This is a genomic window from Burkholderia sp. AU30198 (genome assembly GCF_020419825.1).
GTDB lineage: Bacteria > Pseudomonadota > Gammaproteobacteria > Burkholderiales > Burkholderiaceae > Burkholderia.
In genome coordinates, this window is the sequence record NZ_JAIZSA010000007.1 from 170,074 (window position 1) to 224,299 (window position 54,226).

Genomic DNA, 54,226 nt, shown 5'->3' on the forward strand with positions numbered 1-54,226 from the left:
TGCTCAGCCCGACCGCCCAACAGATGTCGAATGCGCACAATGCGTTGCTGTCGACCCTGTACGTGAAGATCAAGGAATACATCCGGCAGAACCTCGAATCGCCGGACCTGTCGCCGGATCGAATCTGCAAGGCAATCGGCATCTCGCGCTCGAATCTGTACCGGTTATTCGAGCAGGACGGCGGTGTCGCGAATTACATCCGCAAACGCCGCCTGCTTGCGATTCACCGCGTGCTGATGTCGCCCGAGCGCTCCCGGCACCGGATCGGCGATCTGGCCTACCGGTACGGCTTCAACAGCAACACGCAACTCAGCCGCGCGTTCAGGCTGGAGTTCGGTCACGCACCGAGCGACACGCGCATCGTCGCGGAGAACGCGCAGCATCGCTTGCAACGACACACGGATACCGACTACAACGGCTGGCTCGCGCAGATTCGCTGAACGACGTGGCGAACACCGCGCGCGACGGCCCGGCGTGCGGTGCACCGGGCCGTACAGGCCTCCTGCCGGGCGATCAGGCGAACGCTGCCACGGCGGCAGCCGTGTCCTCGAAGATCCGATAGTGGCGGATCACGTTGCCCTCGATTTGCGCAACGACGGTGAAGTCGCTCTTGAAGGCCCGACCGGTCTTGCGCACGCGATGCTGCATGTAGCCGTATGCGAACACATAGTCGTCGGCTTCGGCCCATTGGCGGATCTCGAACTGCTCCGTCTCGAACTGCTCGGCCAGCGTGCCGAGCAGGCGTTCGACACCGGCCTTGCCGACGAAGCGCCCGTAGATCGGCAGGCTCTCGGGGCCCTGCGGCTCGAACACGGTCGCGTCGTCGATGACCGCGAGCGCGCCCGGTACGTCACGGGCGCCGACCTTCGAGAAGAACTGTTGCAGCGGATTGAGTGCCATACGAACCTCCATGATCGGTGAATGGCAAAGCGGGATTGTCGAGACCGGCCCCCGCCGCGACGCCGGTACGTCGCCATGCCGACGGCCAGGATTCGAACCGCGCGAGCGTGCCGTCGACATGCGCCCTGCCGGCCGCGTCGACAGGCGGGAGTGGGCTGCGTGTGATGGTATGAAAGGGGCGGCCGCAACCGTTAGCGTTTTTGTCCCAACGCATCGACGATCCGTTTCCGTGCACTCGTCCGCACCGCGCGCCGTGTGGGTGGGACGCACCGTCCATCCATTGAGACGCGCCGGCTAACCGTTGCGCATCGCATTCGGTACATTTCCCTCCGTCGTTGACTTCGCAGCGCGGGCCGCCTCACGCGCGTTGAAGTTTCCCGGGAGCGGTCAGCACGACCCGCGTGCACCACCCCGCCCGCTTTCTTCATGCCGGTTCGCTAGCCGTCACCCTCATGAGTCTCGAACAACTGTCTCCGCGACAGCGCGCCCCGCAGCCCCTCGCGGTAGCCCATGCCACGCTGACGCGTCCTGTCACGCTGCTGTTCGCGACGACGGCGGGATTCGCCGTCGCCAACGTCTACTATGCGCAGCCGCTGCTCGACACGCTCGCGCGCCAGTTCGACATCTCGCGTGCCGCCATCGGCGGCATCATGACGATTACGAGCGTCTGCTACGGGCTCGGCCTCCTGCTTCTCGTGCCGCTCGGCGATCTGTGGGATCGGCGCCGGATGATCCTGATCCAGACGGTCGTCTGCGCGCTCGCGCTGCTGGCCATCGCCGCCGCCACGCGCACGTCCGTGCTGTTCGCCGGCATGGCGCTGATCGGCTTTCTGAGCGTCGTCACGCAGGTGCTCGTGTCGTTCGCGGCAGGGCTCGCCGAGCCGGCGGAACGCGGGCAGGTCGTCGGCACGGTGACGAGCGGCATCGTGCTCGGCATTCTGCTCGCGCGCACGTTCTCGGGCACGATCGCCGACTTCGCGGGATGGCGCGCGGTGTATTTCACGTCGGCCGGCGTCATGCTGCTGCTTGCCGTCGTCCTTTCGCGCGTCCTCCCGCTTCATCGTCTTCCGGGTGTTGCCGAGCCGTATCCGCGCCTGATCGCGTCGGTCTTTACACTATTCGCGCAGGAGCGCGTGCTGCGTGTGCGCGCATTCATCGCCTTCCTGCATTTCGCGGCCGCGATGACGCTCTGGACGCCGATGGTGCTGCCGCTCAGTGCGCCGCCGCTGTCGCTGTCGCATACGGAGATCGGGCTGTTCGGGCTCGCGGGCGCGGCGGGCGCGCTCGGTGCCGCACGCGCCGGCCGTCTCGCCGATCGCGGCTTTGCGCAATGGACCTCCGGCATCGGGCTCGCGCTGATGCTCGTGTCATGGCTGCCCACGGCGCTCGTGATGCATTCGCTCGCGGCACTCGTCGTGGGCGTCATTGCGTTCGACCTCGGCCTGCAAGCGGTGCACGTGACCAACCAGAGCCTGATCTACGGCGTGCGTCCCGATGCACGCAGCCGCCTGACGGCCGGCTACATGCTGTTCTATGCCGCGGGCTGCGCGTCTGGATCGATCGCGTCGACCTGCGTGTATGCGCGCTTCGGCTGGGCCGGCGTCTGTTCGCTCGGCGCCGCGTTCAGCGCAACCGCGCTGTTGTTCTGGTATGCGACGCTGCGCCCGCGCGCGTGATGTCCGTTTCGTTCCTCCACCCAACCTCCACTGACAATATGGATGCCAAACGCTCAGACGCCTTCGTCGGCATTGAAGTGGTTCTGCGACGGTCCCGCGATCACGCACTCGACGTGCTGAACCGCATCGACGAGCACACAGCCGCGCTCGCCGGCAACCGGCTGACGAGCGAACATGACCCGCGCCCGACGGTGGGCATCGACAGCGCCGCACCCGATCTAGAGCGCGAGCGCGATGTCGGCCGCGTGCTCGAGTCGCGGGTCAGCGCACCCGGAGCACAGCGATGAGCCCGCCGATCCTCGCCACGCGCGCGGAGCGGTGGACGCTGCTGGCGATCGGCACGGCCAGCATCGCGCTCGTCGCCGGCGCGCTGTGGATTCAGCTGGTGTGGCAGGAGGATCCGTGCCCGCTGTGCATCATCCAGCGCTATCTGTTCCTGCTCATCGCACTATTCGCCTTCGTGGCGGCAGCGGGCGGACGCGGCGTCGCGGGGCTACGTGCACTCTCGCTGGCCACGGCGCTGGCAGGCGCGGCGGTCGCCGTGCGGCATATCTATGTACAGGCTCACCCGGGATTCAGTTGCGGCTTCGATGCGTTGCAGCCGGTGGTCGACAGTCTGCCGCCAGCGCACTGGCTGCCGCTGGTTTTCAAGGTGAGCGGGTTGTGCGAAACACCGTATCCCCCGATTCTCGGGCTGTCATTGCCGATGTGGGCGTTGGTGGGGTTTGCCGCGATTGCGGCTGCGCTCGGCTGGCGGATACGCGCACAAGCGGTCATACGCACCGCCTGATTCCTCCATGTGACGGGCGGACGCGCGGTTTGATCGAGCGGTACCCGTGTCCGCACAGCGCCGTCAAAAAACACCGTGACGTTCAAAGCCTCGCGCTGCTGTGCGCCTCGAAGGCGCCGTGCGATCTCGAAATCGACGTGCGTGAAATCGCTGGCGCCGACGGCGGCGAGACGGCGGCCCAGAGACGAAAAAAATGTGGGCTCGCAGAAAAGGGGGCGTTGGCCGTCTAGAAAAATCAGAGACTTGGACATCTTTTCTGAGACAAGTTAAGAAGACTCGTCGCAGATAAGCTGTCCTATAGCCGAAGATTGCTCAGAAAAGTCGTCTGCGGCAAATTCACGTTGACGCACCCCATCCGCCGCCTTCAGCAATTCACCGATCACCGCTCAGATGAGGCTTGAAATCAGGTGGCAGCCACACGTGGCGCGATGGCCGTGCCGTGCGATCGGAACGCCGTTATCAGTCATCGACGAATCGCCTTCCTCGATGACGTTGGGTGATACATCGGGGTGCTGCGGGCACGACACGTGGTCTCCTTTGCGCGTAACGTAGCGGCCCTCGAACCGCATAGTCGTGGAGCCGGTTTCAACTTTGCCATCGTGGTCGGTGCTGTCGCCGACGCGAATCAGGTCCATCATTTATTGAGTGAACTGCACTTACCAATTTTTATAAAAATTAAGTCTAGCGGTGCATGTCTCGCGATCCTCCTGAAGCTTCACTGCCGTTATTTTACAATTTAAAGAAACGTATTTTAGCCAATCCGGGTTACTTCCATCCGGAGTGTTTCTTTCCAATTTCACAATCACCTTATCTGCATCTCCGCTTTCATATAAATTTGCCATAACGCCAAGTGAGCGCCTGAATTCATCCATTCCGATCGAGGAGCCAATGTATCGAATCTCGCTTGTTCTAGATTCTGTCACCGATGTCAGGCAAGACCATTTATCGATGGATGCCTCCGCGCCAGGCGAGGTAGCATCAAATGCAGAATTGCAATATTTATCCTTGTATGCAACCCATGCCCTTTGGGCTGAAATAAGATTTTGCTTGTCTGTGGAATTGACCTTGCCGAGGGTATCGCTGTAGGTTTTGTTTAAAATGGCATCTGCGGATTTGTAATTTGCTTGCACGCAGGCGGTTAGCTCGACGTTAGTCTGGCCGTTGCAAGCGGTTTTTGAAAATGCCGACCCAGAGATGAGCGCCATTAAAATGATGGTACTTTTTTTCATTTTTTATTTATCTCCAGCAATGGAAAATCATGCCTTTTTCGAACAAGACCGCCTCTATTTCGCGTCGTGTGAGTAGGCCGTCAGCTCCAGTCCCTACCCACAATGCCTTCATTGCTCGGACTTGCGCAGCAACTTCGGGTAAATTGTTGTCCTGGATCGCTGCTCTAATGTTTCTCATGTGGACTCTTGACCTTTGTCCAGCCTTGTCTTCAAGGCTGGAATCTCGATTGTAAACTAAGCTGAGTAGCGCACTCTGACAGTGCGAGTGCAATTTTGTGATCCCTGGAAATGCGTCAACAGTAAATTGAGCGTAGCGGCGCTTAACAATTTTGGCCATCTCAAGCGCCTTTGGCTCTGAAATTTTTATATCGCCAAGAGATGGAATGAAGGCGCGCGCGGCATCCCCGTGCTTTCCAATGGCGGTTAGTAGCCGGGAAATCTCTGCCTCTGTAAAGAAACCTGTCAAATCGTTGCGGGCTGTTGCCTCCGGTTGTTGCCCTAGATCATAGCCATAGCCGATGGTTACGCCGCTGGATTGATCTTGTTTTCCTCCCGGTACATAAGGAGTTGAGCGATATCCCTCGATGTCGAGTATGAGGTGGAAGCCTGCCACGGATGCGAAATATGAACCCTCTGTAGTGGGAAACTAAAGAACGTCAGTTTTACATTTATCACTGCAGCCAGCCATGAAATTTCCGATCAACCCGATCGGATGAAAATGCCATGGTTTCGGCTCTTTAGGGAGGATATTCACGTTGCTGCACTGGATGTCCTCCCACCACTGAAGCTTCTTGATACGCTCCATTTCGTTTTGCCACTTCCAGGCCATGGCCTTCATCAAGGGGGTGAGCGCAGCCCACGCCGCCATGTTGCCGCCCCATTCAGTCTCGCTCTTCACGACCAGATGCGAGATCGCTTCGGCCGACCATGGAACATTCTGCGCATTTGCGAGTTCCGACGCCGTCACCATACCATCGTGATTAGCGTCGATATCCGCGCTTTGATTCGAGGCATGTATGAATCGCGAAACATGGCAGATCTCGCGTTTGTGCCGGAATCACTCATATATGTCCGAGAGAGCCGGAAAAGGCACGAAACCGTCGAGCAAAAATTGCGCCTCGATGCACTTTATTAGAACCGTGACCCGCAGTTTCATCCAAGATTGGTTCGTGCTCGTACACAAGCCCTGAAATTTCGCCTTTTATTCAAAGACAACTTCTTGAGACTGCGGACATCTTTTCTGAGAGACAACACCACGCCCCGCAGCAACCATCCCATCCCCCCGTACCGGTATTCGTCAAACCAACTGTACCGGTACTGTACAGAAAACCGTCGCTAAACTGACCTCCATCCCAGTCCAGAACCGAATGGAGAATCCGCGATGGAATTCCTCACCCTGAGCGCGCTGCCCGCCGGCATGCTGTTCGCGCTCGTCACGACGATCACGCCCGGCCCGAACAACACGATGCTGCTCGCGTCCGGCGTCAATTTCGGGTTCCGCCGCACCATGCCGCACCTGTTCGGCATCAGCATCGGCGTCGCGATCCTGATGCTCTGCGTCGGCTTCGGGCTCGGCGAGGTATTCAAGCGCGTCCCGCTGCTCTACACGATCCTCGAAGCCGCGAGCGTCGCGTACCTGCTGTACCTCGCGTGGCGCATCGGCACGTCGGGCGAAGTGAAAGCGCATGGCGGCAAGCCGCGGCCGATGACGTTCATCGAAGCCGCCGCGTTCCAGTGGATCAATCCGAAGGCCTGGATGATGGTGCTGACCGCCGCAACGACGATCCGCCTGTCCGCCGACTACGGGATGAACGCCGCGTGGATGGCCGTCGTGTTCATCCTGATCGGCTTCCCGTGCATCAGCCTGTGGGCCGCGTTCGGGCTCGGCCTGCGCCGTTTCCTGTCGAATACCCGCGCGCTGCGCATCTTCAACGTGACGATGGCCGTGCTGCTGATCCTGTCGCTGTACCCCCTCATCGCGCATCTGTTGGCGTAGTGAACGCTCACCGCGCGCCCGTTGAGATTCGCCCGATGCAGGCGTACCCTTTTGGTACGGGCGCGCGCAACCGCTTGGCCGGTTGCGCCGCTGCTGCCGGGAGAGTGCTGATGAAGCCATTGCTGAGGGCGGGCGAACACATCGAGGGGATGCACTGGATCGCCGAGTATCACCCGCTCACGCACGAGATTCGCGTGCTGCGCGAAGACATCGAGATCGGCATCTACGGCGCGCCGCCGACGATGTTCGGCGAAGAGGAAGAGATGGGCGCCGCGAACCTCGCCGATCATCGCAGCCGGGAGGCCGCGCTGCGCGCGTATCTGCGCAACTTCGTGAAGAAACACGACGCGGAAGAATAGCCGGCGGCCCGACGGCCGCCGTATCGGCGGGCCGGCGCATCGCACCGGCCCGCGCTTCGCTCAATGCCCGAGCGATTCGATCTTGCCTGCCGGCTGCGTCATGCCATGCGGCCGCGCCATCTGCTTGATCAGCAGCGCGACACACGCGAGCAAGCCCGCGACGGCGATCGTCGCGAACACGCCCGCGAACGAGAAATGCCGGCGCGTCAGCTCGGCGACGAGGAACGATCCAGCAATCCCGCCGAAGCGGCCGACGCCGAGCATCCACGCGACACCCGTGCCGCGCCCTTCGGTCGGGTAGAACGCGGCGGCAAGCGCCGGCATCGACGATTGCGCGGTGTTCATCAGCACGCCGGCCACGAACACGACCAGCACGAGCAGCCCGACGTTGCCGGCCGCCTGCCCGATTGCATAGACGCTCACCGCCGTCAGCGCGTAGCACACGGCAATCACGCGGTTCGCGTTGAAGCGGTCCATCAGCACGCCGCACAGCACCGCGCCCACGCCGCCGAGCGGGAACAGCGCGGAGATCAGCGTCGCGCTCTTCGGCGTCAGGCCGGCATCCTTCAGCAGGATCGGCATCCAGTTGATCGACGCGTAGAAGATCACGAGCCCCATGAAGTACGCGAGCCACAGCATCACCGAGCCGACGATGTACGAGCGCGACAGCACGACGCCGAGGCCCTTGCTGCCGGTCTGCGGCGCGGCTTCGGTCATCGCGAACGAGCCGGCGTTCAGCGCATCGCGCGAGATGCGCGCGAGCGTCGCGCGGATCTTGTCGACGGCTTGGCCGTTGGCGACCATGAAGCGCACCGACTCCGGCATCTTCAGCAGCAACAGCACGCCAAGCAGCAGCGGCGTCACGCCGCCGAGGATCAGCACGCTGCGCCAGCCGAAATGCGGAATCATCCACGCGGCCAGGAAACCGCCGAACGCGGCACCGAGCGGGAAGCCGCAGAACATCAGGTTGATCACGGTCGCGCGACGCTTGTCCGGGCAGAACTCGCCCATCATCGTGACCGCGTTCGGCATCGCCGCGCCCAGCCCGACGCCGGTGATGAAGCGCAGGATCGTCAGGTGCCCGATCGTCGTCGAGAAGGCGGACATCAGGCACGCGACGCCGAACAGGAATACCGAGCAAAGCAGCAGCGAGCGGCGCCCGAGCTTGTCGGACAGCGGGCCCGACACGAGTGCGCCGCACGCGAGGCCGAACAGCGCGGCGCTCAGCACCGGTGCGAGATCAGGTTTGGTGAGGCTCCATTCGCCGAGCAGCGACGGCGCGATGAAGCCGATCGCGGCCGTGTCGAAGCCGTCGAGCAGCACGATCACGAAACACATGAGGAATACGAGCCATTGAAAACCGCCGAACGGCTGCTCGTTGATGAAGGTCTGGACATCGACCACGGGTGTGCGATTCATCGCTTGTCTCCTGTGTCGATCCAAGTTAGCGCTTTAGCGCTTACTTGGATCCCATGCTACGCGGTCGATCCAAGTTAGCGCTTTAGTGCTTACTTGGATCCCATGCTATGCGGTCGATCCAAGTTAGCGCTTCAGCGCTTATCTGAATCCCATGCTCCGCGGGCGACCAGTGTTGGCGCTTCAGCGCTTGCTCTGGTCCCATGCATAGCCAATTTGTTTATAAGCGACACGGCCTCGGAACCGCGTCTTGCCTTTGTTCGCGCACCGGCCACCCGGTGCACCGCGCGCCGATACTCTGCCGGCGCGTTCATTCATCGTCGAGGCCCGCCAACCTATCAGCGGGCCTCGACGCAACTTCGGACGACAGCCGGCACTTAACCGGCCGCGTCCTGTTCCTTGAAGATCCTGTCCGCGAGATGGAACGCGGAATTCGCGGCCGGCACGCCGCAATAGATCGCGGTCTGCAGCAGCACTTCCTTGATCTCGTCGCGCGTCACGCCGTTGTTGCGCGCCGCGCGCAGATGCAGCGCCAGTTCCTCGCCGCGGTTCAGCGCCACCATCATCGCGATGGTCAGCAGGCTGCGCGTATGGCGCGGCAGGCCGTCGCGCGTCCAGATCTCGCCCCACGCATAGCGCGTGATCAGGTTCTGAAATTCGTCGGTCACCTCGGTGCGGTTCTCGAGCGAACGGTCGACGTGCGCGTCGCCGAGCACCGCGCGACGCACCTTCATCCCTGCTTCGTAACGTTCCTGGTCATCCATCGCCGGTGCCTCACGCGGTCAGGAAATCGAGCAGCGCGCGGTTGAAGCCGTCGGTGCACTCGATGTTCGAAATATGCGCGGCGTCGAATTCAACGTGCTGCGCGCCCGGAATCGCGGCGGCCAGTGCGCGGCCCTGGTCGGGCGGCGTCGACATGTCCTTCGCGCCGGTCACGACGAGCACCGGCAGCGCGATGCCCTTCACTTCTTCGCGCAGGTCGGCTGCATTCAGCGCGTCGCAGTTCGCCGCATAGCCGTCCTTGTCGGTATGCACGAAGGTGTCGCGGATCGCGTCGAACAGGCGCGGCTCGCGCTCGACGAACGCGTCCGTGAACCAGCGCGGCAGCACGGCATCGGCGAGCGCGGCCATCCCTTCGGCGCGCGCCTTCTGCGCACGCGGCGCCCACACTTCCGGCGAGCCGATCTTCGCGGCGGTGTTCGACAGCACGGCGCGAACGATGCGCGACGGGAAGCGTGCGGCGAGCGCCGCGCCCGTCAGCCCGCCCATCGAGATTCCGCAGAAATGCGCGCGTGCGATGCCGACGTGGTCGAGCAGGCCGATCACGTCGCCCGCGAGCTGGTCGACCGTGTATGAGCCGGCCGGCGCTTCCGAATGGCCGTGGCCGCGCGTGTCATAGCGCAGGATGTTGAAGTGCTGCGTGAGCGGACGGATCTGCGGCGCCCACATCTGCAGGTCGGCGCCGAGCGAGTTCGAGAAGACGAGCCACGGCGCGTCGTCGCGCGCGGCACGGTCGATCCGGTAATGCAGTTTCACGCCGTTGACAGTGGCGAAAGGCATCAATGTTCTCCTGGTGATTGCGCGCCCGCGTACAGCGCGAGCACGGCGTCGACGTAGGCCTGTGCCTCGCCGACGTAATGAGCGGGATCGAGCAGCCGCGCGAGCGCGTCGCGCGACAGGTGGGCCGATACGGTCGCATCGGCGGCGAGCACGTCGAACAGCGTCGCGCCTGTGCGCACGGCTTCCTTCGACGCCTGTTCGACGACGTGATGCGCGTCGAGCCGGCCGATCTTGTCGCCGAGCGCGAGCATCACCGCTTCGCCGAGAATCAACCCGCGCGTCAGGTCGAGGTTCGCGGCCAGGCGCTCGGTGTTCACGTCGAGGCCTGCGACGATCTGTGCGATCTGCGCGAGCGCGCCGCCGGTCAGGCGCGCGAGATCGGGCAGCGCGTCCCATTCGGCCTGCCAGCCGCCGAGCGCGCGTTCGTGTTCCTGAACCATGCCCGCGAACACGGTCGCGACGAGGTTCGGCGCACGTACGGCGGCGGTAAGCACCGCCGCGCAGCCGACCGGGTTGCGCTTGTGCGGCATCGTCGACGAGCCGCCCTTGCCGGCGGCAGCCGGTTCGCCGAGCTCGCCAACTTCGGTCTGCATCTGCAGCGACACGTCGCGCGCGATCTTGCCGAGCGTACCCGTCAGCATGCCGAAGCAGGACGCGGCTTCCGCGATGCGGTCGCGCTGCGTGTGCCACGGCACGGCCGGCGCCGCGAGCTTCAGGTCCGCCGCCAGCGCGGCCGTGACGCCGGCCGCCTGCTCACGCAGGCTGGCGAGCGTGCCGGCCGCACCGCCGAACTGCAGCACGAGCGCACGCTCGCGCAATTCGGCGAAGCGCGCGCGATGGCGCAGCAACGCGTCGAGCCATTGTGCGAATTTCAGGCCGAGCGTGATCGGCAGCGCCTGCTGCAGCCACGTGCGGCCGATCATCGGCGTCGTGCGATGCGTGCGCGCAAGCGCCGCAAGCGACGCGCACGCTTCATCGAGCAGCGGTTCGAGCACGTCGAGCGTATCGCGCAACTGCAGCACGGTGGCGGTATCGATGATGTCCTGGCTCGTCGCGCCCCAGTGCACGAACTTCGCGGCCTCGGGGTCATCGGCCTTCACCTGTGCGGTGAGCTGCTTGACGAGCGGAATCGCGAGATTGCCGCCGAGCGCCGCGCCGTGTGCGAGTGCGTCGGCGTCGAGCCGGCTGGCGTCGCACGCGCGTTCGATCGGCGCAACCGCGGCGGCGGGAATCACCTGCTGCGCGGCGAGCGCACGCGCAAGCGCGGCTTCGACGTCGAGCATCCGCTGGATCGTCGCGCGAGGCGACCAGATCCGGTTGAGCGGCTCGGTGCCGCAGATGAGGGAGGTCAGGCGGGCGCTGTCTTCGAGCATGGCATCAGATAGGGGAAACGGCGTGCGCCTATTGTCCACCCAAGCGTGCCGGCATGCGCGCGAGCGCACGCGCCGGCACGCTCGCGGTTCAGGCAGCAGCCTTTTGCGTCGCGTCGATCAGCGGCACGCCGGTCAGCTTCTGCAGTTCGTCGAACGACAGGTCGGTGAAGATCTCGCTCACCGCAAGGCCGTCGGCCGTCACGTCGAGCACCGCGAGATCCGTATAGATGCGGCTCACGCATTGCACGCCGGTGACCGGATACGAGCACTGCGCAACGATCTTGCTCTCGCCCTGCTTCGTCAGGTGCTCCATCATCACGAACACCTGCTTCGCGCCGATCGCGAGATCCATTGCACCGCCGACCGCCGGAATCGCATCGGGCGCACCCGTATGCCAGTTCGCGAGGTCGCCGTTGGCCGACACCTGGAACGCGCCGAGCACGCAGTAGTCGAGGTGGCCGCCGCGCATCATCGCGAACGAGTCCGCGTGGTGGAAATACGCGCCGCCGGTCAGCAGCGTCACGTGCTGCTTGCCGGCGTTGATCAGTTCGTCGTCTTCCTCGCCGGGCGCGGGCGCCGGGCCCATGCCGAGCAGGCCGTTCTCGCTGTGCAGGAAGATTTCCTTGCTCGGGTCGAGGTGGTTCGCCACCAGCGTCGGCACGCCGATGCCGAGGTTCACGTACGCGCCTTCGGGGATGTCCTGGGCGACGCGCTTGGCCATTTCATCGCGGGTCAGTCGTTTCATCTGGATATCTCCTTAGGCGGCTTGCGATGCGTGTTCGGCGGCCAGCTCGGCCGCGTGCGCGGCCTGCGGCACCTCGACGATGCGCTGGACGAAAATGCCCGGCGTCACGATGTGTTCCGGGTTCAGCGCGCCGAGCGGCACGACTTCCGACACCTGCACGATCGCGACCTTCGCGGCGCTGGCCATGATCGGCCCGAAGTTGCGCGCGGTCTTGCGATACACGAGATTGCCCCAGCGATCGCCCTTGTACGCCTTCACGAGCGCGAAATCGGCGTGGATCGGCGTCTCGAACACATACGGCTTGCCGTCGATCACGCGCGTTTCCTTGCCTTCCGCGAGCTTGGTGCCGTAGCCGGTCGGCGTGAAGAAGCCGCCGATGCCGGCGCCCGCCGCGCGGATGCGCTCCGCGAGGTTGCCCTGCGGCACGAGCTCCAGCTCGATCTCGCCCGCGCGGTACAGCGCGTCGAACACCTGCGAGTCGCTCTGGCGCGGGAACGAACAGATGATCTTGCGCACCTGCTTCGCCTTCAGCAGCGCCGCGAGGCCGGTCTCGCCGTTGCCTGCGTTGTTGTTGACGATCGTCAGGTCGCGCGCGCCCTGTTCGATCAGCGCGTCGATCAGCTCGGACGGCATGCCTGCCGTGCCGAAGCCGCCGATCATGATTGTCGCGCCGTCGTGGATGTCGGCCACCGCCGACTGAAGCGATTCGAAAATCTTGTTGACCATGTCTCTTCCTGATACGAACCCGCGGCTCGATGCGCGGCCTGTCGAGGGGACACGCGCGTGCCGCGTGCCGCGCCGGGGCCGATATCGACTCCGGTATTTGTTCGCTATTCGAACCTAGATTCGATTAGCGAACGATGGGCCGATCATAGAGTCGCGCACAGCGCGTTGTCAAGGCGGGTTCCCTCGGGGGCCGCCGCATCGTCGAACGGCAGCCCGACGTAGTTTTCGGCGAGCGCCTGCGCGGCAGCCCGCGAGCGCGTCACGTATTTCAGCTCGGCAAACTTCAGGCGATTGACGAACGGCGAGTCCTCCGGCGACGAATGCAGCATGTTCGTCATGAAGTACGAGAAGTGCTCGGCGCGCCACACGCGCTCGAGGCAGGTCGCCGAATACGTGTCGAGCGGCGTCGCGTCGCCGTTGCGGTAGCGCGCACCGAGCGCGCGGGACAGCGCGCGGACGTCGGCCACCGCCAGGTTCATCCCCTTCGCGCCGGTCGGCGGCACGATGTGCGCGGCGTCACCGGCGAGGAACAGGCGACCGTGCTGCATCGTCTCGGATACGAAACTGCGCATCGGCGTCACGCTCTTCTGCGTGATCCGGCCCTCGGTCGGCGTCCAGCCCGTGTCGTTCGCGAAGCGCGTGTGCAATTCGTCCCAGATCCGCGTGTCGGACCATTCGGTGAGGTCTTCGTCGGGTTTGCATTGCAGGTACAGGCGCGTGACCGTCGGCGAGCGCATCGAGAACAGCGCGAAACCGTTGTCGTGATGCGCGTAGACGAGCTCGTCGAGCGACGGCGCCGCGTCGGCGAGGATGCCGAGCCACGCGAACGGATAGACGCGCTCGAACGTGTTCAGCCGCTCGGCCGGAATCGTCTGGCGCGCGATGCCGTGAAATCCGTCGCAACCGGCGATGTAGTCGCAGTCGATGCGGTCTTCGCGGCCGTCGGCATGCTTGAACGTGACGAACGGGTGCTCCCCTTCGACGTCGTGCAACGCGACGTCGCTCACTTCGAAGTGCATCGCGTGGCCATGCTCGACGCCGGCTGCGATCAGGTCGCGCACGACTTCATGCTGGCTGTAGACGGTGATCGCGCGCCCGCCGGTGAGCGCGGACAGGTCGATGCGATGGCGCTGGCCCGAGAACAGCAGCTCGATGCCGTGGTGTTCGAGCCCTTCGCGACGCATCCGTTCGCCGAGGCCGGCCTCGTTCAGCGTGTCGACCGTGCCCTGCTCCAGCACGCCGGCGCGGATGCGGTTCTCGCAGTATTCGCGCGAACGCGCTTCGACGAGGATGGAATCGACGCCTTGCAGGCGCAGCAGATGGGAAAGCAAAAGGCCGGACGGACCGGCGCCGATGATGGCGACCTGGGTGCGCATTGTTCGTCTCCTGAACATTGGTTCGAGTAATGGAACACATTTGAGCGCTTTCCCGACTATGCGGCAACGCGATTCAGGAGATATGTTGTATACGTTTTGACGATACTGGCCTGGCGATGGATGCGCTCGATCTGAACCTCATTCCCTACCTCGTCGCGCTCGACGACACGCGCAACGTGAGCCGCGCGGGCGACCTGCTCGGCGTCAGCCAGCCGCGCGTGAGCACGGCGCTCGGCCGCCTGCGCGAGTATTTCGGCGATCCGCTGTTCGTGCGCACCTCGCGCGGGATGGAACCGACGCCGCGCGCGCTCGCGCTGCTGCCGGCCGCCCGCGACGCGCTCGCGCAGATCGAGCGCGGCCTCGTCGCGCCGCACGACTTCGACCCGGCCGCGAGCACGCATACGTTCTCGATCGCGCTGTCGGACGTCGGCGAGATCGTGTTCCTGCCGAAGCTGCTGCAGGCGTTCGCGACGCGCGCCCCGCATGCGAACCTGCGCTCGGTCTCGCTCGCGCACGACGAGGTCGGGCGCGGCCTCGAAGCCGGGACGCTCGATCTCGCGGTCGGCTACTTTCCCGATCTCGACGGCAACAACTTCTTCCAGCAGCGACTGTTCACGCACCGGTTCGTGTGCCTGATGCGGCGCGGCCATCCGTTCGAACAGGCGCCGCCGTTCACGGTCGAGCAGTTCCTCACGTGCGGGCACGCGGTGGTGCGCGCCGAAGGCCGCAGCCAGGAAGTGCTCGAGAAGTACCTCGCGAAGCAGCGCATGCAGCGCCGCGCGGTGCTCGAGACACCACACTTCATGAGCCTGCCGTTTATCCTGAGCCGCACCGACCTGATCGCGACGGTGCCGCACGCGATCGGCTATGCGTATGCGGCCGAGCACGCGTTCATCGTGCCCGTCGAGCCGCCGCTCGCACTGCCGCGCTTCGACCTGAAACAGCACTGGCATCGCAAGTACCACAACGATCCGCGCACGGCATGGCTGCGCGGCATCGTCGCGTCGCTGTTCAACGACGAGCAGGACGAATGGCCGAAGTGAGCCAGGGCCTGTTCCCGCGAATAGCGCGCGTTCCCCCGTTTGAAGAAATTCATTCGTGGGGCCAGCGCAAACCCGCTATTAACGGGAACAGGCCCTAGCCCTCGCACGCGACCCGCGAAAGCATGAAACAATGCCCGGATTCCGCGCCGCCCCGGCGGCGGCATTCGATGGAGCAGATAGATGGGTAAAAAGAAGTCCGCGCGGCCCGAGCCGGCCGCATCCCGCCCGAGCCGTGAAGAAGCAGAAGACGCGGTTCGCGTGCTGTTGCGCTGGGCCGGCGACGACCCGGCACGCGAAGGCCTGATCGACACGCCCGCACGCGTCGTGCGCGCGTACGAGCAGTTCTTCGCCGGCTATGCGCTGGAGCCGCGCGACATCCTCGCGCGCACGTTCAGCGAAGTCGACGGCTACGACGAAATGATCGTGCTGAAGGACATCCGCTTCGAGAGCTACTGCGAGCACCACATGGTGCCGATCATCGGCCGCGCGCACGTCGCGTATCTGCCGAATCATCGCGTGGTCGGCATCTCGAAGCTCGCGCGCCTCGTCGACGCGTTCGCGAAGCGCCTGCAGATCCAGGAAAAGATGACCGTGCAGATCGCCGACACGCTGTTCGACGTGCTGCAGCCGAAGGGCGTCGGCGTGATCCTCGAAGCCGCGCACCAGTGCATCTCGACGCGCGGCGTGCACAAGCCCGGCGTCGAGATGGTCACGTCGCGCATGCTCGGCACGTTCCGCACCGATCCGTCGACGCGGCGCGAATTCCTGTCGATCGTCGCGAATCCTTCTTCAGTGAACCTGACGAATACGTAATGGCGCAGACGAAGCAAGCGGCGCTCGCGCCCGTCGTGCTCGTGACCGGCGCCGCGCGCCGGGCCGGGCGCGCGTTCGCCGAGTATTTCGCCGCGCACGGCTATCGCACCGCGGTGCATTACGACCGTTCGGCCGATGCCGCGCAGGCGGCGGCCCGCGCGATCGCCGAACGCGGGCACGAATCGGTGGCGTTGCAGGCTGATCTGTCGGATGCCGCGCAGATCACCGCGCTGATCGACCAGGTGTATGCGCGCTTCGGGCGCCTCGACGTACTCGTCAACAATGCGTCGGTATTCTGGCAGGATCATTTCCCGAGCTTCGATCTCGCGGCGTTCGACCAGGCGTGGGCCGTCAACTGCCGCGCGCCGATCCTGCTCACGCGCGCGTTCTACGAACGAGCCCGCGCGGCCGGCACGCAAGGTGTCGTCGTGAATGTGGTCGACCAGAAGATCAAGGAAAACTTTCACCGCGACCATTTCAGCTATACGGTCGCGAAAGCCGCGCTCGGCAACCTCACGCAGATGCTCGCGCTGTCGTCCGCGCCGGTGCTGCGCGTGAACGCGGTATTCCCCGGGCTCATGCTGCCGAGCGACGACCAGACGCAGGCCGACTTCGAACACGCGAGCCGCGCATCGACGCCGCTCGCGCGCATCGCAGGCCCCGACGATGTCGCGAGCGCGATCCTGATGCTGACGGGCAACGCGTACAACGGTGTGGATTTCGTCGTCGATGCGGGGCAGAACCTGATCCGCGTCGACCAGGACGTGCTGTACAAGCACCGCGCGCCCGACGGCAAGCACTGACCGACGGCGCGGCGGCGGCCGGCGGCCGCGCGCCGCGTTACGGCTTCTCGGCGCTCCCGCCTTCGCGCACCTTGCCTTGCGCGACGCTCGTGCCGGCCGGCACGCTGTGCGTGAGCCACACGTTGCCGCCGATCACCGAGCCACGCCCGATCGTCACACGGCCGAGAATCGTCGCGCCCGCATAGATCACCACGTCGTCCTCGACGATCGGGTGCCGCGCATTGCCCTTGACCAGCGCACCGTCGCCATCGGCCGGGAAACTCTTCGCGCCGAGCGTGACGGCCTGATACACGCGCACGCGCTCGCCGATGATCGCGGTCTCGCCGATCACGACGCCCGTGCCGTGGTCGATGAAGAAGCTCGGGCCGATCTGCGCGCCCGGGTGGATGTCGATGCCGGTAGCCGAGTGGGCGATTTCATTGATGAACCGCGCAAGCAGCGGCACACCAAGCCGGTGCAGCGCGTGCGCGAGCCGGTGGTGCATCATCGCCAGCACGCCGGGGTAGCACAGCAGGATCTCGGTGATGTGCTGCGCGGCCGGATCGCCCGCATACGCGGCCTGGATATCGCTGACGAGCAGCGCGCGGACCGCCGGCAACTGCCGGCCGAATTCGCGCGCGATTTCGAACGCGCGTTCGTCGAGCTCGGCGAACGGTGTATCGGCATGCTCGGGCAGGAACGGCAGCGCACGGCGGATCTGTTCGGACAGAATGCGCAGCGTGCTTTCGAGCGTGTGGCCGACGTAGAAGTCGACGCTTTCGTCGGTCAGATCCGGTGCGCCGTAATGCGTCGGAAACATCGACGCGCGCAGGCCGGTCACAATCTTGCAGATCGCATCGCGCGACGGCAGTTCGCGGATGCCGCGCGGATGACGCGTGCGATGGAGTTCCTCGCGCGACTCGCGCAAGCCGGCAACGATTTCTTCAAGGCCCCACTGACGGGCGGGTGATGTCGACATATGCCAATGCAGGCGGCCGCGCTCGGTCGCACGGCCGCTAATAAAGTGACGGGTTCCGCAAGATTACCGCGTTTTTTGTCCGGCAGCGGCACGCCGGGGATCGGCCGGACGGCCGATGGCGCCGAATCGCGGCGGCGTCAGATCGTGATGCTGCTCGCGTCGATCCACCGCACGGCCCAGTCGCGCGCGTGCGCGATCGCGGCGCCTTCGTCGTGGAACTGGAGCTCGATCGGAAAAAACCGGTTCGCAACGAGCTCCCCGTCGCTCGATCGGGAGATCACGACGTAGGGCTTGAACGAACCGTCACTGGCGCGCGCGGGCGCGCAATTCAACAGATAACCGCGGTGCGTGAACGCAGTAGTCGCTTGCATGAATCCGCCACCTCTAGTCCCTTGCTTTGTTGTTCACTACCCGTCTTTAAGGGTGCTGCGGCGCCCCCGGCGCGGGCAGAGGCGGCGCGACCGAATCCCCTGTCGCCGCTTCGCAGGAAAAGAATCATACTCTGTAGAAAACGGGTCTTCTAGCTGAAATAAATCATGACAAATCAGTGCGCGTCGCGCGACCGCGGCGATCGCCCGCGCGCCTTTTCCCGTCACGCCCGGAACGGGATTTGCTTCGATCCGGAACGCTTCGCCGCGAGGAGAGCCGAGATGGAAACATCCGGTCAAACCGATCGTTTGCGCCCGCGCAGCATCGAGCTCGACAACGACGACACGCACGACAGCACGGTCGACACCGACGGCAAGAACCGCGAGGCGTCACGCCTCGCCGGCGGCGGGCCGATCTCGCCCGACGAGATCACGCGCAGCAACGCGTCGCTCGTCAATGCGATGCCGGAGGCCGGCGACGGCTTCGCCGGTTTCGACAGCCGCCCCGGCGGCAATCATCCGGCGTTCGCGCTGCGCGCCGGCTACATGGTGATCGAGAAAGGCTTTGACGCGCCGCCACCCATGAGCGATGCGCTGTTCGGCCCCGTCCACCGGATGCACGGCAGCGCGTACTGGCCCGGCCACCAGCGGCGGCCGGAGCGCGTATTCGAGCTGACGGCCGTACCGAAGTAGCCGGCGCGGCGTTTGAATCGATCGTTCGTTTGCGAACCGGCATCGGTCGATGGCGGATGGCTGCGGATCGGCGCGCGCGACTGTGCGCCGACCGCGCACGGGTCACTGCGCGCTGCAAAAGCGGACGATTCCGCGCAGCGGCACCGGCGGTTTCATGCCTGCCGTGAAGCGCACCGACGCACATGCGTTGATCGAGGTCATGTCGAAACGGCACGGTTGCGATTGAATGGCGACGGGGGCGATGCGTCCGCGTGACTGCCGCGCCGTGTCGATGCGACCGGCGTGCGCGGCGATGCATGTGCACGTGCCGCACGCGACACCGATGCTTGCGCATGCCATCCCGTCGACGCTGCGGACGGCGGCGGCAACCACGCCGCACGACGCGCGTCACACGGCGCGCGGCGGAGCGTGCGTCGCGTGCATGGCCGTGCGCCGCAGAAACGGCAGCGGCGCCGCCGCGCGGCACGGCCGGCACCTCACTGCAAAGTCCCGGTCATTGGTTTACTCTGCCTCGCAGCATTGCACATTGCGCATTGCCCAGCCCGATCGGCCATCCGGCCGACTTCGTTTCAACCCGCCACTCGGAGACACTATGTACAAGCGTATTCTGGTTGCCGTCGACGGCAGCGACACGTCCCGCCATGCATTCGATGCCGCGCTGGCGCTCGCGAAATCACACGGCGCCGAGCTGCAACCGTTCTACGTCGTCGAGAACGCCGCGATCTACTACAACGTGCCCGGCTACGATCCGTCCGTGCTGCGCGATCAGCTCGTCGCGCAGGGCAATGCACTCGCGAAGGATTTCGCGACGCTGATGCAGGCAGCGGGCGTGAAAGGCGAGACGAAGCTGAGCGAAGCAACGTCGCTCAACGACGTGTCATCGCTGATCCTCGACGGTGCGAAAGCATTCGGTGCCGATCTCGTCGTGCTCGGCACGCATGGCCGCCGCGGGTTCCGCCGTCTCGTGCTCGGCAGCATCGCCGAGCAATGCGTGCGCCACGCGACGCTGCCCGTGCTGCTGATTCCGGCGGCCGCCAACGTCGACGAACCGGCAGCATGAACGGCGTTCGGCATGCGCGGCCGGTCGCGACGTTTTGTCACCCGACAGCGGCAAGTTGCGGTGGGACAATGATTCCGTCGATTCAACGCCGGAGTAAACGATCATGCTGACGCCCGTCGCCACACGTCCCGCCGCCACGCCTCATGCCGGTAGCTGGGCTCCTCGCCAGGCCGCGCACTGCTCGACGTGCGCCATGCGGCACCTGTGCATGCCGCAGGGCCTGGCGCCCGAAGCGCTCAGTCGCCTCGAGTCGGTCATCTGCGCGGCGCGCCCCGTCAAGCGCGGCGAAGCACTGTTCCGCGAAGGCGACGCATTCGACAACCTGTACGCGGTGCGCTCGGGTTCGCTGAAAACCGTCGCGACGCGCCACGACGGCCGCGAGCAGGTCACCGGCCTGCATCTCGCCGGCGAAGCGCTCGGCCTCGACGGCATCTGCGACGACACGCATCCGCGCACCGCGGTTGCGCTGGAAGACAGCTCCGTCTGCGTGATTCCGTACAGCGCGCTCAAGACGCTGTGCTCGGAAGCCGGTTCGATGCAGTTGCGCATGCACAAGCTGATGAGCGAACAGATCGTGCGCGAAACGTCGCAAACGATGCTGCTCGGTTCGCTCAATGCCGAAGAGCGCGTCGCCGCGTTCCTGCTCGACGTATCGTCGCGCTACCTGAAGCGCGGTTACTCGCCGTCGGAGTTCAACCTGCGGATGACGCGCGAAGACATCGGCAGCTACCTCGGCATGACGCTCGAAACGGTCAGCCGCACGCTGTCGAAATTCCAGAAGCGCGGCCTGATCGAAATGCAGGGCCGCCACGTCCAGATCGTCGATTTCGACGGCCTGCATCACGTCTGATGCCGCACGGCGCGCGCGTCGCGCGCGCCGCCCGCTTCGCGTCACCAATCAGTCGAGAAACAGCGCGGCACGTGCCTTCAGCGCCGCGCTGAAATCGTCGAGCCAGCCGATCGACAGGCGCCAGCTCTGCCAGTACAGATCGATGTCGACGGTTCGTCCGCGCGACATGTCGACCAGTTCGCCCGCCGCCAGCTGGCGGTCGACCATCCGGTCCGGACACATTCCCCATCCCAATCCCGTTTCGCACGCACGCAGGTAGCCCGCGACGTGCGGTATCCAGTGCTGCGGCGGATCGAGATCCGCGCGCGTCACACGCCGGATGAAACGCGCCTGCAGCCCGTCCTTCGGATTGAACATCACGCACGGCGCGCGGCGCAGCGCATCGCGCGTGATGCCCGCGTCGAAGTAGCGTTCGTAAAACGCCGGCGAGCACACCGCGCGATAGCGGATGCGCCCGAGCCGCTCCGAGCGGCACCCCTGGATCGGCTCGGCCTGCGCGGTCACGGCGCCCTGCACGCTGCCGTCGCGAATGCGCGAAGCCGTGTAATCCTGGTCGTCGATCACGAGGTCGAGCAACGTCTCGCGCTCCGTGCAGAACGGCCCGACCGCGTCGATGAACCACGTCGCGACGCTGTCGTCGTTGACGGCCACACGCAACGTCGGCCACGCGCTCGCGATCTGACCCGGCAGCGCCGGCATCCGGCCCCCCAGTTCGGCCTCGAGCAGTTGCACGCGCTCGGTGTGCCGGCACAGCAGCGCGCCCGACGTCGTCGCGACGCACGGCTGCCCGCGCTTGACGAGCACGCTGCCGACCCGTTCCTCCAGCAGCTTCACGCGCTGCGACACCGCCGACGCCGTGACATTCAGCTCCTTGGCCGCCCGTTCGAACGAGCCGTGCCGGATCACGGCCGCGAGGGCATCGAGCAACGCGTAGTCGATCATTAGATTTCCTTAATCTGCATTAGGTGAATTAGCTTCTCTTATTTTCATGCTGACCGCAGACTAGCGCTACCCGATTCATCCGTCCACTGCTTCTACTGCTGTCACTCTCCATGAACTGGCTCGCTTTTTCCCACGGCGCCGCACTCTGCGGATCGCTCATCGTCACCATCGGCGCGCAGAACGCCTTCGTGCTGCGGCAGGGCATCATGCGCTCGCATATCGGCAAGATCGTGCTGCTGTGCGCGCTGTCCGACATGATCCTGATCGGCGCCGGCGTCGGCGGCGCATCGGTGCTCGTCGAACGCTATCCGACCTTCGTCCACATCGTGCTGTACGTCGGCCTCGCGTATCTCGCATGGTTCGGCATCAACGCGCTGCGCCGCGCGTTCAAGCCGGGCCACGAAACCCTCGACGTGCGCGGCGACGCGGTCGCGCCGCCGCCGCAAAGCGGCCTGGCGATCGTGCTGATGACGCTCGCGTTCACGTGGCTGAACCCGCACGTGTATCTCGACACGTTCCTGCTGATCGGCACGGCCGGTGCGCGCGAACCGGAAGGCACGCGGCTCGCGTTCGCGATCGGCGCGATGTCGGTCAGCGTCGTGTGGTTCCTCGGGCTCGGCTACGGTGCGCGACTGCTGGCACCGTGGTTCCGCAAGGCGGTGGCGTGGCGCGTGCTGGACGGCGCGATCGGCAGCATGGTGCTGTTTCTCGCGGCCGTGCAGTTGCGCTGACCGGCTCACCGTCGCACGGGCGGCCGCTTGCCGCCCGTCGTCCCGCCCGCTCCGGCGCAACGCCGGAGCATCCGCCTTCCCGCCCTTCCGCCCGCCTCCACCCACACACCGTTTCGCGCCCCGTGGCGCCAGCCGCGACAAAAAATCGGTTCCCGATCGAACGCAGCCACACGAAGCGCTCGCGCAGCGGACGGGGTGTCCGTCATCCGCATCAAACTGTCTGCCATCGCGACGGCACACCGCCTGCACGAATCGAAGCGATCGGCGAGAATGTCCGGCGTCCCGCGACAACGGCGTGACCGCACCGCGTACCCCGTCGTCTCGCCGCGATCGTTTCGGCCCATCCCGCAGTTCAATTCCGTCACCCCGCAGATATCGGAGCAGAACATGGCACTACGCACCCTCGGCACGTCGAACCTCCAGGTTTCGCCGCTCGCGTTCGGCGGCAACGTCTTCGGCTGGACCGTCGACGAGAACACGTCGTTTGCGCTGCTCGACGCGCTCGCCGACACCGGCATCAACTTCATCGACACGGCCGACGTCTATTCGGCCTGGGCCCCCGGCAACAGCGGCGGCGAATCGGAAACGATCATCGGCAAGTGGCTCAAGCGTTCCGGCAAGCGCGAACAGGTCGTGATCTCGACCAAGGTCGGCCTGCTGGCCGCGCGCGCGGGGCTGACCCGGGACAACATCCTGAAAGCCGCCGACGATTCGCTGCGCCGCCTGCAGACCGACTACATCGATCTGTATTTCTCGCACAGCGATCTCGCCGATTCGGCCCCGCTCGAAGAAACGCTCGGCGCCTATCAAACGCTGATCGACGCGGGCAAGGTGCGGATCATCGGCGCATCGAACTACAGCGGCGCACGGCTGCGCGAAGCCGCCGACATCAGCAAGCGCGACGGCCTGCCCGCGTACCAGGTCATCCAGCCGGAGTACAACCTGCTCGACCGTGCCGACTACGAGCGCGATCTCGAACCGGTCGTGCGCGACCTGAAGCTCGGTGTCGTCAACTACTACGCGCTCGCGAGCGGCTTCCTGTCGGGCAAGTACCGCAGCGAGGCCGACCTGAAGAAGAGCGTGCGCGGCGATCGCGTGGCCGGGTATCTCAATGAACGCGGGCTGCGCATTCTCGCCGCGCTCGATGCGGTGGCCGACAAGCACGGCTCGCAGCCGGCCGCGATTGCGCTCGCGTGGCAGATCGCGCGGCCGACGATCACCGCGCCGATCGCGAGCGCGACGTCGCTTGCGCAGCTGGAATCGCTCGGCGAAGCGATTCGCGTCACGCTCGATCAGGACGACATTCGCCGGATCGACGAGGCGAGCGCAGGCTGAAGTCGGTGGCGGGCCGGTCGATCGGATCGCGCCGTCGGTGCGGTTCCGCGACCGGCCGGTGTCATGTGCGCGCCCGTGTCGCCGCATTGGCGGATGCGGGCAATCCGGGACTGGCGGATGGATACAATGGCGTGCGCCCGGGCGGCCCGCCGCACGGCCCGGCATGGCCGGACCGATATCCGTGACGCCCCGGCCCCACACCACGCACACCGACCGCCCATGCCCAGGAACGCCCGTCGCACCCGCTACGCCCACCCGTTCGCCGCCCTGCTCGCCGTGCTGTCCGCGTGCGTGCCAGCCGTGTCCCGCGCGGGCTGGTACGAAGTCGTGAACTACACCGGCACGATCGGCAATGCACCCGTCCACGTATCGCTGCAGACCTACGACGCCATCAACCGCAACGACGCGGGCCGCTGGCGTGTCGACGGCAGCTACTACTACGACGCGCATCGCAAGCCGATCCCGTTACGGGGCCACCGCGAGCCCGACGGCCGCATGACGCTGTGCGAAGCGTCGCCGCCCACGTCGACCGCCGAATCGCCGGTCGTACCGGCCGCCTCCCCGTCGCGGCCAAAACCTTGCCCGATTGCGCTGAACATCACCGGCCATGCGGCGACCGGTACATGGGACGACGGCCGCAAGACATTCCCGATCACGCTGAACGAAGTCGGACGACTGAACGACAACGATCAGGATCACCTCCAGCTCGACGGCACCGTCGACGTTCCGATGTGGTATCGCACGAAGACGCACATGCTGGTCGGCGTCTATGCGCTGTCCGACGGGTGCGGCATTGCCATGCAGTCGCTGCGGGCCGTGAACATCGCGACGGGCCGCACCGATCGCACGATCCCGCTCGCATGCGACGCGGGGATGGTGATGACGTCGATCTACGCGAACGTCACCGACGCGCAACGGCCCGGCCATGTGACCGTCGAATTCCGCGACAACCGGATGGGTTACGAGCAGGACGTTTCGCTCGGGCTGACGTCGTCTTCATCGAAATAAGCCGGCGACACCTGTCTGCAGTGCGTACCGACATGCACGCCACCTGGACGAAAACCGTCGTCGTGTTTTGACCGGCACGGCCGCTTGTGTTGACTCAGCCGGACATCGATCGTGCGCGCAGCCGCAACGCCCCGCTGCAAGCGCGTCACACGCCTGCCCCGGGTCTTTCACGGATTGACCGCGCCATTCGACCTGCCCGAGACTGCGCCGCTCGGGCGGTCATTGGGAGAACGTCATGCCGGACACCAGCACGGAGATCGCCACGATCTCGACGCGCACCGTGCGCGGCCACGAGCGCGTCGACTTCTGGGTCGACCATGTCGCGCGCACGCTCGTGCGGATCGAATGCAGCGGCAAGTCGTCCGAAGGCATCGACGCGTCGCTGCGCAAGCGCGATCTCGGGCTGTTCGGCGCCTGCGACATCGTCGCGAACCGGCATGCGGTCGTGCGCACGTCGCACAACATCCATGCGGACCAGCGCGACGCCGTGTTCATCTGCCTGATGCACACAGGGCAGGGCTATACGTTCCAGGACGTCGACTGCATGCAGCACGGGCCCGGCGATCTCGTGCTGTACGACACGTCGATGCCATACGGTCACGGCTTTCCCGCCGACATGGCGATGACCGTGCTCGACGTGCCGCGCGACGTATTCGAGGCGCGCGTCGGCCCGTGGCGCTACCGCAGCCTCGTCAAGATCGACCGCGACGACGGCGTCGCATCGTGGGCCGTGCGGCAGGTGTATGCGCTGCTCGCCGCGCCGCAGGAGCCGACGCCCGATGCGCGCGAGCGGCGCGCCGCCGCAATCCTCGATCTCGTGCAGTCGATGCTGCGGCTGCACGACGGCGACGCGTCGCCGACCAAGTCGACCGTCCACACGCTGTCACGCGCCAAGGCGTTCATCGACAGCCATCTCGCCGACGACGACCTCGACAGCCAGTCGGTGAGCCGCGCGATCAACCTGTCGCCGCGCCAGCTCGCGCGCGTCTTCGAGATCGAAGGGATGCCGCTCACGCGCTACATCCTTGCGCGGCGGCTCGAACGCTGCCGAGCCGACCTGCGCGACCGGTCGCTAAAGCACCTGACGGTCAGCGAGATCGCGTTCCGCTGGGGCTTCAACAACAGCGCGCACTTCAGCCGCAGCTATCGCGCGCGCTTCGGCGAGACGCCGAGCGATACCCGCGCGCCGGCGCCGGCCAACGCGCGATAGTCCACCACCTGCCACCCACCACCCGCCGCCGTGTCCCTGCGAGGCAAGCACGGCGTCCGTCCCGGTCAAATGGGGCCGCATAGCGGTCGCTAAGCTGGCTTCCTGCGCGGCGGCACTCGTTTCGCCGCCCGACAGCAAGGAGAAGAAGCGGGATGGAGACGTACGACCATATCGTCGTCGGCGGCGGTTCGGCCGGCTGCACGGTCGCGCATCGGCTGGTGAAGGCCGGCAGGCGCGTGCTGCTGCTCGAGGACGGCCCGAAGGACGACAGCCTGTTCATCCGGATTCCGGCGACGTTCATCCGCGTGCTCGGCACGCGGCGCACGGTCACGTTCGAGAGCGAGCCGCAGCCCGGTGCGGCGGGACGCAAGACCTACGTGCCGCAGGGCCGCACGCTGGGCGGCGGCAGTTCGGTCAACGCGATGCTGTACGTACGCGGCACGCGCGACGACTACGACGACTGGGCCGCGCTCGGCTGCACGGGCTGGGGCTGGGACGACGTGCTGCCCGTGTTCAAGCGCGCCGAATCCCACCTGCGGCTCTCCGAGCCGTTTCACGGCACCGACGGGCCGCTCAAGGTTGGCGACACACGCTTCCGGCATCCGTTGAGCCTCGCGTTCGTGAAAGCCGCGCAGGAAGCCGGCATCGCGTACAACGACGACTTCAATGGCGCCGCGCAACATGGCGCCGGCTTCTACCACACGACGATCTTCGACGGGCAACGCGGCAGTACCGCGGCCACCTATCTCGCCGACGCGCTCGGCCACCCGAACCTGCGCGTGCTGACCGGCTGCCGCGTCACGCGCATCCGGTTCGACGGCCGGCGCGCGACCGGCGTCGAATGGCGGACGGAAAACGGTGCGGCGGGTTCGGCCGCCGCGCGCGCCGACATCGTGCTCGCCGCCGGTGCGCTGAGCACGCCGAAGCTGCTGATGCTGTCGGGCATCGGGCCCGGCGCGCACCTGCACGCGCACGGCATCGACGTGCTGCACGACAGCCGCGACGTCGGCGCGAACTACCAGGATCATCTCGAAGTCTCGATCTACGGCCGCAGCCACGCACCCGTCAGCCTGCTGGGCGAGGATCGCGGGCTGAAAGCGCTGCGGCACGGGCTGCAGTGGATGCTGTGCCGCACGGGCCTGCTGACGTCGAACGTCGTCGAATCCGGCGCATTCGTCGACACGACCGGCAGCGGCCGCCCGGACATCCAGTTCCACGTGCTGCCGACGCTCGTCGGCGACGTCGATCGCGAGCCGCTTCCCGGCCACGGCCTGTCGATCAACCCGTGCCTGCTCAGGCCGCGCTCGCGCGGCTCGGTGCAACTGCGCGGCAACGATCCGGCCGCGCCCATTCTGTTCGACAGCGGCGCGCTGTCCGACCCGGCCGATGTCGATGGTCTCGTGCGCGGCGTTGCGCTCGCGCGGCAGATCATCCGTGCACCGTCGCTCGCCCGCATCGTGCGCGAAGCCGAGACGCTGACCGACGCGGCACTCGCCGACTACGTGCGGCACCGCGCGAAAACCGTCTATCACCCGGCCGGCACCTGCCGCATGGGTAACGACGAGCATGCGGTCGTCACGCCGCGCCTGTCGGTGCAAGGCGTCGACGGATTGCGGATCTGCGATGCGTCGGTCATGCCACGCATCGTGTCCGGCAACACGAACGCGCCGACGATCATGATCGCGGAGCGCTGTGCCGAGTTCATGCTGGCGGAGTAACGCAACGCGGCGCGGCACGCGTGCGCTGCCGTTCAATACACCGAAAAAAAAACGGCGCGTGAGATACGCGCCGCCACTCCATCTGCATCAACCGCCGGAATCAACACCCGGCCGCGCGCGCCGCCTCGCGCAGCGCCATCGGCGACGCACCATAGCGCTCGCGAATCGCACGGCTGAAGTGCGCCTGGCTCGAGAAGCCCCAGCGAAACGCGATTTCGCCGACGCTCGTCTTGCGCAGCCGCGCATCGGTCAGCTCGCGATGCGCATGCGACAGCCGCTCCGCCCAGATGTGCTGCGTGATCGACTCGCCTTCGGCCGCGAAGAGCCGGCTCAGATGCCGCAGCGACAGCCCGACCGCGTCGGCGACGGCCTGCGGCCCGAGTTCCGGGTCACCCAGGTGCGTCGCGATGTACTGCTTCGCGGTCAGCAGATACGACAGCGACGCGCGTGACGCGCCCGCGCCGTTCACTTCCGCATCGATGAGTTCCGCGATCAGCGCGCGTGTGTGTTCGGCGAACCGCGCGGCGTCGCCCTCGACCGGGTCCTTCATGAACCGCTCGACGCTCGCGCGCAACGTCGCGCCGAGCATCGCGCCCGCGCCCGGTTTCGGTGCGATCCGCAGCGGCAGCGCCGCCAGTTCCGCATCGAGCCGGTGGTCGAACGTCGTGATCGGGATGTCGATCAGAAGCTGCCGCATCGGCGTCAGGAATCCGAACAGATAGGGCACGCGCGTGTCGTAGACCACGACATCGCCGGCTTCCGCGAGCAGGCAGCGGTCGCGCTGGATGAAATACGCGCGCCCGCTCAGGAGCTGGCATGCGAACAGCGACTCCTTCGGCAATTGGCGCACATGCACCGGGCTGCGCTCGATCACATGATCCTGGCCGCTGATATCGGCGACGCGCAGGTCGGTCAGCGCGAGGTCGGTCTTCTCGACCTCGAGCCCGCCCGGCGACAGCGACGAGCAGCGCAGGCCGACCAGCGTGGCCGCATTGAAGGCATCCCAGTACGCCATCCGGTCGCACGCCGGCACGCCGGCCGTCGAGCCTCGCGTGCGGGAAAAAACCGTCGAATTCGTCACGTCGCCTCCTGCTGGCGCCTGTCGTGCGGAGCGGCACGGTTGGGGGAATGATTCGTCTGAATATTGGCGCGGCGCCATGTCCGGCGCGATCAAGCAATTCGTCCAGCCCAGTCAAGAGCGGCGCGCACCGGCTGGCTAAAGTCGAGCCCACGACACCCATACACAAGGAGACGAACCGTGGTCGACCAAGCCGTAGCCGAATTCTGGCAAACCATCCCGCCGATTGCCAATCCGTTCAAGCCCGATGCGCTGCCAGAAGCATACATCCCGAACGCGGCCACCGACGACGAGCGCTATTACGTTCCGTTTACCGAAACGGTTTCGTCGCGGCCGCTGTGGATCTCGCCGTCGCAGAACAAATGGTGCGACATCCTGATGGCAAAGGAAGCCGGGCTCGTGAACCGGCACTATCACCCGCACGAGGTGTTCGCTTACACGCTGTCGGGCAAGTGGGGTTATCTGGAGCACGAATGGACCGCGACGCGCGGCGATTTCGTGTACGAGACGCCGGGCGAGGGCCACACGCTCGTGGCCTTCGATCACCCCGAGCCGATGCGCGCGTTCTTCATCGTCAAGGGGCCGCTGATCTGGCTCGACGAAGAAGGCAACCCCGACGGCTACTTCGACGTGCACTCGTACATCGCGATGTGCAAGGCGCATTACGAGAAGGTCGGCCTCGGCGCGCAAGCGATCGAGAAGCTGTTCCGCTGACGCGCGGCGAGGCTCATCATGACATCCCCTTCCTCCTCGAAACCCGCATGGACGTATGAAAACAGGCTGCTGCTGATCCTGTTCATGACGTTCGGCTTCGTGTTCTTCGACCGCCTCGCGCTGTCGTTTCTGTTCCCGTTCATGTCGGCCGAGCTGCACCTGACGAACACGCAGCTCGGCATGGTGTCGTCCGCGCTCGCGCTCACGTGGGCATTGTCCGGTGCCGCGACCGGCGCGTGGTCCGACGCGCGCGGCACGCGCAAGCCGCTGCTGATCGCGGCCGTGCTCGGCTTTTCCGTGTGCTCGGCGCTGTCGGGGCTCGTCGGCGGCTTCGCGAGCCTGATCGCGTTCCGCGCGCTGATGGGCATCGCCGAAGGCCCCGTGCTGCCGCTGTCGCAATCGCTGATGGTCGAAAGCTCCACGCCGAGCCGCCGCGGGCTGAACATGGGCCTGCTGCAAGGCTCCGCCGCCGGCCTGCTCGGCGCGATGATCGGCCCGCCGGTGGTCATCGGCATCGCGACCACGTACGGCTGGCGCGAGGCGTTCTACGTGTCGTGCGTTCCGGGCTTCCTGATCGCGTTCTGCATCTGGCGCTGGGTGCGCGAAGTGCCGCCCGGCGGCGTGCGGCACGCGCAGGCCGATACCGCCGGCGCGCCGGCCGCGAGCGGCGCGGCAGTCAGCCGCTGGGCGCTGCTGAAGGAACGCAACATCCTGCTCTGCATGCTGATCAGCTGCTTCTTCCTCACGTGGTTCATCGTGATCATCTCGTTCGCGCCGGTGTTCCTCGTGGAAAGCCGCCATCTGTCGCCGTCCGACATGGGCGTCGTGATGACCTGCCTCGGCGCCGCGTGGGTGTTCTGGGGCTTCGCGGTGCCGGCGATCTCCGACCGGATCGGCCGCAAGCCGACGATGATTGCGTTCGCGCTGATCGCGTCCGTGTGCCCGATCGTGATGATCCATGCCGGCTCGCTGTGGGCGCTCGGTGCACTCGTGTTCGCCACGTACACGGGCCTCGGCTGCTTCACGCTGTTCATGGCCACGATCCCGGCCGAAACGGTGCCGCCGCGCGCGATCGCCAGCGCGCTCGGCCTGATCATGGGCGCGGGCGAGCTGATCGGCGGCTTCGTCGCGCCGACCGTCGCCGGCTTCGCGGCGGACAAGTACGGCCTGCAGTTCGCGATGTGGACGTCGGCGGCCGGCGCGATCCTCGCGTGCGTGCTGTCGTTCGGCCTCGTCGAAACCGCGCCCGCCGTACTGCGCAAGCGCGCGCTCGCCGGCACGGCCGCGAGCCGTCTCGATGCACAGAACCTCGGAGGGCGCTGACATGCGGGCACTTCAATGGCATGGCCCGCGCGACGTCCGTCTCGTGGAAATCGACACGCCGCGCGTCGGCCCCGGCGACGTGCGCATCGCAGTCGCGTATTGCGGGATCTGCGGCAGCGACCTGCACGAATATGCGGACGGCCCGCATGCGATACCGGTCGACACGCCGCATCCGCTGTCGCGCCGCACCGCGCCGCTGACGCTCGGCCACGAGTTCTGCGGCACCGTCGTCGAAGTCGGCGACGGCGTGACGGCGCTGCGCGCGGGCGATCGCGTCGCGGTCGAGCCCGAGTATCGCTGCCACCAGTGCGCGTACTGCCGTTCGGGGTCGTACAACCTGTGCGTGTCGATGGGCTTCGCCGGGCTGATGGGCGACGGCGGGATGGCCGACTTCGCGGTCGTGCCGGCCTACATGCTGCATCGCCTGCCGGACGGCGTCAGTCTCGAACAGGCCGCCGTGATGGAACCGGCCGCGGTCGCGCTGCACGCGTTGCGGCGGGGCGAGCTGCGGCTCGGCGAGACCTGCGCGGTGTTCGGGCTCGGGCCGATCGGCCTGCTGCTGATCATGCTCGCGAAGCTGCAGGGGGCGACGACGATCGTGGCTGTCGACGTGTCGCCCGAACGGCTTGCGGCAGCCGCGCGCTTCGGGGCGACGCATACGTTCGATGCGCGGGCACTCGGTGCCCCCGCGCTGCAGGACGCGATCCGCGCGGCCACGGGCGGGCTCGGCGTCGACGCGAGTTTCGAAGCGGCCGGGCTGCCGGCCACGTTCGAATCGGCGATGCAGGCACTGCGCAAAGGCGGCCGCGTCGTGATGGTCGGGCTGATGCCGCATGCCGGCTTCGACGCGTTCCGCGCGGTCAACGACGAGCTGACGTTCACGGCAAGCGTCGGCTACCGGCATGCGTACGAAGACCTGCTGCGTATCGTCGCGTCGGGCGCGCTCGACCTCGCGTCGATCGTCACGCGCACCGTGTCGCTCGAAGAAGCCGTCGCCGACGGCTTCGACGCGCTGCTCGCCGACCGCGCGCAGATCAAGATCCTCGTTTCACCCGCGCAACGGCCGGCCCGTCGCGCACATACCATCGGGAGTGTCGAGCATGAGTCGTCAGTGGGCGTTTGAGGGACAGTCCGTCGTCGTGACGGGCGGCACATCGGGCATCGGTGCGCGCACGGCGCTGCGCTTCGCGGAAGCCGGCGCGTCGGTCGTCGCGCTCGGGCTCGATGCGGCCGGCCCGCATGCGCCCGTGCATGCGGGCATCCGGTGCGTGGCACTCGACGTGACCGACAGCGATGCGCTGACGCGCACGATCGCGGCGCTGCCGCGGCTCGACGTGCTCGTCAACGGCGTCGGCATCAGCCGGCACGCGGACGAGTACCGGATGGACCAGTTCGAGCGCGTGCTGAACGTGAACCTGACGTCGGTGATGCGCGCATCCGACGCCGCACGGCCGGCGCTGTCGGCACACGGCGGCAGCATCGTCAATGTCGCGTCGATGTACACGTACTTCGGCAGCAAGGACCGCCCCGCGTACAGCGCGAGCAAGGGCGGCATCGCGCAGCTCACGCGCTCGCTTGCGCAGGCGTGGGCCGATCGCGGCATTCGCGTGAATGCGGTCGCACCCGGCTGGATCGACACACCGCTCAGCAGCGGCCTGATGGCCGACACGCAGGCGTCGCGCCGCATCCTCGAGCGCACGCCGCTCGGGCGCTGGGGCACGGCCGACGAAGTCGCGGAAGTGATCCTGTTCCTGTGCTCGCCCGGTGCGTCATTCGTGACCGGGGCGATCGTGCCGGTCGATGGCGGGTATTCGACGGTCTAGCGCGCTGTTCAACGGGCATCGGCGGGCGTGCGATTGCTGACGATGCCCGCCGCGCACCGGTTTCTTTCGGTTGCCGCTGAACCGGGATTCTCCGGTTCAGGTTTGTTCATATCAATCAGTAGTCCAATCAAAAATATCCGACCCGATCGGAAACATGTGAGGAGCACATTGGAGATGACGAAAAAGACCCTTCTGGCGCTTGCGGCATGCGCCCTTCCCGCCGCATCGTTCGCGCAGAGCAGCGTGACGATGTTCGGGTTGATGGATGCCGGCATCAGCTATGTCAGCAATCAAGGCGGCCACGGTGCCGCGAAGTTCGACGACAACATCTTCTTCCCGAACCTGCTCGGTTTCGAAGGCAAGGAGGATCTCGGCGCGGGCACGCGCGCGATCTTCCGGCTCGTCAACCAGTATTCGCTCGGCAACGGCTCGATCATCGGCGGCGGGCTGTTCGCGCGCCAGGCCTATGTCGGCGTGGAAAACGACCGCTACGGCAAGCTGACGCTTGGCAACCAGTACGAGTTCATGGTCGATGCGCTGGCCGCGAGCGGCAACGAGATCGCGCAGGATCTCGTCGGCCTGTACGGCTTTCGCAATGGCCCGTTCGACAAACTCGCGCTGCCGAACAACCCGACCGGCGCATTCGACTGGGATCGCGTCGCGGGCAGCAATCGCGTCGCGAATTCGGTCAAGTACACGAGCCCGTCGCTGTCGGGCCTGACCTTCGGCGCGCTGTACGGTTTCGGGAACGTCGCGGGGTCGGTCGGCGCGAACAACACGGTCAGCGTCGGCGCGAGCTACGACAACGGCCCGTTCGGCGCCGGCGCGGCCTATACGAACCAGAAGTACGGCGCGACGGACGGGCTGCCGCCGACCAGCGTGCGCAACTGGGGCGCGGGCGTGCACTACACGCTCGGCACGGTCACGGGGAAAGCGCTCTTCACGACCGTGCGCAACGCGCAGAACGGCGCGGGCGCGTGGTCGGCGGAAGCCGGCGCCGCATGGCGACCGTCGCCGGCATGGGTGATCGGCGCGAGCTACACGTACATGAAGGGCAACGACACGCTCGACAACGCGCACGCGCACCAGTTCCTGGCCGCCGTCCAGTACTGGCTGTCGAAGCGCACGATGGTGTACGTGGCGGGCGTGCATCAGCGCGCGAACCACGGCAGCAACGCGCAGATCAACGGCGTGATGGATGCGAACGGCGCGTCGAGCGGCGCACTGCAGTCGATCGCGCGGATCGGGTTCAGCACGCGGTTCTAGGCCGTCGCTCCGGCGAGTCCTGTCGGCGATCCTGCGGCCGGCTCGCCTGACAACGCGGGGGCGGTGCCAGCCCCCTGCCGCCCTTGTCGTTACACGCGGCCGGCCACCCACCCATCCCGATCGCGAAGCATGGAGGCACGCAACCGCTGCTACCCCAACGATTCCTCGGCGCCGCCATCCTGCATCGCAGCATCCCGACATTGCGACGGCGTGACCCCGAAGCGCCTGCGAAACAGGCGCGCGAAATACGCCGGATCGGAGAACCCCGACTGCAGCGCGAGACGCGTAATGCTCGCCCCGTCGGCGCCGGTCTGCGACAGCACTTCGTGGCACTTCTCGAGCCGCAGGCGCTGGATCATTGCCTGCGGCCGCTCGCCGATCGATTCGAACGCCTGGTAAAGCGTGCGACGGCACACCTTCAATGCGGCCGCAATGCGATCGGGCGACAGTTCGCCGTCATCCAGATGCCGATGAATGTATTGCTGCGCGTCGCGCAGCAACGTCTCGCGGATCTTGCGCCGCGAAGCCGGCGCCGTGCCGTCCGTGAAATCGATCGCCTCGGCGAGCAACGTCGCCACCAGTTCCAGCACGCCGAAGCGGCTGCGCGGATTCATGCGCCGGCCTTCGCCAATCATCGCCTGCAGGCTGGCGAGCGCCACGGCCGCGCCGCCCGTCGTCGGCATCGCGCGGCCGATCGCGTGCCGGGCCAACGTCAGCAGCGCGTCATGATCGGCCACTTCGCACAGCATCGTGACGAATTCGCCATGCGCGTCGCTTTGAATCCAGTACGGGCTGCTCGCCTCGTAAAGCGTGAAATGCCCTGGCGGCACGACCACTTCGCACGCGCCCTGCTCGAGTCTCGCCACGCCGCTCAGTTGCCAGATCACCTTGACGTAGCGATGCTTCAGCGTCTTGCAGGCGTCGCGCCCGATGGAGGCGCTATGCGCGCTTGCCGAAATGCGCGCCACGCGGCAGCGCGCATGATCGAACACGTCGACGTTAGCGTCGAATTCGCCGGACGCGCCGGCGTTGAGCTCCAGCGGAAAGAACCGATGCCGGATCTGCTCCGACCAGCACGATAGCGCGCCCTCCCGCAGCGGCGGATGCGATCCCGAATCGATCATGACGTTCGCCTCCAGAAATATCCGGCTTTCAAGTACGTCCATTGCCTGGCCGCCTGCATGCGCATGCAGCGGGCACGACGATCGACTCGCCCGACTTCCGCTCGTGTACGGCGACACGCTCGGCAAGCGTCGATGAGAGGGGATCGGATCGTAGCGTACGGCGCGTCGACGCAAAAGAACATTCGCACAACTCCCATGCGCGGCCGGAACGCTACCTGACGCAGTAAAGATTTCACCTAGATGCACCGCACTCCTGATGGCTCTGCACGCAAACACATGCGAGCGGAAAACTGGCGCGGCACCCTGCTGACGGGCGGAAACCGGCTTTCGGCCGGGCTTCACGCAACCGGCCCATGCCGCCACGCCCCCCGCCCAAAGACAAACGGCGGCCGCTCACGCGCCGCAGGAGGAGACAAACGATGAAACGACGATTCCTTTCCGTGATGCTGTCCGCGCTCGCGGTCGCGCACGGCGCTCACGCAACCGAAGGCGGCGGCTCCGTCTACCCGACCGGGGCGGAAGGCTACCTGTGCTGCGCACTGCCGCCGCCGGGGCTCTATGCGCTGATCTACGCGGAGCGCTATCACGCCGGCGAACTGCGCGACAACGACGGCCGCAACGTCGCGCCGCCGGACTTCAGCATCACCGCTTATTCGGTGACGCCGCGGATCGTGTGGGTGACGCCTTACACGTTTGCCGGCGCGTCGCTGGCCATGCATGCGCTGCTTCCGCTCGTCACGCTCGACGTGCACGCGGGCGGGCAATCGCAACGGCGGACCGGCGTCGGCGACATGACGTTCGGGCCGGCGCTCGGCTGGCACGTCACGCCGACGCTGCACACGCTGCTCGCCGTCGATTTCTTCGCGCCGACGGGCCGCTACGACAAAAGCGACCAGGCCAACATCGGCCGGAACTACTGGGCGATCCAGCCGATCGCCGGCATCTCGTACGGCGGCCGTACCGGGCCGGTGTTCGACGCGAAGCTCATGTGGACCTTCAACCAGCGCAACCACGCGACGGACTACCAGTCCGGCCAGGAATTCATCGTCGACTATTCGGCGGGCTGGGGTTTCGGCAACGGGCTGACGGTCGGCGCGGGCGGCTATGTCTACCGGCAGATGACGGACGATTCGCAGGCCGGGCACACCATCGCCGGCAATCGCGGCCGTTCGTTCGCGATCGGCCCGTCGATCAAGTACGACAGCGGGAAGGGCTGGTTCGTGACCGCCAAATACCAGATGGAAACCGATGTGAGAAACCGCCCGGAAGGCGCGGCGTTCTGGCTCAAGGCCGTGTTTCCGCTCTGATTCGAACGGATTCGCGTCGGCATCGCCCGACGCGAAGGCGGCGCAGGTCATCCCTGCGCCGCCCGTTTCATCGTCCGACCAGCAGATCGGCGCCGCGTTCGCCGATCATGATCGCCGGCGCATTGGTATTGCCGCTCGGCACCTGCGGGCAGACCGAGCAATCGATCACGCGCAGATTCGAGAAGCCGTGTACGCGCAGCGTCTTCTGGTCGACGACCGACGTGCGCGGATCCGTGCCCATCCTGCAGGTGCCGGCCGGGTGATAGACGGTCTTGATGTCCTGCCGCACGAATCGCTCGAGCGCCGGCAGATCGTCCGGATCGATCCGGGCCGGCGCGACGATTTCCTTCACGTGCGCCTGGAGCGCCTTCGCCTGCAGGATCCTGAGCCCGGCCTGAACGGCCCGGATCTGGCCGTCGAGGTCGGCCGGGTCGCTCAGGAAATTCGCATCGATCGTCGGAAGGTCCGCCGGATCCTTGCTGCGCAACCGCACCTGCCCGCGCGATTTCGGTTGCAGATGGCCGACCTTGACCGACATGCCGTGCTCGCTCGCCGGCGGCTTTTCGCCCGGCGTATTGTCGAAATTGTCGAGCAGCGGCAGGAAATGGAACTGGACATCGGGCCGCCCGGTGCCCTGCGTGTCGATGAAGGCACCGCCTTCGAGGATGTTGCTGGTCAGCAGGCCGCTCCTGAAGCACTTCCATTGCAGGAAATGGCGCATCGCGCGAAGCCCCGTGTTCTCGCCGTAGAGGCTCGTCGGCGTGCGAATCGACGCCTGTACCGACATGTGCAGATGGTCGTGGAAATTCTGCCCGGCCGGCAATGCAGCAACCGTATCGATCCCGAGCGCGGCGAGATGCTCCGCCGGCCCGATGCCGGACAGCATCAGCACCTTCGGACTCCCGATCGCCCCCGCGCTCACGACGACCTCGTTGCGCACGCGCACCGACACCGGCGCATTGCCGCCCTCGCTGAATTCGACCGCGACCGCACGCCCCGCATCGGTCCGGATCCGGTGCACGAGCGCGCCGGTCACGACCTTCAGCTTCGCGTCGTTGCGCACCGATGCCAGATAGGTCTGCGCGGTGCTCGCGCGTTCGCCGTTGCGCGTCGTCGTCTGGTAATAGCCGATGCCCTGCTGCACTTCGCCGTTGAAATCGTTGACGTAGGGCAACCCCATTTCCTGCCCGGCCCGGATGAACGCGGCCGTCAACGGATGGCGATAGCGGTTCTCGCTGACGGGCAGCGGGCCCGTCTGGCCGTGATACGCAGGCCCCAGGCTTTCGTTCGCTTCCGCCTTCCTGAAATACGGCAGCACGTCGTCGTAGCGCCAGTCCGTGCATCCCCACTGCGTTGCCCAGTCGTCGTAGTCCTCGCGCTGCCCGCGGATATAGATCATGCCGTTGACGGAACTGCCGCCGCCCAGCACCTTGCCCTGCGCGATGATCATGCTGCGGCCGTTCGCGTTCGGCTGCGGCTCGGTCATGTAGGGCCACGATTTCTTCTGGAACACCTGCATCACGCCGCCCGGAATCCGGTGAAACGGATTGTCGTCGCGCGTGCCGGCCTCCAGCAGCAACACCGAACCGGCATTCTGCTGGATCAGCCGCGCGGCCACGACGCAACCGGCGGAACCCGCGCCGATGACGACGTAATCGAAGGTCAGGTCTTGAGTAGTCATGTGTCTGTCGAGTGGGATAGGCGGACAAGCAACGCAATGCCCGCCATCTTGTTGTTGTGGTGTCTCCGTGCCGAAGCGTGCGCGGCTACATCGCGATCGTGACGACCTTCTCCTCCAGGTACGCATCGAGCCCGCTTTGCGACAGGTCGCGCCCGACACCGCTGTCCTTGAAGCCGCCCCACGGCAGCCGCGCGTCGAGCGGGCTCCACGCGTTCACCGCGACCGCGCCGACCCGCAGACGGGCGGCGGTGCGGTGCGCGGTGGCGAGATCGCGGGTCCACAGCGACGCGGACAGCGCGTAGACGGTGTCGTTCGCCAGCGCGACGGCCTCGTCTTCCGTATCGAACGGAATGATCGTGCCGACCGGCCCGAACACTTCGTCGCGCGCGATGCGCATCGCCGGATCGACGTTCGCGAACACCGTCGGCCGCACGAAGAAGCCTTGCGACGGCACCGGCTCGTCGCCCGCGACCATCGTCGCGCCGTCGCGAAGCGCCGCTGCGATATGCGACTTCACGCGATCGGCATGGCGGGCACTGATCAGCGCGCCCATCTGCGTCGCCGGGTCGAACGGCGTGCCGACCCTGATCGACCGCGCCGCGTGCGCGAGCGCGCCGACCACGTCATCGTAGTGACGGCGCTGCACCAGCACGCGCGAGCCGGCCGCGCAGGTTTGCCCCTGGTTGACGAACAATCCCATCGCGACGCCGGCGATCGCCTGCTCGAGATTCGCGTCGTCGAAGATGATCTGCGGCGCCTTGCCGCCGAGTTCCAGCGTCAGCCGCTTGAACTGCGCGCCGGCTTCGCGCGCGATCGTGCGGCCGACCTCGGTGCTGCCGGTGAAGCTGATCTTGTCGACGCCCGGGTGATTGACCAGCGCGGCGCCGACCGATGCGCCGATGCCGTGCACGAGATTCACGACGCCCGGCGGAAAGCCCGCCTGCACGGCCAGGTCCGCCAGCGCGCCGACCGCGAGCGGCGCGTCCTCCGACGGCTTGATCACGACCGTGCAGCCGGCCGCAAGAGCGGGCGCGAGCTTCCAGCACGCGATCATCAGCGGCGCATTCCACGGCACGATCAGGCCGGCGACGCCGACCGCCTCGCGCACCGTGTAGTTGACGGTCGGGCGCCCCATGAAGCCGCCGGTCGGAATCTGGCGGCCTTCGAGCTTGTCCGCCCATCCGGCGAAGTAGCGCAGCGTGTCGATCGACATCGGCAGGTCCATCATCCGCACTTCCATGGCCGGGCGCCCCTGTTCGCGCGCGAGCAGCTCGACGAAGCGTTCCGCGTCGTGTTCGAGCAGGTCGGCCAGCCGGTTCAGCAGCTTCGCCCGCTCCGCGCCGGACAACCGGCTCCAGTGCCCGCCGTCGAATTCCGCACGGGCCGCGCGTACGGCCCGGTCGACGTCGGCGCCGGTGCCGGCCGCCACGCGCGCAAGCAGGTGTCCGGTGCACGGTTCGAATTTCTCGAACCACTCTCCCTGCACGGCGTCGCACGCGTCGCCCGCGATCCGGTGTTGAAGGGTGTACTCGGCTGTCATGTGGCTGTCTCCAGATTAAAGGCCGATCCCGCGCTGAAAGGCGGATCGGCATATCTGGCCCACTGTAGGACGCGGGTTCTGGCGGCGCTGGGACATCCGTGCACCGAATGCAGGATTCACATGCACATGCGCGCGGCGTGTTCGTCGGCGGCGAATGCGGGTGTGCCGGCGCCGCGATCGGCATGCGCGAGAATCGCGCCGATTGCCGCGCGCGGGATGCCGGCTGTCGGATCGTCGTGACCGACTCGGCAGCGACGCAGATCAACAGCGTGACGGACGCGAACAGCGCGTCGAGCGGCACACTGCAGCCGATCGCGCGTCCATACGTACATCACTTCCCGCTTTGCTTTGCCGGCCGCGGTGCTGCGCGCGCGGAAATCGCTGCTGCACCTCTACACGCATTCCGTCATCCAGCAGGACGTGGGGATCATGCGCGCGCACGGCGAGGGCCTCGACAATGCCGCAGGCTTCACACCGTCGAACGTAGGCGCCGACGTCGTCCACATTGCGATCGGACGGGGCCACGCGAAGCGCGAGCGGCACAGCGCCCACCTGCCCCTGGCATCGCTCGTACTTTCCGCTGAAGGATATCGGCGGCCGGCTGGTGCTGCGTGTGATGGAAGCAGGGCGCGTCGAAAACCCGGCCAGCACGGTGCCGCCGGGCGCGACGACGTGACGGCGACGAAGATTGGTGACATCCCGTGTCACGCAATATCTCCCCGATCGATCTGAAACGATCAGCAGTCTATCGGCTGTTGGCGCCGCCGCCGAGCGTCAAGCCGGACCGATTCCCGCCAGCACCACGAGCACGATACGGTCGCAGCGTTCCCCGTCGAACGAAAACACGTCGCGCTCGGCCAGGTCGATTTCCCGTACGAGCGACTCGCGCAGCAGGCTCCTTGCCCGGAAATGCCGCGAGCGCACGGTCGCCTCGGGTATGCCGAGGCACTGGGCGGTTTCCTCAACGCTGAATTCCTCGACGCATCGCATCACGAACACAATGCGAAACGCTTCTGGCAATGCATCGAGCTTGCGCTCCAGCAATGCACGCAGCTCGGTTCGCATCAGCGCCCGGTCCGGCGATTCGTTCTGGTCTGCATCCATGATTTCCCGCTCGACGTCGGCGATCGCCGACAGCCCGACCATCGGTGCGATCGTATCGCGCCGCGCACCGCGGCGCTGACGCGTAAAGCACTCGTTGAGCACGAGCCGCGACAGCCAGGTCGACACCGACGAGTCGCCCCGAAAACGCGGGATCGCGCGGAACGCCGACAGGTAAGCCTCCTGCAGCGCATCCTCGGCTTCGGCGTCGTCGCGCAATGTCGCCCGAGCAAGCCGGTAGAGCCGCCGGTTGTAGCGGCGCATCAGCTGTTCGAACGCAGCGCGCTCGCCGCTCGCGACGCGCGCAACAAGCGTACGGTCGTCTTCTTCCGAAAGCGGCAAGAGGTTCGGTTCGGGATGGCCCGCAATGTGCATCATGGTTTGCGCTTCACGGTCAGTGTCGCTTTCATCGTAGGATGAAACGTGCAGATATACGCGTGGCGGCCCGGTGCATTCGCGACATACGTCCACGAAGCATCGGGTGCGATTTCATGCGAATCGAACACGCCGGCGGCCGTGGCCGTGTGTGCGACGAGATCCTTGTTGACCCAGACGACCGTGTCGCCGCGCTCGACCGTCAGGCTGGCGGGGTTGAAACGCATGCCTTCGATGATGATCCGGTGCGTCGTGCCGGCGGCGACGTCCGCGGCCGCGAGCGCCAGCGCCGCCGCCGCGACGATCCGGCACACGGCGCGCCGCGCCGTCGAGCGCCCGGGCTCAGTAGGACTTCTTCTCATTGCCGCTGCCGAGCGTCGATTGCAACGCGCGAGCATGCTCGAGGTGTGCAACGAACGCCGGCCGCACCTTCACCAGCAGCGCCTTCAGTTCGTCGTTCTTCGCCGACGGAATGAGCGTCTTGTCCATCGCATCGATCACCTGTTGATGATAGGCCACCTCGTGATCGACGTAGGCCTTGTCGAATGCGTGGCCCTTGAGCGCCTTGAGCGCGGCGACGTTGTCATCGCCCTCCTTCTTCAACGCGTCGCTCGTCGCGTTGGTTTCCGGTGTCAGGTTCAGCTTGGTCGCGAGCGCGACCGCCGATTTGTTCACATTGGTGTGATCTGTGACCATCAACTCGGCAAAGTTCTTGACCGGTTTCGTATGTGTCGTGTTTTCCGCAAGGGTGCCGGCATCGATGTCGACCTGGTTGGCCGTCACAACGATCGCCGCGATCTGCGGGTCCGTCAGTTGAGTCCCTTGTGCAGAGGCGACGAACGGCAGCGTGGAAAGCAGTGCCGCGAGGGACAGCTTGTGCATGAGTGTCATGTTGATTTCTCCCGTGGAATGGAAGCGGAACGATCATCCACGTCGCTCGACGATGGATGGCTCTGTGGCGATAGACGTCACGACTTTCTGCTGCGTTCCGTGGGCTTTCAGGAAAGGAGTCCTTTGAACTGCCCTCGCAAAGCTGGACCGTTGAAGGCCAGGCGCTCAAGGGCCGAGTTCTGTCTTGCTCGGGCCCACGATTCGTCGACAAATTGTCAGTCGCCCTCTGCCACCGATAGTTGTGCCCGCCCCAGATGCGAATCCCCTACTGCTCATCCGCATCGAGTACAGAGCTTGATCACCAGCGTGCGGTCTGATGAATGACGGAAAAATTCTCGCCCGTACTAACGACGGCGGAGGCGCTTCGCGCACAAGCGGTTAGCCCTCAGCGATGAGTCGATAGAGAAAAACTACCAATTCTCGCAATCAATATGCGAGAAAGAGCTCACATTCATCGAGAACCTACATGACCGCCGCAACGTGCCGCCCAACCATCCAGCCCCAATAAATCCCCTTGACGACCTATCTTTCGATATATATCTTTAGATATGTTTTACGATATATAGGACACGATCATGCGACACCCCCCCTCCCGCGGCCATGCCCGATGCGACGGTCATGGTGCGCATGCCCGCCCCGACTGGTTCGCCGGTCTCTGGTACGCGATCGGCCGCCACCGTCGCGGCCACGATTCGTTCGGTGGCGGCCCGTTCGGTGGCCGTGGCGGGCGCGGCGGCTTTGGCGATTTCGGCGACGACGGCATGCCGCGCGGCCGCCAGTTCAGCTCCGACGATCTCCAGCTGCTGCTGCTTGCGCTGGTCGCCGAGCAACCGAGCCACGGCTACGAGCTGATCAAGGCGCTCGACACGCGTTCGAACGGTTTCTATAGCCCGAGCCCCGGCATGGTGTACCCGGCCCTCACGTATCTCGAAGAAGTCGGCTTCGTCGCGTCGCAGGCGGAAGGCAACCGCAAGCGCTACGCGCTGACCGACGCCGGCCGCACGCATCTCGACGCCCAGCGCGAACGGGTCGACACGCTGTTCGCGCGCCTCACGCACCTCGCACGCAAGATGGAGTTCATGCGCCGCGCGTTCGCCGGGGAATCGGCGGGCAACGAAGCGCAGGACGACGCGCAAGCAGGCTGGCTACCGGAGTTCGTCGAGGCGCGCGTCGCCCTCAAGCGCGCGCTGCTGCACAAGAGCGCCGCCGACGCCACCGAACAGCGGCGCATCGCGGCCATCATGCGCCGCGCGACGGCCGAAATCGAAGGCGGCACCGGCGCGTAAGCCGCGCCACCCCGTTAAAACCCAAGGAGAACGGATTGATGCAGAACACATCCGACCGCACCGTGACCCGCGTGCGCCACACCCTCAAGTTCCGCTTGCTGCAGGTCCTGCGCGTGCACGCCGTGACGCCGCACCTGCTGCGCGTCACGCTCGGCGGCCCCGATCTCGCGGATTTCGAATCCGCGTCGTTCGACGATCACGTGAAAGTATTTTTCCCGCCGCCCGGTGCTGAGCGGCCCGCGCTGCCGACGCTCGGCGCGAACGGCCCCGAGTTTCCGGAAGGCGAACCGAAGCCGGTCGCGCGCGACTTCACGCCGCGCCGCTTCGACCGCGCCGCCGGCGAACTCGATCTGGAATTCGTACTGAACCATCCGGGCCCCGCGTCGCAGTGGGCCACGCAGGCACGCGTCGGCCAATGGCTCGGCATCGGCGGCCCGCGCGGTTCGTTCGTCGTCCCGACCGGTTTCGACTGGCACCTGCTGATTGGCGACGATACGGCGCTGCCGGCAGTCGCGCGGCGTCTCGAGGAATTGCCGGCCGGTGCGCGCGTGGCCGTCGTGATGGAAGTCGCGGATCGCACCGCGCAGATCGCGTTCGACACGCGCGCCGACGTACATGAGATCTGGCGCTTCCGCGCTGAAACCGACACACCGGACGGCGACCTGCTGCTGAATGCCGTGCGCGACCTGCCGCTGCCGCCGTCCGGCGACGGCTACGTGTGGGCGGCTGGCGAAGCGCTGTCGATGCGTGCGGTACGCCAGCACCTGACCGGCGAGCGCGGCGTCGACAAGTCGCGCATCCGCGCGGCGGCCTACTGGAAGCGCGGCGCGGCGGCCGTGCACGAAACGCTGGAAGACTGAGGCGGGATGCGGGTACCCGGCAAAGGGGTACCCGGTTGAGGTCGACCGGCCGATGTCACAATCGTGGCGTCGGCGCACCAGCGGGCTTGGCACCGCTATCGCGGCTGGTATATATCTGTGTGTGCGACGCCGCTGTCGGGCGACAGCCGCCGCAGCCCGCCCAGGAGCGCCCGGTCATGACCAGAGAAAGCCACGCTTCGCCGTTCCTTCGCAACCTGAAGATCGCCGGCTATTGCGGCCTTGCCGCGGTGGTACTCGCGCTGTTCGTCGCGATGTGCGCGATCCTGAAGGAAAGCGCACTCGACCGCGATGCCGCTCAACACCCGGCCGATACCCCCGAACTGCACGATGCGGGCGGTGGCCCGTCCGCATCGGCCGAATTGGCCAAGACACCCGGCTGACGGCGTCCTGCCCGATCGCCTGCCGCTTACGGCGCGTGCCGGCGGCCCATCACGACTGCATGCACCGAATCGCCGAGCCGTTCGAGCAGCGCGGTCACGCGCTGCCCGTACAGGTGCGCAGCCAGTGCGCCGGCCGTGCCGACCAGCACGCCACCCGCCATGTCGAACGGCCAGTGCACGCCCGCATAGATACGTCCCCATGCAATCGCCGCGGCCATCGCGGCCATCACGAACCCGGTGAGCCGGGTCGTGCCACCGAGCATCAGCCCGGCCGCCATGCTCCACGCGAACGTCATGTGATCGCTCGGAAACGAGCTGTCCGGCGCGTGCGGAATCAGTTGCGTGCCGACACCGGCCATGAACGGGCGCGGCGAGAACCAGAAATGCCCGATGACCTGCGCAAGCGCGAGCGCCACGCACACGCCGACGCCGGCTTCGATCGCCTGGCGCCGCGTCGGGCGCGCGCCGAAGATCCAGGTCAGCAACAGCATCGCGGGCAGCGCATAGACGAGCCAGTCGGCGGCGAAGATGGCGAGGCGGGCAACGCCCGGCTGCGGCGCAACCCCGGCGTTGATGGCGGAAAAGAGGGTGAGATTGAGGGTCTGCATGAATCCGGTTGCGTGGGGCGTAAAAAATCGGCCGGTTTCCCGGCCTGATACGAACGATGCTAAGGCGCACCCGCTTAAGCAATGCTTAATACGGAGGCCGCACGCGATGAAGCCCGCTGCGGCGAACGCACTTAGAGCCTGCACTGCAGCACAAGTTCACACATTTGTCACATTTCCGCGCGACCGTCTCCCGGAAAGGCTCACCCGGCATCCCGTAAAGACTCACCTTTTTCACATCGTGGCGTCATCGACGCGTGCGAACATCGGGACGCCGGGTGTCGTCCAGACCGTTTGCGTCATTCATCTCAATATTTACGCTGCGAATTCTTCGAAATCGGCAACAATTAATTCCAAATGCGGCATCGCACAACGGCAACGCACAGGCATAGGATTACGAGCTTACGAGCACTCATCCACGAAGCGATCAACAACAAGGAGTCCGCATGAAACCCAGCGATGTCCGATCGAAAGCGTTTGCGATGCCGTTGACCAGCCCTGCCTTCCCGATGGGCCCGTACCGTTTCGTCGATCGTGAGTTTCTGATCATCACGTATCGCACCGATCCGGACCGTCTCCGCGAAATCGTCCCTGAGCCGCTGCAGATCACCGAGCCGCTCGTGCATTACGAATTCATTCGCATGGCCGATTCGACCGGCTTCGGCGACTACACCGAAAGCGGCCAGGTGATTCCCGTTGAATACAACGGCCAGCCGGGTGGCTACACGCTCGCGATGTATCTCGACGATCACCCGCCGATCGCCGGCGGCCGCGAGCTGTGGGGCTTCCCGAAGAAGCTCGCGTCGCCCACGCTGCACGTGAACACCGACCACCTCCTCGGCACGCTCGACTACGGCAAGGTGCGCGTCGCCACCGGCACGATGGGCTACAAGCACAAGGAACTCGACATCGACGAGCAGACCAAGCGTCTCGCCGGTCCCAATTTCCTGCTGAAGATCATTCCGCACGTCGACGGCACCGCGCGCGTCTGCGAACTGGTGCGCTACTACATGCAGGACATCAAGATGAAGGGCGCGTGGACAGGCCCCGCATCGCTCGAGCTGGCGCCGCACGCGCTTGCGCCGGTGGCCGACCTGCCGGTGCTCGAAATCGTCGAAGCCCGCCACATCGTCGCGGATTTGACACTCGGCCTCGGCGAAGTCGTCTACGATTACCTGGCTCAGTAACACGTCCGCAGTCCTTTCTCCCAGTCAATCCTTACACCACGGGAATTCGAACATGAGCAACCTGAATGGCAAGACCGCAGTCGTCACGGGCGCCGCGAGCGGCATCGGCAAGGAAATCGCACTCGAGCTCGCGAAGGCGGGCGCGGCCGTCGCGATCGCCGACCTGAACCAGGACGGCGCGAACGCCGTTGCCGACGAGATCGTCAAGGCGGGCGGCAAGGCGATCGGCGTCGCGATGGACGTGACGAACGAGGAAGCCGTGAACAGCGGGATCGACAAGGTGGCCGAAGCGTTCGGTTCGATCGACATCCTCGTGTCGAACGCAGGCATCCAGATCGTCAACCCGATCGAGAACTACTCGTTCTCCGACTGGAAGAAGATGCAGGCGATCCACGTCGACGGCGCATTCCTGACCACCAAGGCCGCGCTCAAGCACATGTACAAGGATGATCGCGGCGGTGTCGTGATCTACATGGGTTCGGTGCACTCGCACGAAGCGTCGCCGCTGAAGTCGGCCTACGTGACAGCCAAGCACGGCTTGCTCGGCCTGGCCCGCGTGCTGGCGAAGGAAGGCGCGAAGCACAACGTGCGCTCGCACGTCGTGTGTCCGGGCTTCGTGCGCACGCCGCTGGTCGACAAGCAGATTCCGGAGCAGGCGAAGGAGCTCGGGATCAGCGAAGAGGAAGTCATCAAGAAGGTGATGCTGGGCAACACGGTCGACGGCGTGTTCACGACGGTACAGGACGTCGCGCAGACGGTGCTGTTCCTGTCGGCCTTCCCGAGCGCCGCGCTCACGGGCCAGTCGTTCATCGTCAGCCACGGCTGGTTCATGCAGTAACGTCCCCGCCTCCCGACAGGGAGGCGATTCCCGCATCACCGCCTATTCTCATTACTCGTGATGGCGTGCCGTCCGTGGACGTCACGCCATCCGTCTCCGCCATCCATGGCGGGATTTCTCGGAGAACTGATGAAACCGCACGCCCGAACAGAAAAACAGGCCGTCGATGCGGCGGACCTGCATCACGAGGCCGGCGCACCGACTGCCGCGCGCACGCTGCCGTACGAGACGATCGCGCTCGTCCTGCAAGGCGGCGGCGCGCTCGGCGCGTACCAGGCCGGCGTGTTCGAAGGGCTGCACGAGGCGGGCGTTCCGCTCGACTGGATCGCGGGCATCTCGATCGGCGCGCTCAACACCGCGCTGATCGCGGGCAATGCGCCCGAGCATCGCGTCGAGCGGCTGCGCGAGTTCTGGGAAACGATCTGCAAGCCGGCGTTTTTCCCGACGGTTCCGGCCGCATTCGAATTCGCGCTGTTCAACAGCATCGACCAGATCCGCACGTTCTTCACCGCGTCACAGGCCGCGAGCGCGATGATGCAGGGCCAGCAGGGATTCTTCGTGCCGCGCTTTCCGCCACCGGTGCCGGGCGTGTCCGATCATCCGGAGAAGATCAGCTGGTACGACACGTCGCAACTGCGCGCGACGCTGCTGAAGCTGTGCGATTTCGACCGGATCAACTCGGGCGAGACGCGCGTGTCGGTCGGTGCGGTCAACGTCGGCACCGGCAACTTCGTGTACTTCGACAACACGCGCACCCGCCTCGCGCCCGAGCACTTCATGGCGTCCGGCGCGCTGCCGCCCGCGTTCCCGCCGGTCGAGATCGAAGGCGAGTACTACTGGGACGGCGGCGTCGTGTCAAACACGCCGCTGATGGAAGTGCTGCGCGCCCGGCCGCGCCGCGACACGCTCGCGTTCCAGGTCGATCTGTGGAGCGCGCGCGGGCCACTGCCGCGCTCGATGGCCGATGTCGCCGAGCGCACGAAAGACGTGCAGTATTCGAGCCGCACGCGTTTCGTCACCGACACGCTGCAGCGCGAACAGCGCTACCGCAACGTGCTGCGCCACGTGCTCGACCAGGTGCCGGAAGAGCAGCGCAAGGCCGATCCGTGGTGTGTCGAAGCCGATGCGATGTCGTGCAGCAAGAAGTACAACATCCAGCACCTGATCTATCAGCAGAAGGCTTACGAGCATCACTACAAGGACTATCAGTTCGGTCTGTCGACGATGCGCGACCACTGGTCCGCAGGTCTCGACGACATCCGCAAGACGCTCGCAGTCAAGGACGGCCTCGCGCTGCCCAACAACGACTCGGGCTTCGTGACGCACGACATTCACCGCAAGCGGTAATGCCGTGCGCGACGGATCGGCGCGATGCCTGCGCCGGTCCGTCCTCTTCTCCGATTCGACATGCCGATTTTTATCGCACTCTTCGCGCTCATCGCTGCCGGATGGGGCGCGGTTCACCTGTTTCACGTCATCGCCGCGCAGTTCGGCCAGCCGGTCGCAATCGCGACCGCCGTGCTCGCCGCCGCGATCCTGATCGCGCTGATCGCCTGGTGGATCAAGCGCCGCCGCGACATCGCACCGAACACGAAGGAAGAAGGCTGGACCCACGTCGTGCATCGCGCGTGGGGCGAGCTGCGCGTGTCCGCGACGCAGGGGCTGCTGTGGCTGTCGCACGACGGCGCGGACGGCCGCTATACGCTGTCGCAGCTCGATGGCTGCCAGGCCGCGCCGATCGGTGGCCGCTGGCATCTCGTCGTGCACGTGCGCGATACGGTGCGCAGCGAATGGAAGCTGCCGATGATGGACAAGCGCGATGCGCAACGCTGGGCGCGCGTGCTGACGCTCGCGAAGGACAATCGGCTCTGAAACGGCGCGCGGCGGATGCGCCGGTGCGCCCGGCACGAACCGCCGCACCGGCTATCCCGCATCGTTCCACGCGCTATCGCGCCTTCAGCGCCCACAACGCGTCGAGCACGTGCTGCGTCGCACGCTCGACCGGTCCCGCCCGATGGGCAATCCCCAGTTCCCGCCACAACGCCGGACGCAACGGCCGCATGACGATGCGTGCATCGGGTAGCGGGGCACCGCCCTCGTGCGGCAGCAGCGTCGCGCCGTAACCCGCCGCGACCAGGCTCTTGATCGCATCGTTGTAGTTGAGTTCGATCCGCGGCTCGGGCCGATGGCCGCCGAGCGCGAACCATTCCGTCGTGAGCCGCGACAGCCGCGTGGTCGCATCGTTGAGAATCAGCGGGCGGGCGGCCAGGTAGCCGGCTGTCACGCGCGCCGGAAGCGGCCAGTCCGCCGGCAGAAACGCCATCACCGGATCGCGCCGCCACGCGCGGATCGACAGCCCCGCGACCGCCGTCTGCGGCAGCGCCACCAACCCGACATCGAGCGTGCCCTGCGCAATGCGCGCCAGCGTGTCGTGCGACGTGAGCACTGCGATCTGGACATCGATGTCCGGATGCTGCTCGCGCAACCGGGCCACCGCCTGCGGCAACAGGTGCGCGATCGCCCCGGTCGACGCGCCGAGACGCACGCGTCCGGTCAGCCCCTGCACCTGTCGCTGCACATCGTCCAGCGTGGATTCAACTTCCGCCAGCAGGCGGCGCGCGCGCTCCACCAGCACTTCACCGATCGGCGACGGCCGCACGTTTCCACGCGTGCGGGACAGCAACGGCGCGCCGACGCGGCTTTCCAGTTCGGCAACGTGAAGACTGACGGTCGGCGGCGCGAGATGAAGCAGCTGCGCCGCGGCGACGAATGAACCGTGGTCCGCGATTGCGACCAGCGTGCGCAGGCGGTCCAGGCTGATCTCCCGCATCCTTCCCCCTTCGTTCAGTAAAGCTGAATCTGGCAGTCAGTAAATTCAACTTTTCCTATTCTAGGCGTTCGATGGACGATACGGTTTTACTGCCGACCGAACGCAAGGAGTGCGACCATCATGAGCGACCCGACTGTCTACATCGACGGCGATCAAGGCACGACCGGATTGCAGATCCACGCGCGCCTGCACGGGCGCACCGACTTGCGGCTCGTCACGCTGCCGGACGCCGAGCGCAAGGATCCCGTGCGGCGCGCCGAAGCGATCAACGCAGCCGACATCGCGATCCTGTGCCTGCCCGACGCGGCCGCGCGCGAAGCGGTCGGCTTCATCCGCAATCCGGCGGTGCGCGTGATCGACGCGAGCTCGGCCCATCGCACGCAGCCGGATTGGGTCTACGGCTTTCCCGAGATGGCCGACGGGCACGCGCAGGCGATTGCACATGCGCGGCGCGTCACCAATCCGGGCTGCTACCCGACCGGCGCGATCGCGCTGCTGCGGCCGCTGCAACAGGCCGGCCTGCTGCCGCGCGACTACCCGGTGAGCATCCATGCCGTCTCCGGGTACTCGGGCGGCGGGCGGGCGGCCGTCGACGCCTTCGAATCGGACGGCGCTTCGCACGCGAAGCCGCTGCAGATCTACGGCCTCGCACTCGCGCACAAGCATGCGCCCGAGATCCAGCTGCACGCCGGTCTGGCGCACCGCCCGTTGTTCGTGCCGGCGTACGGTGCTTATCGGCAAGGCATCGTGCTCACCATACCGATCGAATTGCGCCTGCTCCCGGCCGGCGTGACCGGTGAGCAACTGCATGCGTGTCTCGCGCACCATTACGCCGGCGCGCGTCACGTCGACGTCACGCCGCTCGCGGAAACGCAAGCGATCACGCATCTCGATCCGCAAGCGCTGAACGGCACCAACGACCTGCGGCTCGGCGTGTTCGTCAATGCCGAACACGGCCAGGTGCTGCTGTCCGCCGTGTTCGACAATCTCGGCAAAGGGGCATCCGGTGCGGCCGTGCAGAATCTCGACCTGATGCTTGACGCGGTGGGGGCGGCGAAAGCGGCGTAAGCCGCGTGCGGGCACCTCGCCGGCTGGCCCGACACATCGCGGCCGCTGATGCGTCGGTGCCGGCTGAACGCCACCGGCTCGCGACGCGGTGGCGAGCCGGAAACGGGGGCCTGCCGATGTCCTGCACATGCCCCCGTAAAATCTCACCTTTCGCCGATTTCAGGCTATCTCGTCACCCGCTGCGGCATTCAAGCCGGCCAGCGTCTCCGCCAGAAAATCCACGCATACGCGCACTTTCGCCGACGCCGCGACGCGTTCCGGATACACCGCCCAGATGTTCGCGGGCTGGATGGCGTCCGGCAGCACACGACACAGCGCACCGCGTTCGATCAGCGGTCCGGCTTCCCAGATCGAGCGCAACACGATGCCGCGCCCGGCCAGCGCCCATTGCACGGCCACCTCGCCATGGTTCGTCGACAGCGTCCCGCCGACCTTCACCGTTGCCGTTTCGCCGCGCACGTTCAGCCGCCACACGCCGAACGGGTGATCGCGCTCCTTGATGGCCAGACAGTCGTGCGACGCGAGATCCGCGAGCGAGCGCGGTGACCCGCGCCGGGCGAGATAGTCGGGCGATGCACACAGCACGCGGTAGTTCGCGGCGAGGCGGCGCGCGATCAGGTGATCGGCGATCTCGTCGCCGATGCGCACGTCGAGGTCGTAGCCTTCGCCCGCGACATCGACGAGCCGGTCGAACAGATCGAGCCGCACGTTCAGCTGCGGATAGCGCGCGGTGAAGTCGAGCAGCGCCGGCGCGACGATATGCCGGCCGAAGCCGAAGCTGCTCGAAATGCGCAGTGTGCCGCGCGGCACCGTACGCGTGGTCGACACGTCCTCGACGAGATGATCGACGTCGTCGAGGATCTTCTCGGCGCGCGCGTACACGCGTTCGCCGGCTTCCGTGACCGTCACGCGGCGCGTCGAGCGATGCAGCAGGCGCGTGCCGAGCTGCGCCTCAAGCAACGCGATGCGCTTGCTGACATAGGCGGGCGACACCGCGAGCTGCTCGGCGGCCGCGCTGAAGCTGGTCAGGCGGACGACCAGGCTGAACACGCGCAGGTCGTCGAGATTCGGCGATTTATTCACGATTCGTGGAAAGTCGATTAACCCTTCGCGCGATTTTAATCCGGATGGAAATAAATAGAATGGCGCCATGATCCGCTGCGCGTCACCCCGGCAGCGGCCCGACCCACGATGAAGGAGGAGCACTCGCATGAACGACAGGACTTACCGGATCGCCGTCATTCCCGGGGACGGCATCGGCCGTGAAGTGATGCCCGAGGGCCTGCGCGCGCTCGATGCCGTGACCGCACGCTTCGGCGTGCGCTTCGACTTCGTCGAGATCGACTGGGCGAGCTGTGACTACTACGTGCAGCACGGCAAGATGATGCCCGACGATTGGAAGGCGCAGTTGTCGGGCATGGACGCGATCCTGTTCGGCGCGGTCGGCTGGCCCGCGACCGTCCCCGATCACATTTCGCTGTGGGGCTCGCTGCTGAAATTCCGCCGCGAGTTCGACCAGTACATCAACCTGCGGCCCGCGCGCCTGTTCGACGGCGTGCCGTCGCCGCTCGCCGGCCGCCGCGCGGGCGACATCGATTTCATGATCGTGCGCGAGAACACCGAGGGCGAGTATTCGTCGGTCGGCGGCACGATGTTCGAAGGCACCGATCGCGAGATCGTGATGCAGCAGTCGATCTTCACGCGTCACGGCACCGAGCGCGTGCTGAAATTCGCGTTCGAACTCGCGCAGCGGCGCGCGAAGCGCCTCACCGTCGCGACGAAAAGCAACGGCATCGCGATCAGCATGCCGTGGTGGGACGCTCGCACGGCCGAGATGGCCGAACGCTATCCCGACATCGCCGTCGACAAGCAGCACATCGACATCCTGTGTGCACGCTTCGTGCTGCAGCCGGACCGCTTCGACGTCGTCGTTGCGTCGAACCTGTTCGGCGACATCCTGTCGGATCTCGGGCCGGCCTGTACCGGCACGATCGGTATCGCACCGTCGGCGAACCTGAACCCCGACCGCAAGTTTCCGTCGCTGTTCGAACCCGTGCACGGTTCCGCGCCCGACATCGCGGGGCAGTCCATCGCGAACCCGGTCGCGATGATCTGGTCGGCGGCCCTGATGCTCGACTTCCTCGGCAACGGCGCGGGCCGCGAACGCGAAGCGCACGATGCGATCGTCGCCGCGATCGAGGACGTGCTGCGCACGGGGCCGCATACGCGCGATCTCGGCGGCAACGCGGGAACGCAGGAAGTGGGCGAAGCGATCGCCGCGCGGATCGCGGGCTGACGATCACGCCCGGCGCGATCGCACGCGTCGGGCAGCGACTGCGGGAATCGCGTGCGGTGAGCAACACGCAATGCGTTTGCGCACTCGTATGAATTTCGATTCGTGCGCGATGCAGTCGAGCGGTGAGCAACGTCACGCCGCAACGCGCACGGTTCGCACGCTCCGGTGTCGACACGAACGCGATCGGTGAGTTGCACATCACGCGCGTGCACACCGATCGCCAATCCACTGCCAACCCTGTGCGATCGGTGAGAGGCATCACGCGGTGAAGCACACCGTTGCATGTCGATACGTGCGTCACACGCTGGCAACGTGTGCGACCTGTCCGCTTTGCCCGGGACGATGCCGCGTCGAACGGCTTGCAGCACACAGTCCGACGCGACATTTCACCTCGTCCCGAAAAATCTCACCTTCAGCGCATCAACTCCCGAATTTCCTCACCGTTGAGACCCGGTGATGCATGCGCCGATCCGTCGAGTCGACGCGCCCGTCACAGCCCGAGATCGGACAGCCCCGGATGATCGTCCGGACGACGGCCAAGCGGCCAGTGATAGAGACGATCCTGCTCGCGAATCGGCAGGTCGTTGATGCTCGCGTGGCGATGCGCCATCAGGCCGTTTTCGTCGAACTCCCAGTTTTCGTTGCCGTACGAACGGAACCAGTTGCCGGCGTCGTCGTGCCATTCGTATGCGAAGCGCACCGCAATGCGGTTGCCGTCGAACGCCCACAGCTCCTTGATCAGCCGGTAGTCGAGCTCGCGCGTCCACTTGCGCTGCAGCAGCCCGACGATCTCGTCGCGGCCGGTCACGAATTCCGCACGGTTGCGCCATCGGCTTTGCGGCGTATAGGCGAGCGACACGCGCTGCGGGTCGCGCGTGTTCCACCCGTCCTCGGCGGCACGCACCTTCTGGCGTGCCGTTTCGAGCGTGAAGGGCGGAACGGGCGGACGGACTT

At 66.1% G+C, this 54,226-nt stretch carries 59 protein-coding genes (2 of these 59 running past the window's edge); 32 read left to right on the forward strand and 27 right to left on the reverse strand.

Translation table 11 applies throughout. The annotated features are described in order from the left end of the window. On the forward strand, window positions 1–440 hold the 3' portion of the coding sequence (locus LGN19_RS17405) for a helix-turn-helix domain-containing protein (RefSeq protein ID WP_226216240.1). 595 nt of this gene lie to the left of the window's left edge; 440 of the gene's 1,035 nt are visible here — the last part of the coding sequence; the start codon falls outside the window, past its left edge; its stop codon occupies window positions 438–440. Between the two features lie 73 nt (window positions 441–513). Here the strand turns inward: LGN19_RS17405 and LGN19_RS17410 are convergent, their stop codons facing one another. Next, a complete protein-coding gene (locus LGN19_RS17410; protein ID WP_226216242.1) occupies window positions 514–900 on the reverse strand; it encodes a nuclear transport factor 2 family protein in 387 nt (128 codons plus the stop codon). A gap of 452 nt (window positions 901–1,352) precedes the next feature. On the opposite strand from LGN19_RS17410, the gene LGN19_RS17415 reads away from it, so the two are divergent. Genes LGN19_RS17415 through LGN19_RS17425 form a run of 3 tightly spaced genes read left to right on the forward strand, consistent with a single transcriptional unit; the run spans window position 1,353 to window position 3,366 of the window. After that, window positions 1,353–2,576, forward strand: a complete 1,224-nt coding sequence (locus tag LGN19_RS17415; RefSeq protein ID WP_226216244.1) for an MFS transporter — start codon at window positions 1,353–1,355, stop codon at window positions 2,574–2,576. Further along, the gene (locus tag LGN19_RS17420) at window positions 2,576–2,863 is read left to right on the forward strand and encodes a hypothetical protein (protein ID WP_226216245.1); all 288 of its coding nucleotides are present in this window, start codon (window positions 2,576–2,578) and stop codon (window positions 2,861–2,863) included. The genes LGN19_RS17415 and LGN19_RS17420 overlap by 1 nt, the downstream gene beginning before the upstream one ends. Next, window positions 2,860–3,366, forward strand: coding sequence for a disulfide bond formation protein B (locus LGN19_RS17425; protein ID WP_226216247.1), 507 nt, complete (start codon window positions 2,860–2,862; stop codon window positions 3,364–3,366). The genes LGN19_RS17420 and LGN19_RS17425 overlap by 4 nt, the downstream gene beginning before the upstream one ends. 386 nt (window positions 3,367–3,752) lie before the next feature. On the opposite strand, the gene LGN19_RS17430 is transcribed toward LGN19_RS17425, so the two are convergent. The 4 genes from LGN19_RS17430 to LGN19_RS17445 are packed head-to-tail and all read right to left on the reverse strand — an operon-like array spanning window position 3,753 to window position 5,562. After that, window positions 3,753–4,004 carry a PAAR domain-containing protein gene (locus LGN19_RS17430; protein ID WP_226216249.1) on the reverse strand — a complete coding sequence of 84 codons (252 nt, stop codon included), beginning with the start codon at window positions 4,002–4,004 and terminating at the stop codon, window positions 3,753–3,755. Between the two features lie 18 nt (window positions 4,005–4,022). After that, window positions 4,023–4,595 carry a lysozyme inhibitor LprI family protein gene (locus tag LGN19_RS17435; RefSeq protein ID WP_226216251.1) on the reverse strand — a complete coding sequence of 191 codons (573 nt, stop codon included), beginning with the start codon at window positions 4,593–4,595 and terminating at the stop codon, window positions 4,023–4,025. A 7-nt stretch (window positions 4,596–4,602) separates the two neighbouring features. Continuing rightward, window positions 4,603–5,208 carry a pesticin C-terminus-like muramidase gene (locus LGN19_RS17440; protein ID WP_226216253.1) on the reverse strand — a complete coding sequence of 202 codons (606 nt, stop codon included), beginning with the start codon at window positions 5,206–5,208 and terminating at the stop codon, window positions 4,603–4,605. Between the two features lie 33 nt (window positions 5,209–5,241). After that, entirely contained in the window at window positions 5,242–5,562 is a 321-nt protein-coding gene (locus LGN19_RS17445; RefSeq protein WP_413227213.1) for a hypothetical protein, read from the reverse strand. Between the two features lie 414 nt (window positions 5,563–5,976). Here LGN19_RS17445 and LGN19_RS17450 point away from each other — a divergent pair, with 414 nt between their 5' ends. Both LGN19_RS17450 and LGN19_RS17455 read left to right on the forward strand, forming a co-directional pair. Then, complete coding sequence (locus tag LGN19_RS17450; protein ID WP_175223551.1) at window positions 5,977–6,591, forward strand: LysE family translocator; 615 nt, start codon at window positions 5,977–5,979, stop codon at window positions 6,589–6,591. 110 nt (window positions 6,592–6,701) lie between these two features. After that, entirely contained in the window at window positions 6,702–6,950 is a 249-nt protein-coding gene (locus LGN19_RS17455) for a hypothetical protein (RefSeq protein ID WP_122948416.1), read from the forward strand. A gap of 60 nt (window positions 6,951–7,010) precedes the next feature. On the opposite strand, the gene LGN19_RS17460 is transcribed toward LGN19_RS17455, so the two are convergent. The 7 genes from LGN19_RS17460 to pobA all read right to left on the reverse strand — a co-directional run bounded on the left by LGN19_RS17460 (window position 7,011) and on the right by pobA (window position 14,146). After that, window positions 7,011–8,369: an MFS transporter gene (locus tag LGN19_RS17460; RefSeq protein ID WP_226216255.1), complete on the reverse strand. Its 1,359-nt coding sequence runs from the start codon at window positions 8,367–8,369 to the stop codon at window positions 7,011–7,013. 374 nt (window positions 8,370–8,743) lie between these two features. Beyond that, a complete protein-coding gene (gene pcaC / locus LGN19_RS17465) occupies window positions 8,744–9,130 on the reverse strand; it encodes a 4-carboxymuconolactone decarboxylase (protein WP_174957983.1) in 387 nt (128 codons plus the stop codon). A 10-nt stretch (window positions 9,131–9,140) separates the two neighbouring features. After that, window positions 9,141–9,926, reverse strand: a complete 786-nt coding sequence (gene pcaD, locus LGN19_RS17470; RefSeq protein ID WP_174957982.1) for a 3-oxoadipate enol-lactonase — start codon at window positions 9,924–9,926, stop codon at window positions 9,141–9,143. Further along, window positions 9,926–11,299, reverse strand: coding sequence for a 3-carboxy-cis,cis-muconate cycloisomerase (locus LGN19_RS17475; RefSeq protein WP_226216257.1), 1,374 nt, complete (start codon window positions 11,297–11,299; stop codon window positions 9,926–9,928). The genes pcaD and LGN19_RS17475 overlap by 1 nt, the downstream gene beginning before the upstream one ends. Before the next feature lie 88 nt (window positions 11,300–11,387). Continuing rightward, complete coding sequence (locus tag LGN19_RS17480) at window positions 11,388–12,044, reverse strand: CoA transferase subunit B (protein ID WP_089431929.1); 657 nt, start codon at window positions 12,042–12,044, stop codon at window positions 11,388–11,390. Between the two features lie 12 nt (window positions 12,045–12,056). After that, window positions 12,057–12,770, reverse strand: coding sequence for a 3-oxoacid CoA-transferase subunit A (locus LGN19_RS17485; RefSeq protein ID WP_226216259.1), 714 nt, complete (start codon window positions 12,768–12,770; stop codon window positions 12,057–12,059). 143 nt (window positions 12,771–12,913) lie between these two features. After that, the gene (gene pobA, locus LGN19_RS17490; RefSeq protein WP_226216261.1) at window positions 12,914–14,146 is read right to left on the reverse strand and encodes a 4-hydroxybenzoate 3-monooxygenase; all 1,233 of its coding nucleotides are present in this window, start codon (window positions 14,144–14,146) and stop codon (window positions 12,914–12,916) included. A 116-nt stretch (window positions 14,147–14,262) separates the two neighbouring features. On the opposite strand from pobA, the gene LGN19_RS17495 reads away from it, so the two are divergent. From LGN19_RS17495 to LGN19_RS17505, 3 genes are all read left to right on the forward strand, one after another. Then, window positions 14,263–15,189 carry a LysR family transcriptional regulator gene (locus tag LGN19_RS17495; protein WP_226216263.1) on the forward strand — a complete coding sequence of 309 codons (927 nt, stop codon included), beginning with the start codon at window positions 14,263–14,265 and terminating at the stop codon, window positions 15,187–15,189. A gap of 180 nt (window positions 15,190–15,369) precedes the next feature. Beyond that, entirely contained in the window at window positions 15,370–16,002 is a 633-nt protein-coding gene (gene folE, locus LGN19_RS17500) for a GTP cyclohydrolase I FolE (protein ID WP_011356720.1), read from the forward strand. Next, the gene (locus LGN19_RS17505) at window positions 16,002–16,805 is read left to right on the forward strand and encodes an SDR family oxidoreductase (protein ID WP_226216265.1); all 804 of its coding nucleotides are present in this window, start codon (window positions 16,002–16,004) and stop codon (window positions 16,803–16,805) included. The genes folE and LGN19_RS17505 overlap by 1 nt, the downstream gene beginning before the upstream one ends. A 37-nt stretch (window positions 16,806–16,842) precedes the next feature. On the opposite strand, the gene epsC is transcribed toward LGN19_RS17505, so the two are convergent. After that, the gene (gene epsC, locus LGN19_RS17510) at window positions 16,843–17,763 is read right to left on the reverse strand and encodes a serine O-acetyltransferase EpsC (RefSeq protein WP_122948407.1); all 921 of its coding nucleotides are present in this window, start codon (window positions 17,761–17,763) and stop codon (window positions 16,843–16,845) included. 137 nt (window positions 17,764–17,900) lie between these two features. Beyond that, a complete protein-coding gene (locus LGN19_RS17515) occupies window positions 17,901–18,134 on the reverse strand; it encodes a hypothetical protein (RefSeq protein ID WP_043186155.1) in 234 nt (77 codons plus the stop codon). 279 nt (window positions 18,135–18,413) lie between these two features. Between LGN19_RS17515 and LGN19_RS17520 the strand changes: the two genes are divergently transcribed. From LGN19_RS17520 to fnr, 3 genes are all read left to right on the forward strand, one after another. Then, on the forward strand, window positions 18,414–18,824 hold the full coding sequence (locus LGN19_RS17520) for a DUF3005 domain-containing protein (protein WP_122948406.1): 411 nt from the start codon (window positions 18,414–18,416) through the stop codon (window positions 18,822–18,824). Window positions 18,825–19,416: 592 nt separating this feature from the next. Further along, window positions 19,417–19,884: a universal stress protein gene (locus LGN19_RS17525; protein WP_122948405.1), complete on the forward strand. Its 468-nt coding sequence runs from the start codon at window positions 19,417–19,419 to the stop codon at window positions 19,882–19,884. Between the two features lie 103 nt (window positions 19,885–19,987). Beyond that, window positions 19,988–20,734, forward strand: coding sequence for a fumarate/nitrate reduction transcriptional regulator Fnr (gene fnr / locus LGN19_RS17530; protein WP_011356726.1), 747 nt, complete (start codon window positions 19,988–19,990; stop codon window positions 20,732–20,734). Window positions 20,735–20,782: 48 nt separating this feature from the next. Here the strand turns inward: fnr and LGN19_RS17535 are convergent, their stop codons facing one another. Then, window positions 20,783–21,676, reverse strand: a complete 894-nt coding sequence (locus LGN19_RS17535) for a LysR family transcriptional regulator ArgP (protein ID WP_226216266.1) — start codon at window positions 21,674–21,676, stop codon at window positions 20,783–20,785. Window positions 21,677–21,786: 110 nt separating this feature from the next. On the opposite strand from LGN19_RS17535, the gene LGN19_RS17540 reads away from it, so the two are divergent. The 5 genes from LGN19_RS17540 (at window position 21,787) to LGN19_RS17560 (ending at window position 27,678) form a co-directional block, all read left to right on the forward strand. Continuing rightward, window positions 21,787–22,407 (forward strand): LysE/ArgO family amino acid transporter, encoded by a 621-nt coding sequence (locus LGN19_RS17540; protein WP_226216268.1) that lies wholly within the window; start codon window positions 21,787–21,789, stop codon window positions 22,405–22,407. 387 nt (window positions 22,408–22,794) lie between these two features. Then, complete coding sequence (locus tag LGN19_RS17545) at window positions 22,795–23,742, forward strand: aldo/keto reductase (protein ID WP_226216270.1); 948 nt, start codon at window positions 22,795–22,797, stop codon at window positions 23,740–23,742. Window positions 23,743–23,961: 219 nt separating this feature from the next. After that, entirely contained in the window at window positions 23,962–24,750 is a 789-nt protein-coding gene (locus LGN19_RS17550; RefSeq protein WP_226216271.1) for a hypothetical protein, read from the forward strand. Between the two features lie 235 nt (window positions 24,751–24,985). Continuing rightward, on the forward strand, window positions 24,986–25,960 hold the full coding sequence (locus tag LGN19_RS17555; RefSeq protein WP_226216273.1) for a helix-turn-helix domain-containing protein: 975 nt from the start codon (window positions 24,986–24,988) through the stop codon (window positions 25,958–25,960). Between the two features lie 152 nt (window positions 25,961–26,112). Then, window positions 26,113–27,678, forward strand: a complete 1,566-nt coding sequence (locus tag LGN19_RS17560; RefSeq protein WP_226216275.1) for a GMC family oxidoreductase — start codon at window positions 26,113–26,115, stop codon at window positions 27,676–27,678. Window positions 27,679–27,778: 100 nt separating this feature from the next. Here LGN19_RS17560 and LGN19_RS17565 read toward each other — a convergent pair whose 3' ends face one another. Further along, window positions 27,779–28,759: a helix-turn-helix domain-containing protein gene (locus LGN19_RS17565; protein ID WP_226216277.1), complete on the reverse strand. Its 981-nt coding sequence runs from the start codon at window positions 28,757–28,759 to the stop codon at window positions 27,779–27,781. Between the two features lie 177 nt (window positions 28,760–28,936). Between LGN19_RS17565 and LGN19_RS17570 the strand changes: the two genes are divergently transcribed. The 5 genes from LGN19_RS17570 to LGN19_RS17590 all read left to right on the forward strand — a co-directional run bounded on the left by LGN19_RS17570 (window position 28,937) and on the right by LGN19_RS17590 (window position 33,882). Continuing rightward, the gene (locus tag LGN19_RS17570) at window positions 28,937–29,470 is read left to right on the forward strand and encodes a 2,4'-dihydroxyacetophenone dioxygenase family protein (RefSeq protein WP_122948397.1); all 534 of its coding nucleotides are present in this window, start codon (window positions 28,937–28,939) and stop codon (window positions 29,468–29,470) included. An 18-nt stretch (window positions 29,471–29,488) separates the two neighbouring features. Continuing rightward, window positions 29,489–30,793: an MFS transporter gene (locus tag LGN19_RS17575; protein WP_226216279.1), complete on the forward strand. Its 1,305-nt coding sequence runs from the start codon at window positions 29,489–29,491 to the stop codon at window positions 30,791–30,793. A 1-nt stretch (window position 30,794) separates the two neighbouring features. Further along, window positions 30,795–31,916 carry a 2,3-butanediol dehydrogenase gene (locus LGN19_RS17580; RefSeq protein ID WP_226216281.1) on the forward strand — a complete coding sequence of 374 codons (1,122 nt, stop codon included), beginning with the start codon at window positions 30,795–30,797 and terminating at the stop codon, window positions 31,914–31,916. After that, window positions 31,894–32,616: an SDR family NAD(P)-dependent oxidoreductase gene (locus LGN19_RS17585; protein ID WP_226216283.1), complete on the forward strand. Its 723-nt coding sequence runs from the start codon at window positions 31,894–31,896 to the stop codon at window positions 32,614–32,616. Before LGN19_RS17580 ends, LGN19_RS17585 begins: the two co-directional genes overlap by 23 nt. A gap of 174 nt (window positions 32,617–32,790) precedes the next feature. Continuing rightward, window positions 32,791–33,882, forward strand: coding sequence for a porin (locus LGN19_RS17590; RefSeq protein WP_174957967.1), 1,092 nt, complete (start codon window positions 32,791–32,793; stop codon window positions 33,880–33,882). 149 nt (window positions 33,883–34,031) lie between these two features. Here LGN19_RS17590 and LGN19_RS17595 read toward each other — a convergent pair whose 3' ends face one another. Next, the gene (locus tag LGN19_RS17595; protein WP_226216285.1) at window positions 34,032–35,006 is read right to left on the reverse strand and encodes a helix-turn-helix domain-containing protein; all 975 of its coding nucleotides are present in this window, start codon (window positions 35,004–35,006) and stop codon (window positions 34,032–34,034) included. A gap of 419 nt (window positions 35,007–35,425) precedes the next feature. Between LGN19_RS17595 and LGN19_RS17600 the strand changes: the two genes are divergently transcribed. Further along, the gene (locus LGN19_RS17600; protein WP_226216287.1) at window positions 35,426–36,313 is read left to right on the forward strand and encodes a transporter; all 888 of its coding nucleotides are present in this window, start codon (window positions 35,426–35,428) and stop codon (window positions 36,311–36,313) included. 67 nt (window positions 36,314–36,380) lie between these two features. On the opposite strand, the gene LGN19_RS17605 is transcribed toward LGN19_RS17600, so the two are convergent. From LGN19_RS17605 to LGN19_RS17630, 6 genes are all read right to left on the reverse strand, one after another. Continuing rightward, entirely contained in the window at window positions 36,381–37,994 is a 1,614-nt protein-coding gene (locus tag LGN19_RS17605) for a GMC family oxidoreductase (RefSeq protein ID WP_226216289.1), read from the reverse strand. Between the two features lie 85 nt (window positions 37,995–38,079). Next, window positions 38,080–39,534, reverse strand: a complete 1,455-nt coding sequence (locus LGN19_RS17610; protein WP_226216291.1) for an aldehyde dehydrogenase family protein — start codon at window positions 39,532–39,534, stop codon at window positions 38,080–38,082. A 261-nt stretch (window positions 39,535–39,795) separates the two neighbouring features. Beyond that, entirely contained in the window at window positions 39,796–40,242 is a 447-nt protein-coding gene (locus tag LGN19_RS17615) for a hypothetical protein (RefSeq protein ID WP_226216293.1), read from the reverse strand. A gap of 66 nt (window positions 40,243–40,308) precedes the next feature. Next, window positions 40,309–41,013: an RNA polymerase sigma factor gene (locus LGN19_RS17620; protein WP_226216295.1), complete on the reverse strand. Its 705-nt coding sequence runs from the start codon at window positions 41,011–41,013 to the stop codon at window positions 40,309–40,311. Beyond that, a complete protein-coding gene (locus LGN19_RS17625; protein ID WP_226216297.1) occupies window positions 41,010–41,372 on the reverse strand; it encodes a cupredoxin family copper-binding protein in 363 nt (120 codons plus the stop codon). The genes LGN19_RS17620 and LGN19_RS17625 overlap by 4 nt, the downstream gene beginning before the upstream one ends. Beyond that, window positions 41,353–41,901 carry a DUF4142 domain-containing protein gene (locus LGN19_RS17630; protein WP_226216299.1) on the reverse strand — a complete coding sequence of 183 codons (549 nt, stop codon included), beginning with the start codon at window positions 41,899–41,901 and terminating at the stop codon, window positions 41,353–41,355. Before LGN19_RS17630 ends, LGN19_RS17625 begins: the two co-directional genes overlap by 20 nt. A 575-nt stretch (window positions 41,902–42,476) precedes the next feature. On the opposite strand from LGN19_RS17630, the gene LGN19_RS17635 reads away from it, so the two are divergent. The 3 genes from LGN19_RS17635 to LGN19_RS17645 all read left to right on the forward strand — a co-directional run bounded on the left by LGN19_RS17635 (window position 42,477) and on the right by LGN19_RS17645 (window position 44,448). After that, entirely contained in the window at window positions 42,477–43,187 is a 711-nt protein-coding gene (locus LGN19_RS17635) for a PadR family transcriptional regulator (RefSeq protein ID WP_226216301.1), read from the forward strand. Between the two features lie 38 nt (window positions 43,188–43,225). Beyond that, on the forward strand, window positions 43,226–44,047 hold the full coding sequence (locus tag LGN19_RS17640; RefSeq protein ID WP_174957956.1) for a siderophore-interacting protein: 822 nt from the start codon (window positions 43,226–43,228) through the stop codon (window positions 44,045–44,047). A gap of 176 nt (window positions 44,048–44,223) precedes the next feature. Beyond that, entirely contained in the window at window positions 44,224–44,448 is a 225-nt protein-coding gene (locus LGN19_RS17645; protein ID WP_226216303.1) for a hypothetical protein, read from the forward strand. A 26-nt stretch (window positions 44,449–44,474) separates the two neighbouring features. On the opposite strand, the gene LGN19_RS17650 is transcribed toward LGN19_RS17645, so the two are convergent. After that, window positions 44,475–45,056: an undecaprenyl-diphosphatase gene (locus LGN19_RS17650; protein WP_089451530.1), complete on the reverse strand. Its 582-nt coding sequence runs from the start codon at window positions 45,054–45,056 to the stop codon at window positions 44,475–44,477. A gap of 443 nt (window positions 45,057–45,499) precedes the next feature. On the opposite strand from LGN19_RS17650, the gene LGN19_RS17655 reads away from it, so the two are divergent. From LGN19_RS17655 to LGN19_RS17670, 4 genes are all read left to right on the forward strand, one after another. Next, window positions 45,500–46,240, forward strand: a complete 741-nt coding sequence (locus LGN19_RS17655; protein ID WP_122948379.1) for an acetoacetate decarboxylase — start codon at window positions 45,500–45,502, stop codon at window positions 46,238–46,240. A 52-nt stretch (window positions 46,241–46,292) separates the two neighbouring features. After that, complete coding sequence (locus LGN19_RS17660) at window positions 46,293–47,078, forward strand: 3-hydroxybutyrate dehydrogenase (protein ID WP_089451531.1); 786 nt, start codon at window positions 46,293–46,295, stop codon at window positions 47,076–47,078. Between the two features lie 129 nt (window positions 47,079–47,207). Further along, window positions 47,208–48,425 carry a patatin-like phospholipase family protein gene (locus LGN19_RS17665; protein ID WP_164462759.1) on the forward strand — a complete coding sequence of 406 codons (1,218 nt, stop codon included), beginning with the start codon at window positions 47,208–47,210 and terminating at the stop codon, window positions 48,423–48,425. Window positions 48,426–48,485: 60 nt separating this feature from the next. Further along, complete coding sequence (locus LGN19_RS17670; protein WP_226216305.1) at window positions 48,486–48,950, forward strand: hypothetical protein; 465 nt, start codon at window positions 48,486–48,488, stop codon at window positions 48,948–48,950. Window positions 48,951–49,023: 73 nt separating this feature from the next. Here LGN19_RS17670 and LGN19_RS17675 read toward each other — a convergent pair whose 3' ends face one another. After that, window positions 49,024–49,908, reverse strand: a complete 885-nt coding sequence (locus LGN19_RS17675; RefSeq protein ID WP_122948377.1) for a LysR family transcriptional regulator — start codon at window positions 49,906–49,908, stop codon at window positions 49,024–49,026. A gap of 120 nt (window positions 49,909–50,028) precedes the next feature. Between LGN19_RS17675 and argC the strand changes: the two genes are divergently transcribed. Beyond that, entirely contained in the window at window positions 50,029–50,976 is a 948-nt protein-coding gene (gene argC, locus LGN19_RS17680; protein WP_226216306.1) for an N-acetyl-gamma-glutamyl-phosphate reductase, read from the forward strand. A 159-nt stretch (window positions 50,977–51,135) separates the two neighbouring features. Here the strand turns inward: argC and LGN19_RS17685 are convergent, their stop codons facing one another. Further along, a complete protein-coding gene (locus LGN19_RS17685; protein WP_226216460.1) occupies window positions 51,136–52,059 on the reverse strand; it encodes a LysR substrate-binding domain-containing protein in 924 nt (307 codons plus the stop codon). 127 nt (window positions 52,060–52,186) lie between these two features. Between LGN19_RS17685 and LGN19_RS17690 the strand changes: the two genes are divergently transcribed. Further along, window positions 52,187–53,272, forward strand: coding sequence for a tartrate dehydrogenase (locus LGN19_RS17690; protein WP_122948374.1), 1,086 nt, complete (start codon window positions 52,187–52,189; stop codon window positions 53,270–53,272). Between the two features lie 490 nt (window positions 53,273–53,762). On the opposite strand, the gene LGN19_RS17695 is transcribed toward LGN19_RS17690, so the two are convergent. Next, window positions 53,763–54,226: the 3' portion of a DUF1348 family protein gene (locus LGN19_RS17695; protein WP_069250362.1), read on the reverse strand. Its footprint extends 16 nt past the window's final position; only the last 464 of its 480 coding nucleotides appear in the window; its start codon lies off the right edge, out of view; it ends in the stop codon at window positions 53,763–53,765.

What these genes read in the sequence shown, in the direction of transcription:
- LGN19_RS17515 (WP_043186155.1), bottom strand. Translation starts at nt 18,134, where the DNA reads ATGCAAGCGACTACTGCGTTCACGCACCGCGGTTATCTGTTGAATTGC.
- LGN19_RS17485 (WP_226216259.1), bottom strand. Translation starts at nt 12,770, where the DNA reads ATGGTCAACAAGATTTTCGAATCGCTTCAGTCGGCGGTGGCCGACATC.
- LGN19_RS17475 (WP_226216257.1), bottom strand. Translation starts at nt 11,299, where the DNA reads ATGCTCGAAGACAGCGCCCGCCTGACCTCCCTCATCTGCGGCACCGAG.
- LGN19_RS17520 (WP_122948406.1), top strand. Translation starts at nt 18,414, where the DNA reads ATGGAAACATCCGGTCAAACCGATCGTTTGCGCCCGCGCAGCATCGAG.
- folE (WP_011356720.1), top strand. Translation starts at nt 15,370, where the DNA reads ATGGGTAAAAAGAAGTCCGCGCGGCCCGAGCCGGCCGCATCCCGCCCG.
- LGN19_RS17665 (WP_164462759.1), top strand. Translation starts at nt 47,208, where the DNA reads ATGAAACCGCACGCCCGAACAGAAAAACAGGCCGTCGATGCGGCGGAC.
- LGN19_RS17460 (WP_226216255.1), bottom strand. Translation starts at nt 8,369, where the DNA reads ATGAATCGCACACCCGTGGTCGATGTCCAGACCTTCATCAACGAGCAG.
- LGN19_RS17450 (WP_175223551.1), top strand. Translation starts at nt 5,977, where the DNA reads ATGGAATTCCTCACCCTGAGCGCGCTGCCCGCCGGCATGCTGTTCGCG.
- LGN19_RS17580 (WP_226216281.1), top strand. Translation starts at nt 30,795, where the DNA reads ATGCGGGCACTTCAATGGCATGGCCCGCGCGACGTCCGTCTCGTGGAA.
- LGN19_RS17675 (WP_122948377.1), bottom strand. Translation starts at nt 49,908, where the DNA reads ATGCGGGAGATCAGCCTGGACCGCCTGCGCACGCTGGTCGCAATCGCG.
- LGN19_RS17625 (WP_226216297.1), bottom strand. Translation starts at nt 41,372, where the DNA reads ATGAGAAGAAGTCCTACTGAGCCCGGGCGCTCGACGGCGCGGCGCGCC.
- LGN19_RS17480 (WP_089431929.1), bottom strand. Translation starts at nt 12,044, where the DNA reads ATGAAACGACTGACCCGCGATGAAATGGCCAAGCGCGTCGCCCAGGAC.
- LGN19_RS17605 (WP_226216289.1), bottom strand. Translation starts at nt 37,994, where the DNA reads ATGACTACTCAAGACCTGACCTTCGATTACGTCGTCATCGGCGCGGGT.
- LGN19_RS17550 (WP_226216271.1), top strand. Translation starts at nt 23,962, where the DNA reads ATGCCCAGGAACGCCCGTCGCACCCGCTACGCCCACCCGTTCGCCGCC.
- LGN19_RS17630 (WP_226216299.1), bottom strand. Translation starts at nt 41,901, where the DNA reads ATGACACTCATGCACAAGCTGTCCCTCGCGGCACTGCTTTCCACGCTG.
- fnr (WP_011356726.1), top strand. Translation starts at nt 19,988, where the DNA reads ATGCTGACGCCCGTCGCCACACGTCCCGCCGCCACGCCTCATGCCGGT.
- LGN19_RS17645 (WP_226216303.1), top strand. Translation starts at nt 44,224, where the DNA reads ATGACCAGAGAAAGCCACGCTTCGCCGTTCCTTCGCAACCTGAAGATC.
- LGN19_RS17635 (WP_226216301.1), top strand. Translation starts at nt 42,477, where the DNA reads ATGCGACACCCCCCCTCCCGCGGCCATGCCCGATGCGACGGTCATGGT.
- LGN19_RS17600 (WP_226216287.1), top strand. Translation starts at nt 35,426, where the DNA reads ATGAAACGACGATTCCTTTCCGTGATGCTGTCCGCGCTCGCGGTCGCG.
- LGN19_RS17590 (WP_174957967.1), top strand. Translation starts at nt 32,791, where the DNA reads ATGACGAAAAAGACCCTTCTGGCGCTTGCGGCATGCGCCCTTCCCGCC.
- LGN19_RS17410 (WP_226216242.1), bottom strand. Translation starts at nt 900, where the DNA reads ATGGCACTCAATCCGCTGCAACAGTTCTTCTCGAAGGTCGGCGCCCGT.
- LGN19_RS17435 (WP_226216251.1), bottom strand. Translation starts at nt 4,595, where the DNA reads ATGAAAAAAAGTACCATCATTTTAATGGCGCTCATCTCTGGGTCGGCA.
- LGN19_RS17560 (WP_226216275.1), top strand. Translation starts at nt 26,113, where the DNA reads ATGGAGACGTACGACCATATCGTCGTCGGCGGCGGTTCGGCCGGCTGC.
- LGN19_RS17670 (WP_226216305.1), top strand. Translation starts at nt 48,486, where the DNA reads ATGCCGATTTTTATCGCACTCTTCGCGCTCATCGCTGCCGGATGGGGC.
- LGN19_RS17655 (WP_122948379.1), top strand. Translation starts at nt 45,500, where the DNA reads ATGAAACCCAGCGATGTCCGATCGAAAGCGTTTGCGATGCCGTTGACC.
- LGN19_RS17415 (WP_226216244.1), top strand. Translation starts at nt 1,353, where the DNA reads ATGAGTCTCGAACAACTGTCTCCGCGACAGCGCGCCCCGCAGCCCCTC.
- LGN19_RS17610 (WP_226216291.1), bottom strand. Translation starts at nt 39,534, where the DNA reads ATGACAGCCGAGTACACCCTTCAACACCGGATCGCGGGCGACGCGTGC.
- LGN19_RS17505 (WP_226216265.1), top strand. Translation starts at nt 16,002, where the DNA reads ATGGCGCAGACGAAGCAAGCGGCGCTCGCGCCCGTCGTGCTCGTGACC.
- LGN19_RS17575 (WP_226216279.1), top strand. Translation starts at nt 29,489, where the DNA reads ATGACATCCCCTTCCTCCTCGAAACCCGCATGGACGTATGAAAACAGG.
- LGN19_RS17650 (WP_089451530.1), bottom strand. Translation starts at nt 45,056, where the DNA reads ATGCAGACCCTCAATCTCACCCTCTTTTCCGCCATCAACGCCGGGGTT.
- pobA (WP_226216261.1), bottom strand. Translation starts at nt 14,146, where the DNA reads ATGCGCACCCAGGTCGCCATCATCGGCGCCGGTCCGTCCGGCCTTTTG.
- LGN19_RS17640 (WP_174957956.1), top strand. Translation starts at nt 43,226, where the DNA reads ATGCAGAACACATCCGACCGCACCGTGACCCGCGTGCGCCACACCCTC.
- LGN19_RS17540 (WP_226216268.1), top strand. Translation starts at nt 21,787, where the DNA reads ATGAACTGGCTCGCTTTTTCCCACGGCGCCGCACTCTGCGGATCGCTC.
- LGN19_RS17495 (WP_226216263.1), top strand. Translation starts at nt 14,263, where the DNA reads ATGGATGCGCTCGATCTGAACCTCATTCCCTACCTCGTCGCGCTCGAC.
- LGN19_RS17420 (WP_226216245.1), top strand. Translation starts at nt 2,576, where the DNA reads ATGTCCGTTTCGTTCCTCCACCCAACCTCCACTGACAATATGGATGCC.
- LGN19_RS17525 (WP_122948405.1), top strand. Translation starts at nt 19,417, where the DNA reads ATGTACAAGCGTATTCTGGTTGCCGTCGACGGCAGCGACACGTCCCGC.
- pcaC (WP_174957983.1), bottom strand. Translation starts at nt 9,130, where the DNA reads ATGGATGACCAGGAACGTTACGAAGCAGGGATGAAGGTGCGTCGCGCG.
- LGN19_RS17585 (WP_226216283.1), top strand. Translation starts at nt 31,894, where the DNA reads ATGAGTCGTCAGTGGGCGTTTGAGGGACAGTCCGTCGTCGTGACGGGC.
- argC (WP_226216306.1), top strand. Translation starts at nt 50,029, where the DNA reads ATGAGCGACCCGACTGTCTACATCGACGGCGATCAAGGCACGACCGGA.
- LGN19_RS17430 (WP_226216249.1), bottom strand. Translation starts at nt 4,004, where the DNA reads ATGATGGACCTGATTCGCGTCGGCGACAGCACCGACCACGATGGCAAA.
- LGN19_RS17425 (WP_226216247.1), top strand. Translation starts at nt 2,860, where the DNA reads ATGAGCCCGCCGATCCTCGCCACGCGCGCGGAGCGGTGGACGCTGCTG.
- epsC (WP_122948407.1), bottom strand. Translation starts at nt 17,763, where the DNA reads ATGTCGACATCACCCGCCCGTCAGTGGGGCCTTGAAGAAATCGTTGCC.
- LGN19_RS17535 (WP_226216266.1), bottom strand. Translation starts at nt 21,676, where the DNA reads ATGATCGACTACGCGTTGCTCGATGCCCTCGCGGCCGTGATCCGGCAC.
- LGN19_RS17660 (WP_089451531.1), top strand. Translation starts at nt 46,293, where the DNA reads ATGAGCAACCTGAATGGCAAGACCGCAGTCGTCACGGGCGCCGCGAGC.
- LGN19_RS17545 (WP_226216270.1), top strand. Translation starts at nt 22,795, where the DNA reads ATGGCACTACGCACCCTCGGCACGTCGAACCTCCAGGTTTCGCCGCTC.
- LGN19_RS17595 (WP_226216285.1), bottom strand. Translation starts at nt 35,006, where the DNA reads ATGATCGATTCGGGATCGCATCCGCCGCTGCGGGAGGGCGCGCTATCG.
- pcaD (WP_174957982.1), bottom strand. Translation starts at nt 9,926, where the DNA reads ATGCCTTTCGCCACTGTCAACGGCGTGAAACTGCATTACCGGATCGAC.
- LGN19_RS17555 (WP_226216273.1), top strand. Translation starts at nt 24,986, where the DNA reads ATGCCGGACACCAGCACGGAGATCGCCACGATCTCGACGCGCACCGTG.
- LGN19_RS17455 (WP_122948416.1), top strand. Translation starts at nt 6,702, where the DNA reads ATGAAGCCATTGCTGAGGGCGGGCGAACACATCGAGGGGATGCACTGG.
- LGN19_RS17620 (WP_226216295.1), bottom strand. Translation starts at nt 41,013, where the DNA reads ATGATGCACATTGCGGGCCATCCCGAACCGAACCTCTTGCCGCTTTCG.
- LGN19_RS17690 (WP_122948374.1), top strand. Translation starts at nt 52,187, where the DNA reads ATGAACGACAGGACTTACCGGATCGCCGTCATTCCCGGGGACGGCATC.